General features: G+C 68.6%; 51 protein-coding genes and 1 pseudogene (1 of these 52 cut by a window edge). 28 read left to right on the top strand and 24 right to left on the bottom strand.

Going from position 1 to position 55,807, the window contains the following annotated elements; all coding sequences use genetic code 11:
* The 3 genes in view from VK92_RS11415 to VK92_RS11405 are tightly spaced (at most 15 nt apart) and all read left to right on the top strand, a layout consistent with a single transcriptional unit that may run on beyond the window.
* On the top strand, positions 1-63 hold the end of the coding sequence (locus VK92_RS11415; RefSeq protein WP_048024983.1) for an efflux RND transporter periplasmic adaptor subunit. Its footprint begins 1,215 nt before the window's first position; 63 of the gene's 1,278 nt are visible here — the last part of the coding sequence; its start codon lies beyond the left edge, outside the window; its stop codon occupies positions 61-63.
* Between the two features lie 15 nt (positions 64-78).
* Positions 79-3,279 carry an efflux RND transporter permease BpeB gene (bpeB, locus tag VK92_RS11410; protein WP_039368427.1) on the top strand — a complete coding sequence of 1,067 codons (3,201 nt, stop codon included), beginning with the start codon at positions 79-81 and terminating at the stop codon, positions 3,277-3,279.
* Positions 3,279-4,802: an efflux transporter outer membrane subunit gene (locus VK92_RS11405; protein ID WP_048024974.1), complete on the top strand. Its 1,524-nt coding sequence runs from the start codon at positions 3,279-3,281 to the stop codon at positions 4,800-4,802. Before bpeB ends, VK92_RS11405 begins: the two co-directional genes overlap by 1 nt.
* A 370-nt stretch (positions 4,803-5,172) precedes the next feature.
* Here VK92_RS11405 and VK92_RS11400 read toward each other — a convergent pair whose 3' ends face one another.
* Positions 5,173-6,549 (bottom strand): nucleobase:cation symporter-2 family protein, encoded by a 1,377-nt coding sequence (locus VK92_RS11400; RefSeq protein ID WP_021159518.1) that lies wholly within the window; start codon positions 6,547-6,549, stop codon positions 5,173-5,175.
* A gap of 438 nt (positions 6,550-6,987) precedes the next feature.
* Between VK92_RS11400 and VK92_RS11395 the strand changes: the two genes are divergently transcribed.
* The 3 genes from VK92_RS11395 to fghA all read left to right on the top strand — a co-directional run bounded on the left by VK92_RS11395 (position 6,988) and on the right by fghA (position 10,701).
* Positions 6,988-8,454, top strand: coding sequence for a xylulokinase (locus VK92_RS11395; RefSeq protein ID WP_048024972.1), 1,467 nt, complete (start codon positions 6,988-6,990; stop codon positions 8,452-8,454).
* A gap of 275 nt (positions 8,455-8,729) precedes the next feature.
* Positions 8,730-9,836, top strand: a complete 1,107-nt coding sequence (locus VK92_RS11390; RefSeq protein WP_011353045.1) for an S-(hydroxymethyl)glutathione dehydrogenase/class III alcohol dehydrogenase — start codon at positions 8,730-8,732, stop codon at positions 9,834-9,836.
* Positions 9,837-9,852: 16 nt separating this feature from the next.
* Positions 9,853-10,701 (top strand): S-formylglutathione hydrolase, encoded by an 849-nt coding sequence (gene fghA, locus VK92_RS11385; protein ID WP_048024970.1) that lies wholly within the window; start codon positions 9,853-9,855, stop codon positions 10,699-10,701.
* A 187-nt stretch (positions 10,702-10,888) separates the two neighbouring features.
* Here the strand turns inward: fghA and VK92_RS11380 are convergent, their stop codons facing one another.
* Genes VK92_RS11380 through VK92_RS11365 form a run of 4 tightly spaced genes read right to left on the bottom strand, consistent with a single transcriptional unit; the run spans position 10,889 to position 14,000 of the window.
* Positions 10,889-11,671, bottom strand: a complete 783-nt coding sequence (locus VK92_RS11380) for a metal ABC transporter permease (protein WP_048024968.1) — start codon at positions 11,669-11,671, stop codon at positions 10,889-10,891.
* On the bottom strand, positions 11,664-12,554 hold the full coding sequence (locus VK92_RS11375; RefSeq protein WP_021159524.1) for an ABC transporter ATP-binding protein: 891 nt from the start codon (positions 12,552-12,554) through the stop codon (positions 11,664-11,666). The genes VK92_RS11380 and VK92_RS11375 overlap by 8 nt, the downstream gene beginning before the upstream one ends.
* Before the next feature lie 14 nt (positions 12,555-12,568).
* Positions 12,569-13,492 carry a metal ABC transporter solute-binding protein, Zn/Mn family gene (locus VK92_RS11370; RefSeq protein WP_048024967.1) on the bottom strand — a complete coding sequence of 308 codons (924 nt, stop codon included), beginning with the start codon at positions 13,490-13,492 and terminating at the stop codon, positions 12,569-12,571.
* Between the two features lie 46 nt (positions 13,493-13,538).
* Complete coding sequence (locus tag VK92_RS11365; RefSeq protein WP_011546084.1) at positions 13,539-14,000, bottom strand: Fur family transcriptional regulator; 462 nt, start codon at positions 13,998-14,000, stop codon at positions 13,539-13,541.
* A gap of 328 nt (positions 14,001-14,328) precedes the next feature.
* Here VK92_RS11365 and VK92_RS11360 point away from each other — a divergent pair, with 328 nt between their 5' ends.
* The 8 genes from VK92_RS11360 (at position 14,329) to VK92_RS11325 (ending at position 22,655) form a co-directional block, all read left to right on the top strand.
* Positions 14,329-15,105, top strand: coding sequence for an L-iditol 2-dehydrogenase (locus VK92_RS11360; protein WP_048024966.1), 777 nt, complete (start codon positions 14,329-14,331; stop codon positions 15,103-15,105).
* A gap of 96 nt (positions 15,106-15,201) precedes the next feature.
* Entirely contained in the window at positions 15,202-16,158 is a 957-nt protein-coding gene (locus VK92_RS11355) for a sugar kinase (protein WP_048024964.1), read from the top strand.
* Complete coding sequence (locus VK92_RS11350; RefSeq protein ID WP_048024962.1) at positions 16,146-17,507, top strand: D-tagatose-bisphosphate aldolase, class II, non-catalytic subunit; 1,362 nt, start codon at positions 16,146-16,148, stop codon at positions 17,505-17,507. Before VK92_RS11355 ends, VK92_RS11350 begins: the two co-directional genes overlap by 13 nt.
* 47 nt (positions 17,508-17,554) lie before the next feature.
* Positions 17,555-18,880: an ABC transporter substrate-binding protein gene (locus tag VK92_RS11345; protein WP_021159529.1), complete on the top strand. Its 1,326-nt coding sequence runs from the start codon at positions 17,555-17,557 to the stop codon at positions 18,878-18,880.
* Between the two features lie 114 nt (positions 18,881-18,994).
* A complete protein-coding gene (locus tag VK92_RS11340; RefSeq protein WP_048024960.1) occupies positions 18,995-19,948 on the top strand; it encodes a carbohydrate ABC transporter permease in 954 nt (317 codons plus the stop codon).
* Positions 19,945-20,796, top strand: a complete 852-nt coding sequence (locus VK92_RS11335) for a carbohydrate ABC transporter permease (RefSeq protein ID WP_027789251.1) — start codon at positions 19,945-19,947, stop codon at positions 20,794-20,796. The genes VK92_RS11340 and VK92_RS11335 overlap by 4 nt, the downstream gene beginning before the upstream one ends.
* A complete protein-coding gene (locus VK92_RS11330) occupies positions 20,793-21,476 on the top strand; it encodes an HAD family hydrolase (RefSeq protein ID WP_048024959.1) in 684 nt (227 codons plus the stop codon). Before VK92_RS11335 ends, VK92_RS11330 begins: the two co-directional genes overlap by 4 nt.
* Before the next feature lie 69 nt (positions 21,477-21,545).
* Positions 21,546-22,655 carry an ABC transporter ATP-binding protein gene (locus VK92_RS11325; RefSeq protein WP_021159533.1) on the top strand — a complete coding sequence of 370 codons (1,110 nt, stop codon included), beginning with the start codon at positions 21,546-21,548 and terminating at the stop codon, positions 22,653-22,655.
* Between the two features lie 13 nt (positions 22,656-22,668).
* On the opposite strand, the gene VK92_RS11320 is transcribed toward VK92_RS11325, so the two are convergent.
* Positions 22,669-23,553, bottom strand: coding sequence for a LysR family transcriptional regulator (locus VK92_RS11320; RefSeq protein WP_048024957.1), 885 nt, complete (start codon positions 23,551-23,553; stop codon positions 22,669-22,671).
* A gap of 114 nt (positions 23,554-23,667) precedes the next feature.
* Here VK92_RS11320 and VK92_RS11315 point away from each other — a divergent pair, with 114 nt between their 5' ends.
* The 3 genes from VK92_RS11315 to VK92_RS11305 are packed head-to-tail and all read left to right on the top strand — an operon-like array spanning position 23,668 to position 26,291.
* Positions 23,668-24,864: a serine hydrolase domain-containing protein gene (locus VK92_RS11315; RefSeq protein WP_048024955.1), complete on the top strand. Its 1,197-nt coding sequence runs from the start codon at positions 23,668-23,670 to the stop codon at positions 24,862-24,864.
* On the top strand, positions 24,861-26,072 hold the full coding sequence (locus VK92_RS11310; protein ID WP_048024953.1) for an MFS transporter: 1,212 nt from the start codon (positions 24,861-24,863) through the stop codon (positions 26,070-26,072). Before VK92_RS11315 ends, VK92_RS11310 begins: the two co-directional genes overlap by 4 nt.
* Positions 26,073-26,081: 9 nt before the next feature.
* Positions 26,082-26,291, top strand: coding sequence for a helix-turn-helix domain-containing protein (locus VK92_RS11305; protein WP_053076297.1), 210 nt, complete (start codon positions 26,082-26,084; stop codon positions 26,289-26,291).
* 75 nt (positions 26,292-26,366) lie between these two features.
* Here VK92_RS11305 and VK92_RS11300 read toward each other — a convergent pair whose 3' ends face one another.
* The 3 genes from VK92_RS11300 to dalD form a co-directional block, all read right to left on the bottom strand.
* Positions 26,367-27,371 (bottom strand): sugar-binding transcriptional regulator, encoded by a 1,005-nt coding sequence (locus VK92_RS11300; RefSeq protein ID WP_197092548.1) that lies wholly within the window; start codon positions 27,369-27,371, stop codon positions 26,367-26,369.
* A 65-nt stretch (positions 27,372-27,436) separates the two neighbouring features.
* Entirely contained in the window at positions 27,437-28,918 is a 1,482-nt protein-coding gene (gene xylB, locus VK92_RS11295; protein WP_048024950.1) for a xylulokinase, read from the bottom strand.
* Between the two features lie 83 nt (positions 28,919-29,001).
* On the bottom strand, positions 29,002-30,441 hold the full coding sequence (gene dalD / locus VK92_RS11290) for a D-arabinitol 4-dehydrogenase (protein WP_048024949.1): 1,440 nt from the start codon (positions 30,439-30,441) through the stop codon (positions 29,002-29,004).
* 238 nt (positions 30,442-30,679) lie between these two features.
* Between dalD and VK92_RS43480 the strand changes: the two are divergent.
* A pseudogene (locus tag VK92_RS43480) lies at positions 30,680-30,958 on the top strand (hypothetical protein); the annotation flags it as partial.
* Between the two features lie 92 nt (positions 30,959-31,050).
* Here the strand turns inward: VK92_RS43480 and kynA are convergent.
* The 3 genes from kynA to kynB form a co-directional block, all read right to left on the bottom strand.
* The gene (kynA, locus tag VK92_RS11280; protein ID WP_048024947.1) at positions 31,051-31,986 is read right to left on the bottom strand and encodes a tryptophan 2,3-dioxygenase; all 936 of its coding nucleotides are present in this window, start codon (positions 31,984-31,986) and stop codon (positions 31,051-31,053) included.
* An 89-nt stretch (positions 31,987-32,075) separates the two neighbouring features.
* Positions 32,076-33,329, bottom strand: coding sequence for a kynureninase (gene kynU, locus VK92_RS11275; protein WP_048024944.1), 1,254 nt, complete (start codon positions 33,327-33,329; stop codon positions 32,076-32,078).
* Between the two features lie 24 nt (positions 33,330-33,353).
* The gene (gene kynB, locus VK92_RS11270) at positions 33,354-33,995 is read right to left on the bottom strand and encodes an arylformamidase (RefSeq protein ID WP_048024942.1); all 642 of its coding nucleotides are present in this window, start codon (positions 33,993-33,995) and stop codon (positions 33,354-33,356) included.
* A gap of 130 nt (positions 33,996-34,125) precedes the next feature.
* On the opposite strand from kynB, the gene VK92_RS11265 reads away from it, so the two are divergent.
* A complete protein-coding gene (locus VK92_RS11265; RefSeq protein WP_006477992.1) occupies positions 34,126-34,626 on the top strand; it encodes an Lrp/AsnC family transcriptional regulator in 501 nt (166 codons plus the stop codon).
* On the opposite strand, the gene VK92_RS11260 is transcribed toward VK92_RS11265, so the two are convergent.
* The 3 genes from VK92_RS11260 to VK92_RS11250 form a co-directional block, all read right to left on the bottom strand.
* Positions 34,613-35,122 (bottom strand): flavin reductase family protein, encoded by a 510-nt coding sequence (locus VK92_RS11260; protein WP_048024941.1) that lies wholly within the window; start codon positions 35,120-35,122, stop codon positions 34,613-34,615. The genes VK92_RS11265 and VK92_RS11260 overlap by 14 nt on opposite strands.
* Positions 35,123-35,427: 305 nt before the next feature.
* Positions 35,428-36,093, bottom strand: coding sequence for a hypothetical protein (locus VK92_RS11255; RefSeq protein ID WP_048024940.1), 666 nt, complete (start codon positions 36,091-36,093; stop codon positions 35,428-35,430).
* Positions 36,090-37,496: a selenium-binding protein SBP56-related protein gene (locus tag VK92_RS11250; protein ID WP_048024939.1), complete on the bottom strand. Its 1,407-nt coding sequence runs from the start codon at positions 37,494-37,496 to the stop codon at positions 36,090-36,092. The genes VK92_RS11255 and VK92_RS11250 overlap by 4 nt, the downstream gene beginning before the upstream one ends.
* Before the next feature lie 583 nt (positions 37,497-38,079).
* Between VK92_RS11250 and msrA the strand changes: the two genes are divergently transcribed.
* Complete coding sequence (msrA, locus tag VK92_RS11240) at positions 38,080-38,640, top strand: peptide-methionine (S)-S-oxide reductase MsrA (protein ID WP_041492935.1); 561 nt, start codon at positions 38,080-38,082, stop codon at positions 38,638-38,640.
* 34 nt (positions 38,641-38,674) lie between these two features.
* Here the strand turns inward: msrA and VK92_RS11235 are convergent, their stop codons facing one another.
* The 3 genes from VK92_RS11235 to pdxH all read right to left on the bottom strand — a co-directional run bounded on the left by VK92_RS11235 (position 38,675) and on the right by pdxH (position 41,983).
* Positions 38,675-39,973, bottom strand: coding sequence for a DUF72 domain-containing protein (locus tag VK92_RS11235; RefSeq protein WP_048024933.1), 1,299 nt, complete (start codon positions 39,971-39,973; stop codon positions 38,675-38,677).
* Positions 39,974-39,996: 23 nt separating this feature from the next.
* Positions 39,997-41,217 (bottom strand): SAM-dependent methyltransferase, encoded by a 1,221-nt coding sequence (locus VK92_RS11230; RefSeq protein WP_021162549.1) that lies wholly within the window; start codon positions 41,215-41,217, stop codon positions 39,997-39,999.
* A 121-nt stretch (positions 41,218-41,338) separates the two neighbouring features.
* Complete coding sequence (gene pdxH / locus VK92_RS11225) at positions 41,339-41,983, bottom strand: pyridoxamine 5'-phosphate oxidase (protein ID WP_027789268.1); 645 nt, start codon at positions 41,981-41,983, stop codon at positions 41,339-41,341.
* A 128-nt stretch (positions 41,984-42,111) separates the two neighbouring features.
* On the opposite strand from pdxH, the gene VK92_RS11220 reads away from it, so the two are divergent.
* A complete protein-coding gene (locus VK92_RS11220; protein WP_048024931.1) occupies positions 42,112-42,969 on the top strand; it encodes a tRNA threonylcarbamoyladenosine dehydratase in 858 nt (285 codons plus the stop codon).
* 112 nt (positions 42,970-43,081) lie between these two features.
* Here the strand turns inward: VK92_RS11220 and trxA are convergent, their stop codons facing one another.
* Positions 43,082-43,930, bottom strand: coding sequence for a thioredoxin (gene trxA, locus VK92_RS11215; protein WP_048024929.1), 849 nt, complete (start codon positions 43,928-43,930; stop codon positions 43,082-43,084).
* 52 nt (positions 43,931-43,982) lie between these two features.
* The gene (locus VK92_RS11210; protein WP_021162553.1) at positions 43,983-44,864 is read right to left on the bottom strand and encodes a pirin family protein; all 882 of its coding nucleotides are present in this window, start codon (positions 44,862-44,864) and stop codon (positions 43,983-43,985) included.
* Positions 44,865-45,128: 264 nt separating this feature from the next.
* Between VK92_RS11210 and VK92_RS11205 the strand changes: the two genes are divergently transcribed.
* A complete protein-coding gene (locus tag VK92_RS11205; RefSeq protein ID WP_196491049.1) occupies positions 45,129-46,007 on the top strand; it encodes an EamA family transporter in 879 nt (292 codons plus the stop codon).
* Positions 46,008-46,079: 72 nt separating this feature from the next.
* On the opposite strand, the gene VK92_RS11200 is transcribed toward VK92_RS11205, so the two are convergent.
* Together VK92_RS11200 and tsaE are read right to left on the bottom strand one after the other, a co-directional pair.
* Positions 46,080-47,606 (bottom strand): N-acetylmuramoyl-L-alanine amidase, encoded by a 1,527-nt coding sequence (locus VK92_RS11200; RefSeq protein ID WP_048024927.1) that lies wholly within the window; start codon positions 47,604-47,606, stop codon positions 46,080-46,082.
* Positions 47,588-48,142 (bottom strand): tRNA (adenosine(37)-N6)-threonylcarbamoyltransferase complex ATPase subunit type 1 TsaE, encoded by a 555-nt coding sequence (tsaE, locus tag VK92_RS11195; RefSeq protein WP_048024926.1) that lies wholly within the window; start codon positions 48,140-48,142, stop codon positions 47,588-47,590. Before tsaE ends, VK92_RS11200 begins: the two co-directional genes overlap by 19 nt.
* 17 nt (positions 48,143-48,159) lie before the next feature.
* On the opposite strand from tsaE, the gene queG reads away from it, so the two are divergent.
* The 3 genes from queG (at position 48,160) to xerD (ending at position 50,865) form a co-directional block, all read left to right on the top strand.
* On the top strand, positions 48,160-49,383 hold the full coding sequence (queG, locus tag VK92_RS11190) for a tRNA epoxyqueuosine(34) reductase QueG (RefSeq protein WP_048024924.1): 1,224 nt from the start codon (positions 48,160-48,162) through the stop codon (positions 49,381-49,383).
* Positions 49,384-49,447: 64 nt separating this feature from the next.
* Complete coding sequence (locus VK92_RS11185; RefSeq protein ID WP_021162558.1) at positions 49,448-49,915, top strand: methylated-DNA--[protein]-cysteine S-methyltransferase; 468 nt, start codon at positions 49,448-49,450, stop codon at positions 49,913-49,915.
* A complete protein-coding gene (xerD, locus tag VK92_RS11180; protein ID WP_021162559.1) occupies positions 49,915-50,865 on the top strand; it encodes a site-specific tyrosine recombinase XerD in 951 nt (316 codons plus the stop codon). Before VK92_RS11185 ends, xerD begins: the two co-directional genes overlap by 1 nt.
* Before the next feature lie 48 nt (positions 50,866-50,913).
* Here xerD and VK92_RS11175 read toward each other — a convergent pair whose 3' ends face one another.
* Positions 50,914-52,476, bottom strand: a complete 1,563-nt coding sequence (locus VK92_RS11175) for a class I adenylate-forming enzyme family protein (protein ID WP_048024922.1) — start codon at positions 52,474-52,476, stop codon at positions 50,914-50,916.
* A 261-nt stretch (positions 52,477-52,737) separates the two neighbouring features.
* On the opposite strand from VK92_RS11175, the gene ybaK reads away from it, so the two are divergent.
* Both ybaK and plsY read left to right on the top strand, forming a co-directional pair.
* Positions 52,738-53,229, top strand: a complete 492-nt coding sequence (gene ybaK, locus VK92_RS11170) for a Cys-tRNA(Pro) deacylase (RefSeq protein ID WP_042977134.1) — start codon at positions 52,738-52,740, stop codon at positions 53,227-53,229.
* Between the two features lie 114 nt (positions 53,230-53,343).
* The gene (gene plsY, locus VK92_RS11165; protein ID WP_048024920.1) at positions 53,344-53,982 is read left to right on the top strand and encodes a glycerol-3-phosphate 1-O-acyltransferase PlsY; all 639 of its coding nucleotides are present in this window, start codon (positions 53,344-53,346) and stop codon (positions 53,980-53,982) included.
* A gap of 79 nt (positions 53,983-54,061) precedes the next feature.
* On the opposite strand, the gene VK92_RS11160 is transcribed toward plsY, so the two are convergent.
* Positions 54,062-54,547 carry a YajQ family cyclic di-GMP-binding protein gene (locus VK92_RS11160; RefSeq protein ID WP_021162564.1) on the bottom strand — a complete coding sequence of 162 codons (486 nt, stop codon included), beginning with the start codon at positions 54,545-54,547 and terminating at the stop codon, positions 54,062-54,064.
* 137 nt (positions 54,548-54,684) lie between these two features.
* Here VK92_RS11160 and murB point away from each other — a divergent pair, with 137 nt between their 5' ends.
* Positions 54,685-55,734 (top strand): UDP-N-acetylmuramate dehydrogenase, encoded by a 1,050-nt coding sequence (gene murB, locus VK92_RS11155; protein WP_042977136.1) that lies wholly within the window; start codon positions 54,685-54,687, stop codon positions 55,732-55,734.
* The last annotated feature ends 73 nt before the right edge of the window (positions 55,735-55,807 follow it).

Raw genomic sequence — 55,807 nt, 5'->3', positions numbered from 1 at the left:
TCCGGTGCTGCCGCATCGGGCGCCGCGCCGGCGAGTGCTGCCGCTGCTTCGAGCGCGCAATAACAGGGAGCCTGTTTCATGGCAAAGTTTTTTATCGATCGCCCGATCTTCGCGTGGGTGATCGCCATCATCCTGATGCTGGCCGGGGTTGCGGCGATCTTCACGCTGCCGATCTCGCAGTATCCGACGATCGCGCCGCCCTCGATCCAGATCACCGCGAACTACCCGGGCGCTTCCGCGAAGACGGTGGAAGACACGGTGACGCAGGTGATCGAGCAGCAGATGAGCGGTCTCGACAACTTCCTGTACATGTCGTCGACCAGTGACGACTCGGGCAACGCGACGATCACGCTGACCTTCGCGCCGGGTACCAACGCCGACATCGCACAGGTCCAGGTGCAGAACAAGCTGTCGCTCGCGACGCCGATTCTGCCGCAGGTCGTGCAGCAGCTCGGCCTCTCGGTGACGAAGTCGAGCAGCAGCTTCCTGCTGGTGCTCGCCTTCAACTCCGAAGACGGCAGCATGAACAAGTACGACCTCGCGAACTTCGTGGCGTCGCACGTGAAGGACCCGATCAGCCGGTTGAACGGCGTCGGTACCGTCACGCTGTTCGGCTCGCAGTACGCGATGCGGGTCTGGCTCGATGCGACCCGCCTGACGAACTACGGCCTCACGCCGGTCGACGTGTCGACCGCGATCTCCGCGCAGAACGTGCAGATCGCAGGCGGCCAGATCGGCGGCACGCCGTCCACGCCGGGCACGATGCTGCAGGCGACGATCACCGAATCGACGCTGCTGCAGACGCCCGAGCAGTTCGGCAACATCCTGCTGAAGGTCAATCAGGACGGCTCGCAGGTTCGCCTGAAGGATGTCGCGAAGCTCGAACTCGGCGGCGAAAACTACAACTTCGACACGAAGTACAACGGTCAGCCGACCGCGGCACTCGGTATCCAGCTCGCGACCAACGCGAACGCGCTGGCGACCGCGAAGGCCGTGCGCGCGAAGATCGACGAGCTGGCACCATTCTTCCCGCACGGCCTCGTCGTGAAGTACCCGTACGACACGACGCCGTTCGTGAAGCTGTCGATCGAGGAAGTGGTCAAGACGCTGCTCGAAGGTATCGTGCTCGTGTTCCTCGTGATGTATCTGTTCCTGCAGAACCTGCGGGCAACGATCATCCCGACGATCGCGGTGCCGGTCGTGCTGCTCGGCACGTTCGCGATCATGTCGATGGTGGGCTTCTCGATCAACACGCTGTCGATGTTCGGCCTCGTGCTCGCGATCGGCCTGCTGGTCGACGATGCGATCGTGGTGGTGGAGAACGTCGAGCGCGTGATGGCCGAAGAGGGCCTGTCACCGAAGGAGGCGACCCGCAAGGCGATGGGCCAGATCACCGGTGCACTTGTCGGCGTGGCGCTGGTGCTGTCGGCGGTGTTCGTGCCGGTGGCGTTCTCGGGCGGCTCGGTCGGCGCGATCTATCGTCAGTTCTCGCTGACGATCGTGTCGGCGATGGTGCTGTCGGTGCTGGTCGCGTTGATTCTGACGCCGGCCCTGTGCGCGACGATCCTCAAGCCGATCCCGCAAGGGCATCACGAAGAGAAGAAGGGCTTCTTCGGCTGGTTCAACCGCACGTTCAACAACAGCCGCGACAAGTACCACGTCGGCGTGCACCACGTGATCAAGCGCTCGGGCCGCTGGCTCATCATCTACCTGGTGGTGATCGTCGCGGTCGGCCTGCTGTTCGTGCGCCTGCCGAAGTCGTTCCTGCCCGATGAAGACCAGGGCCTGATGTTCGTGATCGTGCAGACGCCGTCGGGCTCGACGCAGGAAACGACCGCGAAGACGCTCGCGAACATTTCCGACTACCTGCTGAAGGACGAGAAGGAAATCGTCGAATCGGCGTTCACGGTCAACGGCTTCAGCTTCGCCGGCCGCGGCCAGAACTCCGGCCTCGTGTTCGTTCGCCTGAAGGACTACTCGCAGCGTCAGCATGCGAACCAGAAGGTGCAGGCGCTGATCGGCCGGATGTTCGGGCGCTACGCGGGCTACAAGGACGCGATCGTGATCCCGTTCAACCCGCCGTCGATACCTGAACTCGGCACCGCTGCCGGCTTCGACTTCGAGCTGACGGACAACGCGGGTCTCGGCCACGATGCGCTGATGGCCGCGCGCAACCAGCTGCTCGGGATGGCCTCGAAGGATCCGACGCTGCAGGGTGTGCGTCCGAACGGCCTGAACGATACGCCGCAGTACAAGGTCGACATCGATCGCGAGAAGGCGAACGCGCTCGGCGTGACGGCGGATGCGATCGACCAGACGTTCTCGATCGCGTGGGCGTCGAAGTACGTGAACAACTTCCTGGATACCGACGGCCGGATCAAGAAGGTCTACGTGCAGGCGGACGCACCGTTCCGGATGACGCCGGAAGACCTGAACATCTGGTACGTGCGCAACGGGTCGGGCGGGATGGTGCCGTTCAGTTCGTTCGCGACCGGTCACTGGACGTACGGTTCGCCGAAGCTCGAGCGCTACAACGGTGTGTCGGCGATGGAAATCCAGGGCCAGGCCGCACCGGGCAAGTCGACCGGTCAGGCGATGGCGGCGATGGAACAGATCGCGAAGAAGCTGCCGGTCGGTATCGGCTATTCGTGGACGGGCCTGTCGTTCCAGGAAATCCAGTCCGGTTCGCAGGCGCCGATCCTGTACGCGATCTCGATTCTCGTCGTGTTCCTGTGTCTCGCGGCGCTGTATGAAAGCTGGTCGATCCCGTTCTCGGTGATCATGGTGGTCCCGCTCGGCGTGATCGGTGCACTGCTCGCGGCAACGATGCGCGGCCTCGAGAACGACGTGTTCTTCCAGGTCGGCCTGCTGACCACCGTGGGCTTGTCCGCGAAGAACGCGATTCTGATCGTGGAGTTCGCGCGCGAACTGCAGATGACGGAGAAGATGGGGCCGATCGAGGCTGCGCTGGAAGCGGCGCGCCTGCGGCTGCGTCCGATCCTGATGACGTCGCTCGCGTTCATTCTCGGCGTGATGCCGCTCGCGATCAGCAACGGCGCGGGTTCGGCCAGCCAGCACGCGATCGGTACGGGCGTGATCGGCGGGATGATCACGGCGACGTTCCTCGCGATCTTCATGATCCCGATGTTCTTCGTGAAGATCCGCGCGATCTTCAGCGGCGAGAAGGAAGACGTCGACGAGGCGCTGCGCCTGGCTCAGGAGCACTCGCACCACGAAGAGAAGCCGGGCAACGGCGACGAAGGCAACAAGGGACAGTGATGATGCAAAAACACGCTTTGACTGCAATCGCGGTCGCGCTCTTTGCTACGGGCTGCACGATGGCGCCGCATTACAAGCGGCCCGACGCGCCCGTCGCACAGGCGTACCCGGCCGGCGGCGTCTACGCGACGCAGCCGGGTGCGGCCGGCGCGCGCAGCGCGAACGGCCAGGCGGCGACCGCCATCGGCTGGCGCGAGTTCTTCGTCGATCCGCGCCTGCAGCGGCTGATCGAGATCGCGCTGAAAAACAACCGCGACCTGCGCGTGTCGGTGCTGAACATCGAGGCGGCGCGTGCGCAGTACCAGATCACGCGCGCGGGCCTGTTCCCGACGCTCGACGGCACGGGCACGGGCAGTGTCCAGCGCGTGCCGCAAGGTCTGTCGCAGACGGGCGCGCCGTATATCTCGCGTGCCTACAACGTCGGTTTGTCCGCGTCGTGGGAGCTCGACCTGTTCGGCCGCGTGCAGAGCTTGAAGGACCAGGCGCTCGCGCAGTACCTGTCGACGTCGTATGCACGGCAGGCGCAGGAAATCTCGCTTGTGTCTTCGGTGGCTGACCAGTACCTGACGCTGCTGTCGACCGACGACCTGCTGAAGGTCACGGAGGACACGCTGAAGTCCGCTCAGGCGCAGTACGACCTGACCAAGCTGAGGTTCGACAACGGCACGGGCTCCGAGCTCGAGCTGCGTCAGGCGCAGACGGTGGTCGAGCAGGCGCTGTCGAACCAGCAGCAGCAGGCGCGTGCGCGTGCGCAGGCACTGAACATGCTGGTGCAACTGATCGGCGAGCCGCTGCCGGACGATCTGCCGGCAGGCATGCCGCTCGACGCGCAGAACCTGCTGACGGACGTGCCGGCCGGGTTGCCGTCGGACCTGCTGACGCGTCGTCCGGACGTGATGCAGGCCGAGCAGACGCTGCTGGCCGCGAATGCGAACATCGGTGCGGCACGCGCGGCGTTCTTCCCGCGCATCTCGCTGACGGGCGCGTTCGGCACCGGCAGCCCGACGCTGGGCGGCCTGTTCAAGGCCGGCACGGCGGCGTGGTCGTTCGCGCCGCAGATCACGATGCCGATCTTCGAGGGCGGGCAGAACATCGCGAACCTGAACCTCGCGAACGTGCAGAAGCGCATCGAGATCGCGAACTACGAGAAGGCGATCCAGTCGGCATTCCGCGAAGTGGCGGATGGTCTGGCCGCACGCGGCACGTACGACCAGCAGATCGCGGCGCTCGAGCGCAACGAGCACGCGCAGCAGCGACGTTTCGACCTGTCGGACCTGCGTTACAAGAACGGCGTCGACAGCTACCTGTCGGTGCTGACCGCGCAGACGGATCTGTACTCGGCACAGCAGACGCTGATCAACGCACGACTGGCGCGCTGGACGAATCTGGTCGACCTGTACCGTGCACTGGGCGGCGGGTGGATCCAGCGGGCCGGCGAGACGCCGCGCGCGCCGGATGCGCCGGTCGACTACGACAAGGCGGCCGCTCCGGCGCCTGCGTCGTCGGCGTCGACGAACGGGTAAGTGAAAGGCGGGGCAGGAGCGGGCAACCGCTTCTGCCTGCCGAACCGGCGAGATGCAAAAACGAAAACGCCACGGATGAAAATCCGTGGCGTTTTCTTTTGTGCGGCCGAATCGTGCGAGACCACGACGGTCGACGTGACGATGACTGCATCGGATGCCGCTGATGCCGATCACGGCAGATACGCGTCCAGGCGCGATCAACCGATCAACCAGGCAGCCTGTACCGCACCGCACCGCACCGCACCGCATCGCAGGCGGCCCCCCGAGCGCGCGAGGCACCCCGCGTAGCCCGGCCCCGCCAAGCAAAAACGCCACGGCATGCCGTGGCGTTTTCCGTTACCGCTTCGCGCCGTCGTCCGGCGCGTCGCGATCAGTGATGCACGTCGGCCGGGCGGCCGTCGAAGTCGTGTCCGGCGCGGCGGATCTCGCAGCGCGCATCCTTCTCGCCTTTCACGCCGTTGAACACGATGTTCAGGATCACGGCCGATGCCGACGCCAGCAGGATGCCGCTGTGCAGGATCGGGGCGAGCGCGGGCGGCAGCTTCGAGAAGAAGTGCGGCGACACGACCGGCACGAGGCCCATACCGACGCTCACGGCGACGATGAACAGGTTGTGCGAGTTGTTCACGAAGTCGACCTTCGACAGCACCTTGATGCCGTTCGCGGCCACCATCCCGAACATCACGATGCCCGCACCGCCGAGCACGAACGGCGGCACCGATGCGACCACCTGCGCCATCTTCGGGAACAGGCCGAGCAGCACGAGAATCACGCCGCCCGTCGCACACACGAACCGGCTCTTCACGCCCGTCACGCCGATCAGGCCGACGTTCTGCGAGAACGACGTATGCGGGAACGAGTTGAAGATGCCGCCGATCAGCGTGCCGAGGCCGTCGACGCGCAGGCCGCGCACGAGGCGCTCCTGGTTGACCGGACGATCGACCATGTCGCCGACCGCGAGGAACATGCCGGTCGATTCGATGAACGTGACGAACATCACCGTGACCATCGTCACGATCGACAGCGGGTCGAAGTGCGGCATGCCGAAGTGGAACGGCATCACGATGCCGACCCACGGTGCGTGCGCGACGCCGTCGGTATTCACGCGGCCGATCGCGAACGCGATCGCGAAGCCGGCGACGATGCCGAGCAGCACCGAGATGTTCGCGATGAAGCCGCGGCCGAACTTGTTGATCAGCAGGATCAGCGTCAGCACAAGCAGCGACAGGCCGAGATAGACGGGGCTGCCGTACTCGGGGTTGCCGACGCCGCCGGCTGCCCAGTTGATGCCGACTTCCATCAGCGACAGCCCGATCACCGCGATCACGGTGCCGACCACCACGGGCGGGAAGAACCGCAACAGCTTGCCGATCATCGGCGCGAGCACGATGCCGATGATGCCGGCCGCGATCGTCGAGCCGAAGATGTCGAGAATGCCGAGGCCGGGGTTCGTGCCGATCGCGATCATCGGGCCGACTGCCGCGAACGTGCAGCCCATGATGACGGGCAGGCGGATCCCGAAGATCCACAGGCCCAGCGTCTGGATCAGCGTGGCGATGCCGCACGAAAACAGATCTGCGCTGATCAGGAACGCGATCTGGTCTTTCGGCAGCTTGAGTGCGGCGCCAACGATAAGCGGCACGGCAACGGCGCCGGCGTACATGACGAGGACGTGTTGCAGGCCAAGCGTTACCAGCTTGCCGGTCGGCAGCACCTCATCGCACGGATGGACCGTGTTCGATTGCATCTGTCTCACTCCATGATCTTGTTTTCGGGGTGATACGAAGTTATGCGGAATGAATCCACGCAACAAGAGCGCTGGGTACTATTCCGCTCTTTGCTGGTTCGATATGCCATTTCGGCATGAAACAGGGTGTCGATCATCGGGAAACTGCCGCAGGAGTGAGGGTTCCCGGTTTTATAGCCCTTCAAAATAGCGCTGGCCCCCATGTCAAATATCGGCCGCTTTATGGTGTGTATCGGGCAGGGCGCATAGCGGCAAAAAGTGCCTGGGGAAAATCGTGCCGGGTTAACCCGCGAGCGGCCGCTTTCGCTGCCAACGTGCAGCCGGGTGAAACCCGGCAGGCCATGGCGATTTCGGCTGCCGCGGCGGCGGCAAAAGACGGGGCGCGCATCGCGATCCCGTTATCATCGACATCCGTTCATTCGAATTCGCCCTCACGTCATGCGCCTGCTCGGAATCGACCTCGGCACCGGCTCCGTCAAACTCGTCACGCTCGATGCCGACGGCGTCGAGCGTGCGGTTGCGAGCGAACCCTATGCGCTGTCGTCGCCGCAGCCCGGCTGGGCCGAGATCGCGCCCGACACGTGGTGGCAGGCGCTGGTGCGCGCGGCCGCGCGGCTGCCGGCCGGCGAGCGTGCGCAGGTGGCGGCGATCGGGTTCTCGGGGCAGATGCACGGCGTCGTGCTGATCGACGCGGCCGGGCAGCCGGTGCGGCCCGCGCTGCTGTGGCCCGACACGCGGGCGGTGCGCGAAGCGGATGAGGCCGGCTGGCCCGTCACGGGATCGCCCGTCGCCGGATTGCCCGTCGCCCCGAATCCCGTCGCGCCGGGGATGGCCGGCCCGCTGTTGCGCTGGCTGGCCGCTCACGAACCCGATGCACTGCGCGCCGCGCGCTGGGCCGTGCAGCCGAAGGACTGGTTGCGCATCGCGCTGGGTGGCGACGTCGCGGCCGATCCGAGCGACGCGTGCGCGACCGCGCTCGCGACGCCCGACGGCGCATGGGATCTCGCATTGATCGACGCACTCGGCCTGCCGGCCGACCGGTTCGCATCGGTGCAGCCGTCGACCGCGCGCTGCGGCACGCTCGGCGCACCGGCGGCGACGGCACTCGGGCTGCCCGCCGGCGTGCCGCTGGCGACGGGCGCGGCCGACACCGCATGCGCGGCCCTCGGCAGCGGGCTCGCCGCCGCCGGCGATGCGCTGCTGACGACGGGCAGCGGCGGCCAGATCGTCGTGCTCGCGGATGTGCTGCCGCCCGCGCGACGCGGGCTGCATCGCTATCGCGCGGCGGCCGGCGGCGGTTATTACACGATGGCCGCGATGCAGAACGTCGGGCTCGCGCTCGAAGCCGTACGCGGCTGGCTCGGCTACGCGCAGTGGGCCGATGCGTACGACGATGCGTTCGCGCAGGCTGCGTCGGAACGCCTGTGCTTCCTGCCTTACCTGACGGGCGAACGTTCGCCGTGGATGAACCCCGACGCGCGCGGCGGCTGGCTCGGCCTCGGGCTCGGCGACACGCGCGGCGCGATGATGCGCGCCGCGTTCGAAGGCGTCGCGTTCGCGTTGCGCGCCGGGCTCGATGCGATCCGCGACACCGACCGCGGCGACCCGGTGGCGACGCTGCGTCTCGCGGGCGGCGGCTCGGTCGATCCGCGCTGGCGCCAGCTGCTTGCCGACTCGCTGGGCGCGTCGCTTCACGCGATCGACTGCCCGAACGCCGCGACGCGCGGCGCCGCGCTGCTGGCGGGTGTCGCGATCGGGCACTGGCGGGAAGACGCGCTGCACGCGCTGGCGCCGGCCGCGTCGCCGGTTGCCGAGCCGCGTGACGATCGCTCGCTGGCCGCGCGCCATGCGCGCTTCATCGACCTGTATGCCCGGACGGATGCATGGTTCACGACGGGCGCTTAAAATCGGGCACTTGTTCTTTTGCGTCAGCGATGACGCATCGTGGCAAGCCGGCGGCCGTTTCCCGCACGCGATGCGCGGCGGAACCGGCCATCATGGCGAGCACGAGATTCTTTCGCCGTGCCGCGCGCGACGCCGCGCGGCACGGTTTCGACAGCTTTGCATGGAACCCGGTGCGAAGCATTGGGCCGGCGTCGGTGCTGGCGCACTCACGCCGGTCGACATGAGCGCCGACGCGCGAACCCGGGCCGACCTCACACACAGACAGGAGTCACACGATGAAGACGAAAGCCGCGATTGCATGGAAGGCGGGCGCACCGCTGACGATCGAGGAAGTCGATCTCGAAGGGCCGCGCGCAGGCGAAGTGCTGATCGAGGTGAAGGCGACGGGCATCTGCCACACCGACTACTACACGCTGTCGGGCGCCGATCCGGAAGGGATCTTCCCGGCGATCCTCGGCCATGAAGGCGCGGGCGTCGTGGTCGACGTCGGCCCCGGCGTCGGCACCTTGCGCAAGGGCGATCACGTGATTCCGCTCTACACGCCCGAATGCCGCGAGTGCAAGTTCTGCCTGTCGCGCAAGACCAACCTGTGCCAGAAGATCCGCGCGACGCAGGGCAAGGGCCTGATGCCCGACGCGACGTCGCGCTTCTCGCTCGACGGCAAGCCGCTGTTCCATTACATGGGGACGTCGACGTTCTCGAACTACATCGTCGTGCCGGAAATCGCGGTCGCGAAGGTGCGCGAGGACGCGCCGTTCGACAAGATCTGCTACATCGGCTGCGGCGTGACGACGGGCGTCGGCGCGGTCGTGTACTCGGCGAAGGTCGAGGCCGGCGCGAACGTCGTCGTGTTCGGCCTCGGCGGGATCGGCCTGAACGTGATCCAGGGCGCGAAGATGGTCGGCGCGGACAAGATCATCGGCGTCGACATCAACCCGAAGCGCGTCGAGCTCGCGAAGAAGTTCGGGATGACGCACTTCATCAACCCGAACGAAGTCGAGAACGTGGTCGACCACATCGTGCAGCTGACCGACGGCGGCGCGGATTACTCGTTCGAATGCGTGGGCAACGTGAAGCTGATGCGCCAGGCGCTCGAGTGCACGCACAAGGGCTGGGGCCAGTCGTTCATCATCGGCGTGGCGGCAGCGGGCGAGGAAATCAGCACGCGTCCGTTCCAGCTGGTGACGGGCCGCGAGTGGAAGGGCTCGGCGTTCGGCGGCGCGCGCGGCCGCACCGACGTGCCGAAGATCGTCGACTGGTACATGGAAGGCAAGATCAACATCGACGACCTGATCACGCATACGCTGCCGCTCGAGCGGATCAACGAAGGCTTCGACCTGATGAAGGCCGGCGAGTCGATCCGCTCGGTCGTGCTGTACTGACCGGGAGCGCACCGCGATGCTCGAACTCGTTTCCTCGCATGCGTGCCACGGCGGCGAGCAGCGTTTCTACCGTCACGATTCGGCGGCCATCGGCCTGCCGATGAAGTTCTCGGTGTATCTGCCGCCGCAGGCCGCGCACGGCCGCGTGCCGGCGCTGTTCTATCTCGCGGGGCTCACGTGCACCGACGAGACGTTCGCGATCAAGGGCGGCGCGCAGCAATACGCGGCGCAGCACGGCATCGCGCTCGTGATGCCGGACACGAGCCCGCGCGGCGCGGGCGTGCCGGGCGAGACCGATGCGTGGGATTTCGGCGTCGGTGCGGGCTTCTATGTCGACGCGACCGAAGCGCCGTGGTCCGCGCATTACCGGATGGAGTCGTACGTGACGGGCGAGCTGCGCGAACTCGTCACGGCCGAATTGCCGATCGACGGCGCGCGGCTCGGGATTTTCGGGCACTCGATGGGCGGGCACGGCGCGCTGACGCTTGCGCTGCGTCATCCGGGCCTGTACCGGTCGGTGTCGGCGTTCGCGCCGATCGCCGCGCCCGCGCGCTGCCCGTGGGGCGAGAAGGCGTTCTCGGGCTACCTCGGCGACGATCGCGACGCCTGGAAGGCACACGACGCGAGCGAACTCGTCGCGCGCGCCGATGCGCCGAAGTTCGCGGACGGCATCCTCGTCGATCAGGGCCTCGCGGATCAGTTCCTCGCGAACCAGCTCAACCCCGACGTGTTCGAGGCCGCGTGCGCGAAGGCCGGCCAGCCGCTGACGCTGCGCCGCCATCCGGGCTACGACCACGGGTACTACTTCATCTCGACGTTCATCGCCGATCACATCGCGCATCACGCGCGCGTGCTCGCGCGATGAGCGGGAAGGGGAGCACATAACGCACACGGCGCGCCGCGCGATCGCGGGCGCATAAAAAACGCCGGCGTTGCCCTCGGGCACGCCGGCGTTTTTTATTTTCGTCGGGCGGCGATCCGTCGGGCGGCGATCCGTCGGGCGGCGATCCGCCGGGCGGCGATCCGCCAGGCGTCGTCCCGCCTCGCGTCGATCAGTGGCGCCGCAACAGGCTTGCGCCGTACACGAGCGCCGACAGCGCGGTGATCCAGAAACTCGTCGGCCAGTCGGTGTGATACGCGAGCACGATGCCGAGCCATGCCTCGAACAACGAGAACAGTGCGGCGAGCAGCACGCCGGTCGACAGCCGCGTCGTCACGTTCTGCGCGGCGGCAGCCGGCCCGACCAGCAGCGTGAACACCAGCAGCACGCCGACGATCTGCGTGGCTGCGGCCACGGCGAGCGCGCACACCGCGAGGAACAGCATCGACACCGTGCGCAGCGACACGCCCTTGGCTTCGGCCAGTTCGGGCTGCAGCGACGCGAACAGCAGCGGCCGCGCGATCAGCGCGAGCGCGAGCAGGCTCACGGCGCCGATGCCGGCGAGCACCGCGAGCGTGTCGTGGCTCACCGCGAGCACGTTGCCGAACAGCAGCGCGGTGACCTGCGTCGCGAACGACGTGTAGAAATGCAGGAACAGCAGGCCGAAACCCAGCGCACCCGACAGGATCACGCCGATCGCGACGTCGCGGCCCGCGAGCTTTTCGCCGAGCGCGCCCATCCCGATCCCGGCCGCGAGCGTGAAACCGACCATCCCCCAGATCGGCGAGATGCCGAGCAGCACCGCGCCCGTCGCGCCGGTGAAGCCGACGTGCGACAGCGCATGGCCGGCGAAGGTCTGCCCGCGCAGCACCAGGAAGTAGCCGACGATGCCCGCGAGCACCGCGACGATCCCCGACGCCGCGAAGGCGTTGATCATGAAGTCGTATTCAAACATCGTGCGAGTGCCCGGGATGAGCGTGTCCGTGGTGGTGATGACCGTGGCCGCCGCCACCGCCGTGCGAGTGGCCGTCGTCGTCCTCGTGTTCGTGGTCGTGCTTCTCGATCTCGACGTCGCCCGACATCACGAAGATCTTGCCGTTCACGCGCATCACGTCGATTGGCGATCCGTAGAGCCGCGACAGCACGGGCTTCGTGATCACCTCGTCGACGGTGCCGAGCGCCGCGACGCCGTTGCCGAGATACAGCACACGGTCGAGCGCGTTCAGCAACGGATTCAGTTCGTGCGCGGAGAACAGCACGGTGATGCCGAGCTCGCGCTGCACGTTGCGCACGAGCTCGACGACGCCGCGCTGGTGGTTCGGGTCGAGGCTGATCAGCGGCTCGTCGAGCAGCAGCAGCTTCGGGCTGCCGAGCAGGCATTGTGCGAGCAGCAGGCGCTGCCGCTCGCCGCCGGACAGTTCCGACAGCGGCCGGCGGGCAAGCGCCGGGCCGCCGACGAGATCGAGCACGCGGTCGACGTCGCGGCGCGTCGCCGCGTTCGTGTGTGGCAGCCCCCAGCGGTGGCCGTCGGCGGCCATCGCGACGAAGTCGTAGCCGCGCATCCGGCGGTTCGCGAGGCCGCTGCGAATCTGCGGCATGTAGCCGATCGACGGGTTGCCGCGTACGACCGGCACGCCGCCGACGGACAGCGTGCCGGCCGACACGGGCACGAGGCCGAGCACCGCGCGCATCAGCGTCGTCTTGCCCGCGCCGTTCGGCCCGAGTACGCCGACGAATTCGCCGGGTTCGATCGCGAAGCTGACGTCGCGCAGGATCGTGCGTCCGCCCAGTTCGAGCGTGACGCGATCGACGGCGAGTGCGTGGGGAGTGGCGGTCATGGCGTTACGGTCGTTTATTTCTTGCCGGCGGCGAGCGCGGCCGAGAGCGCGTCGAGCTGGCCGGCCATCCATTGCTGGAAAGTCTTGCCGGCCGGCTGCGTCTCGGTGACGCTGACGGTCGGCACGCCGCCGTCGCGTGCGATCTTCAGCATGCGCTTGGTCATCGGTTCTTCCGCTTGGCTGTTGTAGATCAGCGCGCGTACCTGCTTCTTGCGCAGGTCGTTCTCGAACGCGGCGACGTCCTGCGCGCTGGCTTCGGTGTCGTTCATCGTCGCGAGCTGGAAGCGCTGGTTGCGCATGTCGAGGCCGATCGCGTCGGACAGGTAGCCGAACACCGGCTCGGTGGCCGTCACCGGCACGCCCTTGTACTGCGCGCGCAGCGCGGCGACCTTGTCGTCGACGGGCTTCAGCGACGCGACGAACTTCTGCAGGTTCGCGTCGTATTCGGCCTTGTGCGCCGGATCGGCGCGGCCGAGTTCGGCCGCGATCGCGCGTGCGGCGGCCGGCATCGTCGCCGGGTCGTACCACAGGTGCGGGTTGTCGCCGGCCTTCTTGCCGACCAGGTCGGCGACGACGATCGTCGCGCGCTTCGCCTGCTTCGACGCGCCGAGCAGCTTGCTCATCCACGGATCGTAGTTGGCGCCGTTGTAGATCACGACCTGCGCGTGCTGGAGCGCGCGGGCCGTCTTCGGGCTCGCTTCGAACAGGTGCGGATCCTGGTCGGGATTGCTGAGGATGCTCGTCACCGCGACATGGCTGCCGCCGATCTGCGACGCAACGTCGCCGTAGAAGTTCTCGGCGGCGACGACGTTGACGGTCGCGGCCTGCGCGAACGCGGGCGCCGCGAGCGACAGCGCGGCGGCCGTGGAGACGGCGGCGGCGAGCCAGCGGACAGGCGTCAGGGCGCGCCGCGGCGCGCGCTTCAGGGCAATGGGCATGGAACTCCTCGTTGGAAGGGGCGGCGCATGTGCCGCCCGATACGCGTCAGCGTTGCGCGGGCTTGCGCTTGCAGTGTCCGCACAGGCCGCTCAGCTCGACGACCTGATGGTGGACTTCGAAACCGTGCGCGGGCTCGCTCGCGGACAACTGCTTCGCGAGGTCGCCGCCGGGAATCTCGACGGTGTCGCCGCACGAATCGCAGATCAGGAACTGGCCTTCGTGCGGGACGCCGATCTCGCAGCACGCGAAGAACGCGTTCTTCGATTCGATCCGGTGGATGAAGCCGTGCTCGACGAGGAAATCCAGCGCGCGGTAGACGGTCGTGGGCGGCACGCGGCCGCGCTGCGGCTCGAGCTCGGCGAGCAGGTCGTACGCGCCGATCGGGCGCTGCGCGGCGAGCACGCGTTCGTAGACCTGGCGGCGCAGCGGCGTCCACGCGAGCCCGTGCTCGGCGGCGAATGCGTCGGCCCGGGACAGCCGGGCGTCAATGGACGATGAGGTAGCCATGGCGTGAAGCTGGGCGTGAAACAAAGTATGGCGATGATATAACGTATCGCCGCGCCGTGCAGCGCGAATTCCCCTTTTCGTTCTCGCTCCGTCCCCTTCATTGCCGATCCGACCGCGCCGCACCGCGCGCGCCGCGCCTTGCCGGGCGCGCGTGGCGGGCCGCCGCGGTGCGCCGTCGTGCCGCAGCGCATCATAGAAAGCCGTCGTGTTGCCTTGACAGCGCGAATCGCGTATCCGATCATTCGATCAACAATAGAGCAATTGATCGGTTGGCGAGCGTTAGTTCATATCGCGGCCGTCGTAAAGCAGAACGAACCGGAGACAGCCAGTGAGACTGGAAGACAAGGTTGCGATCCTGACGGGCGCCGCAAGCGGCATCGGCGAGGCGGTCGCGCAACGCTATCTGGACGAGGGCGCGCGCTGCGTACTCGTCGACCTGAAGCCTGCCAGCGGCTCGCTCGCGCGGCTCATCGAGGCGAATCCCGGCCGCGCGGCGGCCGTCACCGCGGACGTCACGCGCCGCGACGACATCGAGCGCATCGTCGCCACGGCGGTCGAGCGCTTCGGCGGCATCGACATCCTGTTCAACAACGCGGCGCTGTTCGACATGCGCCCGATCCTCGACGAATCGTGGGACGTGTTCGACCGGCTGTTCGCGGTCAACGTGAAAGGGCTGTTCTTCCTGATGCAGGCGGTCGCGCAGCGGATGGTCGAGCAGGGGCGAGGCGGCAAGATCGTCAACATGTCGTCGCAGGCCGGACGCCGCGGCGAGGCGCTCGTTTCGCACTACTGCGCGACCAAGGCCGCGGTGATCAGCTACACGCAGTCGGCCGCGCTCGCGCTCGCGCCGCACCGGATCAACGTGAACGGTATCGCGCCCGGCGTCGTCGACACGCCGATGTGGGAGCAGGTCGATGCACTGTTCGCGCGCTACGAGAACCGGCCGCTCGGCGAGAAGAAGCGGCTCGTGGGCGAAGCCGTGCCGCTCGGCCGCATGGGCGTGCCGGGCGACCTGACGGGCGCCGCGCTGTTCCTCGCGTCGTCCGACGCCGATTACGTCACCGCCCAGACGCTGAACGTCGACGGCGGCAACTGGATGAGCTGACTTGACGCCGCTCGCACGCGTCACCTGCCGGCCGGCCTGCGACAGGGCGGCCGCGCCGCTCACCGCGGCCGCCGTCGAACGAGGAGGGCACGCCTGATGGCAGAGATCGTCGTCGCCGGCGAACTGCTGGCCGAATTCGTCGCCGCCGAGCGCGGCCAGGGTTTCGATTCGCCGGGCCTGTTCGCCGGGCCGTTCCCGAGCGGCGCACCGGGGATCTTCGCCGACCAGGCCGCACGGCTCGGCGCGCGCGTCGCGTATGCGGGCTGCGTCGGCCGCGACGCGTTCGGCGATGCGATCGTCGCGCGGCTCGAGCGCGACGGTGTCGACGTCGCGCGCATCCGCCGCGTCGCGCGTCCGACCGGCACCGCGTTCGTCGCGTATCGCGACGACGGCTCGCGCAGCTTCGTCTACAGTCTGTCCACCAGTGCGGCCGCGTGCGTCGAGGCGTCCGATGTCGATACCGCGATGTTCGACGGCTGCCGCTATTTCCACGTGATGGGCTCGTCGCTGACGAGCGAATCGGCGATCGCGGCCGTGCAGCGCGGCGTGATCGAGGCCGCACGCGCCGGCGCGAAGGTGTCGTTCGATCCGAACGTGCGCCCCGAGATGCTGAGCTTTCGCCCGATGCGCGCGGCGCTCGAGACGATGCTCGCCGCGTGCCACCTGTTCATGCCGAGCGAGGCCGATCTGCCGTTCTTCTGCGGGCCGCAGCCGGCGGAGCGTGCGATCGCGGGCCTGCTCGCGACCCATGCGCTGCTCGAGCGTGTCGTGCTGAAACGCGGCGCGCAAGGCAGCGTTGCATTTGACCGCGCCAACCGCGTCGAAGCACCGGCCTTTCAGGTCGACGAAATCGATCCGACCGGCGCCGGCGACTGCTTCGGCGGCACGCTCGTGGCGAGCTTCGTCGCGGGCGTGCCGATCGATGCCGCATTGCGCCGCGCGAACGCGGCCGGCGCGATCGCGGTCACGCGGCGCGGCCCGATGGAAGGCAACAGCAGCGTGGCCGAGATCGACCGCTTCCTGACCGAACGAGGTATCGCATGTCCGGCCTGACGACCTTCGCCGAACGCCCGCGCACCGCCCATGCGGACGCAGTGCTGCGGATGATCTTCGATGCGAACCGCGCCGACGCGCAGCGCGGCATCTATTCGATCTGCAGTGCGCACCGGCTCGTGCTGGAGGCCGCGTGCGAAGCGGCGCGCGCGGATGGCTCGCCGCTCCTGATCGAGGCGACCTGCAACCAGGTGAACCATCTCGGCGGCTACACGGGCATGACGCCCGCCGATTTCCGCCGCGACGTCGACGCGATCGCCCGGCGTTGCGGGCTGGCGCCGTCGGCGCTCGTGCTCGGCGGCGACCATCTTGGGCCGAACCCATGGCGGCACCGCCGCGCGGCCGATGCGATGCGCGAGGCGGGCGCGATGGTCGCCGCCTATGTGGAAGCCGGCTTCGAAAAGATCCATCTCGATGCGAGCATGGCGTGCGCGGACGATCCGGTGCGGCTCGACGATCGCACGATCGCCGCGCGCGCGGCCGAACTGTGCCGCGTGGCGGAAGACGCGGCGGCGCGCACCGGCATCGCGCCCGTCTACGTGATCGGCACCGAGGTGCCGACGCCGGGTGGTGAAGTCAGCGGCAACAACGGCCACGGCGGCGATGCGGCGATCGCGCAGATTGCGGTCACGCGCAGCGACAGCATCGCGGCGACGCTCGATGCGCACCGCGCCGCGTTCGCGGCGGCCGGGCTCGACGACGCGTGGGCACGCGTCGTCGCGATCGTCGCGCAGCCGGGCGTCGATTTCGACGATCGCCACGTGCTCGACTACGACAGCGCGAAGGCCGCGGCGCTCGGCGCGAGTATCCTGCAGACACCGCGCCTCGTGTTCGAGGCCCATTCGACCGATTACCAGACCGAGGGTGCCCTCGCCGCGCTCGTGCGGGACCACTTCGCGGTGCTGAAGGTCGGCCCCGCACTGACGTTCGCGCTGCGCGAGGCGTTGTTCGCGCTGACCTTCATCGAGGACGCGCTGACCGGCGACGCCGGGCAGCGCTCGCGGTTGCGCGACGTGGTCGACGCCGCGATGCGCGCGCAGCCCGAGCACTGGGCGCCGTACTACCGCGGCGACGAAACCGAGCAGCGGCTCGCGCGCCAGTTCAGCTACAGCGACCGGATTCGCTACTACTGGCTGCAGCCGGCCGTCGCGGCCGCGGTCGAGCAACTGTTCGACAACCTCGCGCGGCAGCCGGTGCCGGAGACGCTCGTCGCGCAGTGGCTGCCGGATGTCTACGCGGCGTGCCGCACGGGCGGGCTCGCGAAGGAGCCACGCGCGTGGGTGCGCCACCGGATACGCGACGTGATCGCGCACTATGCGCGCGCGTGCGGAATGCAGCGGCCGGCGTGACGGGCCGCGAAGGAAACGCAGACCCTAACAAACACAGGAGACATGCCATGCAACGAAAGATGCTCGACGCCGCCGCACGCTGCTTCGCCGGAGCCGCGCTCGCGACGGCGGCCTGCGCCGCGTCCGCCGGCACGCTGACGATCGCGACGCTGAACAATCCCGACATGATCGAGCTGAAGAAGCTGTCGCCGGCGTTCGAGAAGGCGAACCCGGACATCAAGCTGAACTGGGTGATCCTCGAGGAAAACGTGCTGCGCCAGCGCGCGACGACCGACATCACGACCGGCAGCGGCCAGTTCGACGTGATGGCGATCGGCACCTACGAGACGCCGCAGTGGGGCAAGCGCGGCTGGCTCGCGCCGATCACGGGCCTGCCCGCCGACTACGACCTGAACGACATCGTGAAGACCGCGCGCGACAGCCTGTCGTACAACGGCCAGCTGTACGCGTTGCCGTTCTACGTCGAGAGCTCGATGACGTTCTACCGCAAGGACCTGTTCGCGGCGAAGGGGCTGAAGATGCCCGACCAGCCGACCTACGACCAGATCGCCGAGTTCGCGGACAAGCTCACCGACAAGGCGAAGGGGACCTACGGGATCTGCCTGCGCGGCAAGGCCGGGTGGGGCGAGAACATGGCGTACGTGTCGACGGTCGTGAACACGTTCGGCGGGCGCTGGTTCGACGAGAACTGGAATGCGCAGCTGACGTCGCCCGAATGGAAGAAGGCGATCACGTTCTACGTGAACCTGCTGAAGAAGGACGGCCCGCCGGGAGCGAGCTCGAACGGCTTCAACGAGAACCTGACGCTCACCGCATCGGGCAAGTGCGCGATGTGGATCGACGCGACGGTCGCGGCCGGGATGCTCTACAACAAGCAGCAGTCGCAGGTGGCCGACAGGATCGGCTTCGCGGCCGCGCCGGTCGCCGCCACGCCGAAGGGCTCGCACTGGCTGTGGGCGTGGGCGCTGGCCGTGCCGAAGACGTCGAAGCAGCAGGACGCCGCGCGCAAGTTCATCGCATGGGCGACGTCGAAGCAGTACATCGAGATGGTCGGCAAGGACGAAGGCTGGGCGTCGGTGCCGCCGGGCACGCGCACGTCGACGTATCAGCGCCCCGAGTACAAGGCCGCCGCGCCGTTCTCGGACTTCGTGCTGAAGGCGATCGAGACGGCCGACCCGAACGATCCGTCGCTGAAGAAGGTGCCGTACACGGGCGTGCAGTACGTCGGGATTCCTGAATTCCAGTCGTTCGGCACGGTGGTCGGCCAGTCGATCGCGGGCGCGGTCGCGGGCCAGATGACGGTCGACCAGGCGCTCGCCGCCGGTCAGGCCGCCGCGGACCGCGCGGTGCGGCAGGCCGGCTACAAGAAGTAACGCGCCGGCAGTCACGCGGCCCGCGGCGTGCGCCGTTGCGCATGCCGCGGGCCGGCGAAGCCGAAAGGCGGGCGGGCCGTTCGCGCCCGCGCATCAACCGGAGGAACGCCGATCATGCGTCATTTACGTCTTCCCCTGAGTCACGCTCACGCGCCGTCGGTCGGCGACGCGGCGTCGCCGCCCGGCGCGCCGCGCCGTGCGCGCGGCGGCGCGAGCTGGCTCGTCTCGCCTTCCGTCGCGGTGCTGCTGCTGTGGATGTCGATCCCGCTCGCGATGACGATCTGGTATTCGTTCTCGCGCTACAACCTGCTGAACCCGGACGTGAAAGGTTTCGCCGGGCTCGACAACTACCGCTTCCTCGCGACCGATCCGTCGTTCCTGCCCGCGATCTGGCACACGCTCGTGCTGATCGGCGCGGTGCTCGCGATCACGGTGGTCGGCGGCGTGCTGATGGCCGTGCTGTTCGACCGCAAGTTCTACGGGCAGGGCGTCGCGCGCCTGTTCGCGATCGCGCCGTTCTTCGTGATGCCGACGGTGTCCGCGCTGATCTGGAAGAACATGATCCTGCACCCGGTGTACGGGCTCGTCGCGAACGCGATGCGCGCGCTCGGGATGACGCCGATCGACTGGTTCGCCGACTACCCGCTCACCGCGGTGATCATCATCGTCGCGTGGCAGTGGCTGCCGTTCGCGTTCCTGATCCTGTTCACCGCGATCCAGTCGCTCGACCAGGAGCAGAAGGAAGCCGCGCGCATCGACGGCGCGGGCCCGATCGCGATGTTCTTCTACATCACGCTGCCGCACCTGAAGCGCGCGATCGCCGTGGTCGTGATGATGGAGACGATCTTCCTGCTGTCGATCTTCGCGGAGATCTACACGACGACCGGCGGCGGCCCCGGCGACGCGACGACCAACCTGTCGTACCTGATCTACGCGCTCGGCCTGCAGCAGTTCGACGTCGGCCTCGCGTCCGCGGGCGGGATCATCGCCGTCGTGGTCGCGAACGTCGTGTCGTTCTTCCTGGTGCGGATGCTCGCGCGCAACCTGAAGGGGGAGTACGAGAAATGAGCGACCTGACCTTCGAAGGCCGGCGCGTGCCGGCCGTGTTCGACCTCGTGCGGCGTGCGCTGCCCGGCACGCTCGCGTGGCTGATCGCGCTCCTGCTGTTCTTCCCGATCTTCTGGATGGCGATCACCGCGTTCAAGACCGAGCAGCAGGCGTATGCGTCGACGCTGTTCTTCATGCCGACGCTCGACAGCTTCCGCGAGGTATTCGCGCGCAGCAACTACTTTTCGTTCGCATGGAATTCGGTGCTGATCTCGGCCGGCGTCACGGTGATCTCGCTGCTGTTCGCGGTGCCGGCCGCGTACGCGATGGCGTTCTTCCCGAACCACCGCACGCAGAAAGTGCTGCTGTGGATGCTGTCGACGAAGATGATGCCGTCGGTCGGCGTGCTCGTGCCGATCTACCTGCTGTGGAAAAACGCGGGGCTGCTCGATACCGTGTCGGGCCTCGTGATCGTCTACACGCTGATCAACCTGCCGATCGCAGTGTGGATGACCTTCACGTACTTCAACGAGATCCCGAAGGACATCCTCGAAGCCGGGCGCATCGACGGCGCGTCGACGTGGCAGGAGATCGTCTACCTGCTGATGCCGATGGCGCTGCCGGGGCTCGCGTCCACCGCGCTGCTGCTCGTGATCCTGTCGTGGAACGAAGCGTTCTGGAGCATCAACCTGTCGAGCTCGAACGCCGCGCCGCTCACCGTGTTCATCGCTTCGTACTCGAGCCCCGAAGGGCTGTTCTGGGCGAAGCTGTCCGCCGCGTCGCTGCTGGCGGTCGCGCCGATCCTGATCGTCGGCTGGCTGTCGCAGAAGCAGCTCGTGCGCGGGCTCACGTTCGGAGCCGTCAAATGACCGCGAACGTCCTGATCTGCGATTGCGACGGTGTACTGATCGACAGCGAGGCCGTGGCGGCCGACGTGATCGTGCGCGAGCTCGACGCGCGCTGGCCGGGCGTCGATGCGCGGCCGGCCGTGATGCCGTTGCTCGGGCTGCGCATCGAGCGCGTGCTGGCCGGCGCGGGCGACGCCGTCGGGCGCACGCTGTCGGCCGGCGATGTCGACGCGATCCGCCGCGCGGTCGAGGCGGCGGCCGTCAACGCACCGATGGTCGACGGCATCGATGCGGCGCTGGACGCGATTCAGTTGACGACGGCCTGCGCGAGCAACAGCTACCGCGCGTACGTCGAGGCGGCACTGGCGCGCACGGGCCTCGCGCGCTTCTTCGGCGACCGGCTGTTCTGCGCGGATGCCGTCGCACGGCCGAAGCCCGCGCCGGACGTGTATCTCGCGGCCGCGCGTACGCTCGGCGTCGTGCCTGCCCAGTGCCTCGTGGTCGAGGACAGCGCGACCGGCATCACCGCGGCCGCCGCGGCCGGGATGACCGTGCTCGGCTTCGTCGGCGGCGGGCATGCGTCGGCCGCGCAGATCGACGCGCTGCGCGGGATCGGCGCGCGCCACGTATTCGACGACATGCACGAACTGCCCGGCTACGTCGCGCGCTGGCAGGCGACCGGCGCGGTGCTGCCGAACTAGCAACCACGAACGATTGCGCGCCGCGTTCGACGCGGCGCGTCTCGCATCACGAACGAACGGAGACAGATCATGGCAAGCGTGCTCCTGCGCAATATCGCGAAGCGCTACGACGAAACCGAAGTGCTGCGCAACGTGAACCTCGACATCGCCGACGGCGAATTCGTCGTGTTCGTCGGCCCGAGCGGCTGCGGAAAATCCACGCTGATGCGGATGATCGCGGGCCTCGAGGACATCTCGAGCGGCGACCTGCTGATCGACGGCGCGAAGGTCAACGACGTGCCGAGCGCGAAGCGCGGCATCGCGATGGTGTTCCAGTCGTATGCGCTGTACCCGCACATGACGCTGTACGACAACATGGCGTTCGGCCTGAAGCTCGCGGGCGCGAAGAAGCCCGAGATCGACCAGGCCGTGAAGAACGCCGCGAAGATCCTGCACATCGACCATCTGCTCGACCGCAAGCCGAAGCAGCTGTCGGGCGGCCAGCGGCAGCGTGTCGCGATCGGTCGCGCGATCACGCGCAAGCCGAAGGTGTTCCTGTTCGACGAACCGCTGTCGAACCTCGACGCGGCGCTGCGCGTGAAGATGCGGCTGGAGTTCGCGCGGCTGCACGACGAGCTGAAGACGACGATGATCTACGTGACGCACGACCAGGTCGAGGCGATGACGCTGGCGGACAAGATCGTCGTGCTGTCGGGCGGCGCGGTGCAGCAGGTCGGCACGCCGAACGAGCTTTACCACGCGCCGGCGAACCAGTTCGTCGCGGGCTTCATCGGGTCGCCGAAGATGAACTTCCTGACGGGCACCGTCGATTCGGTCGATGCCGGCGGCGTGCTCGTGCGCTTCGACAGCGGCGAGACGCAGCGCGTCGCGGTCGAGGCGGCGGGGCTGCAGCGCGGCGCGGCGGTGACGGTCGGCGTGCGGCCCGAGCACCTGAAGGTCGAAGCGGCGGCCACCGGCGTGGCCGTGCGGACGATGGCCGTGGAATCGCTCGGCGACGCCGCGTACCTGTATGCGGAGTCGGCCGTCGCGCCGGACGGGCTGATCGCGCGGATTCCGCCGCTCGACACGTACCGCACCGGCGAGGCGCTCCACGTGCACGCGCAGGCCGAGCACTGCCACCTGTTCGACGAACACGGCCAGGCGTTCCGCCGGCTGAGCGTGCACGCGAAGGCCGCATGACGGCCGGCCGCGGTCACAGCGGCAGGTGCGCGGCCATGTAATCGACGAACGCACGCAGCTTGGGCGTCGGGTGGCGGCCCGACGGCCACAGCACGTAGACCGGCGTGCAGCTCGCGACGTGTTCGTCGAGCACCGCGCGCAGCGTGCCGTCCGCGAGCGCCTCGCGCACGAAGAAGACGGGCAGGCACGCGATGCCGAGCCCGCGCAGCGCGAAGCACAGGCGCGCTTCCGCACTGTTGCTGACCATCGCGACTGGCACTTCGGGCGGCGTGCCCGCGCGCGGCACGCGCAGCGGCCAGGTCTCGAGCTTGCCGCTCGTCGGGAAACGGTAGTGCAGGCAGCGGTGCTGCGCGAGATCGGCCGGCGTGCGCGGCGTGCCGTGCCGGTCGAGATAACCGGGGGACGCGACGAGGTGCTGGCGGAAGTGGCCGAGCAGCCGCGACGACAGCCGGGAATCCGAGGGCTGGCCGGTGCGCAGCACCGCGTCGAACCCTTCGTCGACGACGTCGACGAGCCGGTCGCTGAAATCGATGTCGAGCTCGATCTCCGGATACGCGGCCATGAAATCGGCGAGCACCGGCAGCAGCAGCGTGCCGATCGTCGGCAGGCTCACGCGCAAGCGCCCGCGTGGCGCTTCGGCACTGTGCGTCAGTTCCTGCTCGGCCGCGTCGAGCTCGGCGATCACGCGCCGGCACCGTTCGAGAAAGCGCGTGCCTTCGGCGGTCAACGTGATGCTGCGCGTGCTGCGGTGAAAGAGCCGCACCTTCAGCCGCGCCTCGAGCCGCGCGATGCGTTTGCCGATCGCCGAAGCCGATAGCCCGAGCGCACGTCCGGCCGCGACGAAACTGCGCGTTTCCGCGACCTGAACGAACACGACGAAGCCGCCGAGGTTTTCCATGCGAGTTCCCGATTGCGGACGCCAGCGTCCGGATTGTCCGGAACTCTACCCCGGTTTTTCTTCTTGCGTCGGCTCCCTACGATGAGCGCTCGTTCATTGTCGAGAGGTCAAGTCATGTCATCCCTGCCTGTCACCGCCTTGCGCGTGGAACCGGACGCCGCGCTGCGCCACCGGCTCGACGACGCGCTGGATCGCGCGCTTGCCGACGCGCGCATGGTCGGCGCGGTCGTGCTGGTCGCGCAGCACGGCGAGCTGCGTTATGCGCGTGCCGTCGGTCTCGCCGATCGGGAAGCCGGCACGCCGATGCGGGACGATGCGCTGTTCCGCCTGTCGTCGGTCACGAAGCCGGTCGTGGCGGCCGCCGCGATGCGGCTGGTCGCGGCGGGGCGCATCGCGCTCGACGAACCGGTCGCCCGCGCGTTGCCCGGATTCCGCCCGACGCTGACCGACGGCACGCCTGCCGTCATCACGTTGCGTCATCTGCTGTCGCATACGGCCGGCCTCGGCTACCGTTTCCTCGAAGCGGACGGCGACGGCCCGTATGCGCGCGCCGGCGTGTCCGACGGAATGGACCGCTCGCGTCTCTCGCTCGCCGAGAACCTGCGGCGCATCGCCAGCGTGCCGCTGCAGTTTGCGCCAGGTACGTCGTGGGGCTATTCGCTGTCGATGGATGTGGTCGGCGCACTGATCGAGGCAGTCGACGGGCGGCCGCTCGCCGACGCGGTCGCCGCGCTCGTCACGACACCGCTCGGGATGACCGACACCGCGTTCGTCGCGCACGACGCCGCACGCGTCGCGACGCCATACGTGAGCACGCCGGACGCCCCGCGCCGGATGGCGGACGTCGATCTCGTGCCGGTGTTCGACGGCACGATCGGCATCCGCTTCGAGCCGGCGCGCGTGTTCGATGCCGATGCGTGGCCGTCGGGCGGCGCGGGGATGGTCGGCACCGCGCGCGATTGCGTGACGCTGCTCGACGCGCTGCGCACGGGCCGCGACGGCTGGCTCGAACCCGCATGGGTCGACGAGATGGCGCGCGTCCAGCCGGGTGCGCGCGAACTGCGGGATGCGCCGGGTTTCGGCTTCGGGCTCGGGTTCTCGGTGCTGCGCGATCCGGTGGCCGCGCGGTCGCCGGAGTCGGTCGGCACCTGGCGCGGGGGCGGCGCGTACGGGCACACGTGGTTCGTCGACCGCGCGGCGGGGCTGACGGCCGTCGCGCTGACCAACACGCTGTACGAGGGCCTCGACGGGCGGATCGTGACCGCGGTGCGCGATGCGGTCTACGGCGTCGATACCGGGAGCGCGGCATGAGCGACTGCACGACGATCGATGACGAGCCGGCCGTTCAGCCGGTGCAGGCCCGCGCGCGCCTGCCGGTTGCGAACCTGCTGGCGCTCGCGACGGCCGCGTTCATCACGATTCTCACCGAGGCGTTGCCGGCCGGCCTGCTGCCGCTGATGAGCGCAGACCTGCGCGTGCCCGAGGCGCTGATCGGCCAGCTCGTGACCGTATATGCGCTCGGTTCGATCGTCGCGGCGATTCCGCTCGTCGCCGCGACGCGCGCGATGCGCCGGCGCACGCTGCTGCTCGCGGCGCTGGCCGGCTTCGTCGTGTCGAATGCACTGACGGCCGTGTCGCCGTACTACGCGCTGACGCTCGCCGCGCGCTTCGTCGCGGGGATGGCGGCCGGGCTGCTGTGGGCGCTGCTCGCCGGCTACGCGAGCCGGATGGTCGATGCCCCGTTGCGCGGCCGGGCGATCGCGGTCGCGATGCTCGGCGCGCCGGTCGCGATGTCGATCGGCATTCCGGCCGGCACCGCACTCGGCGCGGCGCTCGGGTGGCGCGTCGCGTTCACGGGTATCACGCTCGCGGCGCTCGTGCTGATCGGCTGGATCCGTTGGCGTCTGCCCGATTATCCGGGGCAGCAGGCCGGCGCGCGCGAGCCGGTGCTCGGCGTGATGACGCTGCCCGGCGTGCGGCCGGTGCTGATCGTGATGTTCGCGTACGTGCTGGCGCACAACATGCTGTATACGTACGTCGCGCCGTTTCTCGCGGGCGTGCGGATGGGCGCGCAGGTCGATGCGGTGCTGCTCGTGTTCGGTATCGCGTCGCTGGTCGGCATCGCGCTGACGGGCGCGTGGATCGGTGCCGCGCAGCGGCGGCTGACGCTCGCCAGCATCGCGTTGTTCGCCATCGCGGCGGCGATGCTCGGCGCCGGTTCCGGCATGGCGATCGTCTATGCGGGCGTCGCGCTGTGGGGGCTCGCGTTCGGCGGTGCGCCGACGCTGTTCCAGACGGCCACCGCGAACGCCGCGGGAGAGGCGGCGGACGTCGCGCAGTCGATGCTCGTGACGGTGTGGAACCTCGCGATCGCGGGTGGCGGTATCGCGGGCGGGATGCTGCTCGGCGCAACCGGGGCGGGCGCGATTCCGTGGGTGCTCGTCGCGCTGCTGGCGGCCGCGTGGGTCGGCGCATGGCGTGCTCGCCGGCATGCGTTTCCGGCGCCGCGCGCCGCGTGAGTTGGCAGTGTGCAGGTACGGGCGCGATCGCTGACGGCGCGCGAGAAGGAGGGGCTGAAATGGACTGCGGCAGGCAAGACGTATGCCGATATCGGACTGATTCCGTCCATCCATGACAGGACTGCGAAGTTTTACCCGATGAACGTGATGCGCAAGCTTCGTGCGGCCAACCAGGCGGTGGTCATCATGAAGGTCACGATGCCCGGGTGTCTGCAGTGATGCGCGGTTTGTCCGGACGCGTCGGCGATCCGGTGTGCGGCGACCGCATGCGGTGACGGGAAGCCGGCACGCCGGCTACGCGTCCAGCGCCGCCCTCGCGCACGTCTCGTCGGTGACGAGCCCCGACATCCAGCCGCCGCGCAATGCGGCGATCACCGCATCGCGTTTCTTCGGGCCGCCCGCGAATGCGATCGTCGGGCGCTTCGGCGGCGTGGCGAGCGACACGCTCGTCACGCGCGTGCCGGTCGACACATCGATCAGCTTGCCTTGCGCGTCGATCGGCACGCCGAGCAGTTCGGCCACCGCGCCGCGCGCGGTCATCTCGTCGCGCTCCTGTTCGGTGATGAAGCCGTCTTCGTAGAGCGGGCAGTGCGGGCCGATGTTGCCGATCCCGACGAACGCGACGTCGGCCTGGCCCGACAGCGCCTCGACGATCCGGTACAGCCGGTGATTGCACCACTGCGCGCGCTCTGCGGCGCTGTCGGCGAACAGCGGCGCGGGCAGCAGGAAGTGCTTGCTGCCGGTTTTCTCGGAGATGTACTGCGCGACGTCGTAGCGGTTCGACGAACCGTCGGCCGCGATCGCGCCGACCATCGACACGAGGCGATGCTGCGGGCGGTCGATCTGCGCGATCTGGGCGACCGCGGCCTTCAGCGTCCGGCCGCTGCTGACCGCGATCACCATCGGCCGCGTTTCGTTCAGGTAGCGCTCCATCACCTGCGCGCCGGCGACGGCCAGCTTGCGGTCGATCGCGTCGGGCGCATCGGCATCGACGGGCACGACTTCGCACATCGCGAGGCCGTAGCGCTTCGACAGCTGCGCGCCGAGATCGAGACAGTCGGCGAGCTGGTGGTCGACGCGCACGCGGATCAGGTTCTTCTCGACCGCGAACGCGACGAGGCGCTGCGCGACCGGGCGCGACACCTGCAGCTTTTCCGCGATCTCGTTCTGCGTGTCGCCCGCGACGTAGTAGAGCCACGCGGCACGCGTGGCGAGATCGAGTTTTTCTGAGGACTTGGACACGATAGCGATTCGGTTCGGAGCTGGGGGGCCGCCCGCGGGCCGGCCGGCGGACCGCATGACGGCATCCACTGTACCGCATGTCGCGCATGCGGCCGACGGCCGGCACGCGCGACGGGCGGCGCTTACGCGAGCCGTGCGCGCGACGGTTCGTACAGCGGCCGCACGTGGCGGTACAGCGAGCGAAACGCATCGAGGCGTTCGCGCAGCAGCGCATGGCGGGCGGCATCCGGCGTGTATTCGGCCCGCACCGGCGGCTTGGCCAGCACCGCATGCGGATCGCCGCCGACGGCCAGCCAGCCGAGCCGCGCCGCGCCGAGCGCCGCACCCGTTTCGCCGCCGCCGTGCTGGCGCGTGCGCACGTTCAGCGCATCGGCGATCAGTTGTGCCCAGTACGCGCTGCGCGCGCCGCCGCCGATCAGCGACAGCTGGGCGGTTTCGACGCCGGCCGCATGCAGCGCGTCGAGACCGTCGGCGAGGCCGAGCGTCACGCCTTCGAGCACCGCGTAGCCGAGATGCGCGCGTTCGGTCGCATGCGTCATCCCGAAGAACACGCCTTGTGCGTACGGGTCGTTGTGCGGCGTGCGCTCGCCGGACAGGTAGGGCAGGAACAGCGGGGCCGTCGCGCGCGCGTCGGCGTCGAGCGCCTCGACTTCGGCGAGCAGGGCGGGCTCGTCGGTGCCGGTCAGCTTGCAGACCCAGCGCAGGCAGCTCGCGGCCGACAGCACGACGCTCATCAATTGCCAGCGATCGGGAATCGCATGGCAGAACGCATGCACGGCCGATGCGGGGTTCGGCATGAAGCGATCGCCGACCACGCTCAGCACGCCGGACGTGCCGAGCGACACGAAGCCGTCGCCTGCATGGATCGCACCGATGCCGAGCGCGCTCGTTGCGTTGTCGCCGCCGCCGCCGGCTACCACGACCGCCTCCGACAGCCCGAGTTCGCGCGCGATGTCCGCGCGCAGCGTGCCGGACGGCGCGTTGCCTTCGACGATGCGCGGCATCTGGTCACGCGTCATTCCGCATGCGGCGAGCAGCGCGTCGGACCAGTCGCGGCGTGCGACGTCGAGCCACAGCGTGCCGGCTGCGTCCGACGGATCGGACACCTTTGCACCGGTGAGCCGGAACCGCAGGTAGTCCTTCGGCATCAGCACGCAGGCGGTGGCCGCGAACACATCGGGTTCGTGCTTCGCGACCCACAGCAGCTTCGGCGCGGTGAAGCCCGGCATCGCGAGATTGCCGGCGAGGGCGTGGAGATCGGGCGCGCGTTCGGTGAGCAGCGCGCACTCGTCGGCGCTGCGCATGTCGTTCCACAGGATCGCGGGGCGCAGCACGCGGTCGTCGCGGCCGAGCAGCACGGCGCCGTGCATCTGGCCGGACAGGCCGATGCCGCGCACGGCAGCGAATGCTTGCGGATGCCGTGCGCGCAGCGCGGCGAGCGCGGCGAGCGTGCCTTGCCACCAGTCGTCCGGATGCTGTTCGGCCCAGCGCGGATGCGGCCGCGACACGGTGAACGGCGAGCCGGCGGTGCCGACGACCGTGCCGTCCGGGGCGAGCAGCAGCACCTTCACTTCCGAAGTGCCGAGGTCGATGCCGAGATACATGAGCGATCCGTTCCGTCAGTGGGGACTCGCTACTTTAGCCGCGCGGCCGTGCACGTGCCAAGGCAGGTTCGCCCCGATGCGCGTCAGCGCGCCGCGAGCCATGCATCGACCCGCGCGAGCCCGGCGCGCAACGCCTCGAACAGCGCCGGGTTGCCGGCGAGCGAACCCCACAGCGCGCGGCTTGCGCACAGCGCGGCGACCTGGTCGTCGGCCCCCGGATGGCCGGACCCCGGACGGCCGGACCCCGGATGGCCGGCCCCGACGATCGCACGCGCGGCGCTTTCGTCCATCACGCCGTCCTGGTACGCATACGGCAAGGTGCCGCGCGCCCAGCGTTCGAGAAAGCGCAGGAACAGCGCGGGCAGCACGGCGGTGGCGACCGGTGCCGCGCCGCGTGCGAACGATTCGACGAGCGTCGGCGCGATGAAGCCGGGGATCTTCGAGAAGCCGTCGGCCGCGACGCGCTGGTTCGTGTCGAGTACGTACGGGTTGCCGAAGCGTTCGAGCACGACGTCGCGGTAGCGCGCGAGATCGAGCGGGCTCGGCGTCAGGCACGGGATCACGTCCTGCGTCACGTAGTCGTGCGCGAAGCGCCGGATCGCCGCGTCGTGCGTGCCTTCGTGGATATACGTGTGGCCCGCGAGCGTGCCGGCCCACGCGATGCAGCTGTGCGTCGCGTTGAGGATGCGGATCTTCGCTTCCTCGTACGGGTGGACGTCGTCGACGAGTTCGGCGCCGGCCAGCTCCCAGCGCGGCCGGCCGGCCGCGAAGCGATCCTCGATCACCCACTGGATGAACGATTCGCCCATCACCGGGCATGCGTCGTCGATGCCGGTGGCGGCCAGCACGCGCTCGCGCACGTCGGCGGTCGGGCGCGGCGTGATGCGGTCGACCATCGCGCTCGGCGTCGCGACGTTCGCATCGAACCACGCGAGCAGGTCGGCCTGCCCGCGCCGTTCGAGGAATTCGCGCATCCCCGCGCGAAAGCGCGCACCGTTGTTGCGCAGGTTGTCGCAGCTCTGCAGCGTGAGCGGGCCCGCGCCGCGCTTCACGCGTTCGGCGAGCAGCGCCGCGAGCGCGCCGTACAGCGTCGTGCGCGCACCCTGCAGGTCGGCCGCGAGATCGGCATTCGCGACGTCGAGCCGGTTGTGTTCGTCGAGGTAGTAGCCGCCTTCGGTGACGGTGAACGACACGATCCGGCAGGCCGGATCGGCGCCGGCGTCGATCAGCGCGGCGAGATCGATCGACCAGGGCAGCACGCGCGTGATCGCGCGGATCGTCTCGTACGCGCGCTCGCCTTGCGGCGTGACGGTCTCGAGCGTGTATTCGCCGTGCTGCGCGGCGAGCGCGTCCATCGTCGCGCGCATGTCGTCGCGGATGTTGCCGACGGTCAGCGACCAGCGCTCGTCGGGCGGCACGGCCGCGTTCACGCGATGCAGATACCACGCCTGGTGCGCGCGGTGAAACGAGCCCGCGCCGATGTGCAGCAGCACGGGCATGCGGGCGGAGGGCGATGCGCTCATCCGGTGTCTCCTGTTCGTGCCAGATTTTCCTGCCGAGTACGAATACGATCATTTGCTCTATGTGTGAGCGAATGATCGTATTCGGGCGAGCGAAAGTCAAGGCGGGGAAACGGCATTTCGATGGTGCGCTGCGGCGGCAGGCGGAATGAGCGAGCGGAAAGGGCGGACGGACGGGCCGCCGGCCGGGAAGCGCCGTCAGCGTTCCTCGCGCGTCAACGCGACGAGTTTCTCGAGCCGCTTGCCGGCCGGCTGCGGCAGGAATGCCGTGGCGGCGCCGGAACGCGGTGAGCATGCGCACGGCGACGACTTCGCGCACGGGCAGCGTGTCGATCGTGCCGGCGCGCTGCTGCTCGCCGCGCTCGCGATCGTGCTCGACGGTTTCGACGGCCAGTTGATCGGTTTCGCGATTCCGGTGCTGATCCGCGAATGGGGGATCACGCGCGGCGCATTCGCGCCGGCGGTGGCTGCCGGACTGATCGGGATGGGCATCGTCTGCGTCGCGCTGTTGGCCGTGCGGCGGCATATCCCCCGACTGTCACGTGCGGCAGCGCAGCCGCGCGAAGGGGGGAACTGGCCCGCACGTCGTCGTGACGGCGGGCGAGTGGGGCGTTACAGCGTGGTGCGCACGTGCCAGAGCTCGGGGAACAGCACGACGTCGAGCATCTTGCGCAGGTACGGCGCACCGCTGGTGCCGCCCGTGCCCTGCTTGAAGCCGATGATGCGTTCGACGGTCGTCACGTGACGGAAGCGCCACTGGCGGAATGCATCCTCGAGATCGACGAGTTCTTCGGCCATCTCGTAGAGTTCCCAGTGCTGCTGCGGGTGGCGGTACACCTCGAGCCACGCGGCTTCGACCGTTTCGTCGTGCTGCGTCGGCTGCGTCCAGTCGCGCTCGAGCCGCGCTTGCGCGATCGGGAAACCGCGCCGCGCGAGCAGGCGGACGACCTCGTCGTAGAACGACGGCGCCTCGAGCGTCGTGCGCACCTGTTCGAGGATGTCGGGCCGGTGCGCATGCGGCTGCAGCATCTGCACGTTCTTGTTGCCGAGCAGGAATTCGAGCTGGCGGTACTGATACGACTGGAAGCCCGACGACTGCCCGAGATGCGGCCGCATCGCCGAATACTCGGACGGCGTCATCGTCGACAGCACGTTCCACGCCTGCACCAGTTGCTCGAGGATCCGCGACACGCGCGCAAGCATCTTGAACGCGGGCGGCAGCGCGTCGGTGCGCACCGCGTCGAGCGCGCCGCGCAGCTCGAACAGCGCGAGCTTCATCCACAGCTCGCTCGTCTGATGCTGGATGATGAACAGCATCTCGTTGTGATCGGGCGACAGCGGATGTTGCGCGTCGAGGATCGAATTCAGCGACAGGTAGTCGCCGTAGCTCATCGACTTCGAGAAATCGAGCTGTGCGTTGTGCCAGCCGGCTTCGCCCGAGGCATCGCCCGGCACGTGAGGCGCTTCGTGCGCCGCTTGTGCCGGATGTGCGGCGCGTGCGCCCGAGAACGGGCAGCCCGCCGGCGCGTCGCCGCCGGGTGGCTGCATATGACCAGAATTCACGACTATCTCCAGATTTGAATGACGGGGCGCGGCGCGCAATCCGCGTGACCGCGTTGCGCGCCGGGCAAGGCCGCTCAGGTCACCGCGCCGCGTTCGGCGAACTCGGGCGCCTTCCAGGCGTCGGTGGCGAGGATGTCGCGCAGCGTCTCGACGGCATCCCACACGTCGACGAAGCGCACATAGAGCGGCGTGAAGCCGAAGCGCAGCACGTACGGCTCGCGGTAGTCGCCGATCACGCCGCGCGCGATCAGCGCCTGCATCACTTCGTAGCCGTGCGGGTGCTCGAAGCTCGCCTGCGAGCCGCGCTGGTGATGCGCGCGCGGCGTGACGAGCTTCAGCGACAGGCCCGCGCAGCGTGCTTCGACGAGCGCGATGAAGGCATCGGTCAGCGCGAGCGATTTGCGGCGGATCGCCTGCATGTCGGTTTGCAGGAACACGTCGAGCCCGCATTCGACCATCGACATCGACACGATCGGCTGCGTGCCGCACAGGAAGCGCGCGATGCCCGGATCGGGCGCGAAGCCCGGCTGCATCGCGAACGGTGCGCGGTGGCCCCACCAGCCGGACAGCGGCTGCGAGAAGTGTGCGTGATGACGCTGCGGCACCCACACGAATGCGGGCGAACCCGGGCCGCCGTTCAGGTACTTGTACGTGCAGCCGACCGCGCCGTCGGCGCGCGCGCCGTTCAGGTCGACCGGCACCGCGCCGGCCGAGTGCGCGAGGTCCCACAGCATCAGCGCGCCCGCGTCGTGCACGAGCTGCGTGACGGCCGGCATGTCGTGCATGTAGCCGGTGCGGTAATTCACGTGCGTGATCATCGCGACGGCCGTGTCCGCGCCGAGCGCGGCCGGCAGGTCGGCCGGATCGTCGATCAGGCGCAGTTCATAGTTGCCGCCGAGCTGCTCGATCAGCCCCTGCGCGATATACAGGTCGGTCGGGAAGTTCGAGCGCTCCGACACGATCACGCGGCGCTCGGGCGCGCGCTCGGCCTGGTGGCGCAGCATCGCCGACAGCAGCTTGAACAGGTTGATCGAGATGGTGTCGGTGACGACCGTTTCGGCCGGTGCGCCGCCGATCAGCGTCGCGAGCTTGTCGCCGAGACGGCGCGGCAACGCGAACCAGCCGGCCGTGTTCCAGCTGCGGATCAGGCCTTCGCCCCATTCGGTGCCGATCACCTGCTGCGCGCGGGCGGCCGATGCGCGCGGCTGCGCGCCGAGCGAGTTGCCATCGAGATAGATTACGCCGTCGGGCAGCGAGAACTGGTCGCGCAGCGGGGCGAGCGGATCGTCGCGGTCGAGCGCGAGCGCGTCTTCACGGGTCTTGATCATGATGTGGGTCGTCAGTCGGGATAATCAGGAGGCACGCGCGGGCAGCGCGCGCAGCACCGCGCGCACGGGGCTCGCGTCGAGCGTCGCGAATTTCAGCGGCAGTGCAATCAGTTCGTAGTCGCCGGGCGGCACGTCGTCGAGCACGATGCCTTCGAGGATCGCCATCCGGTGCGCGCGCACGCGGCGATGCGCATCCATCGTCTTCGATTCCTGCGGGTCGAGCGACGGCGTATCGATGCCGATCAGCTTCACGCCGTGCGCGGCGAGCAGGTCGACGGTCCCGGGCGCGACCGCGCAGAAGTCGCTGTCCCACCGTTCGACGCTGGCGCGTGCATACGTGCGTAGCAGTACGCGCGGCGGCACGCCGTCGAGCGCGGCCGCGACATCGGCCGGCTGCACGACCGGCGATGCGCCGATGCAATGGATCACGCGGCACGGGCCGAGATAGGTGTCGAGCGGCACGGCGCCGATCGGCGCGCCGTCGGCGTCGTAATGCAGCGGCGCGTCGCAGTGCGCGCCCGTGTGCGGCGACAGCGTCAGGCGTGCGACGTTGACCGGCGAGCCGGCCTCCATCCGCCACACGCGTTCGACGGAAACCGGCGTATCGCCCGGCCACACGGGGGTGGCGGGGCTGACAGGCGGCGAGATGTCCCAGAGGGTGTCCATGGCATGACGATTCGGTGAGTCGATGCTTCGAATGATAGGTGGACGCTCGCAGAAAGTGCTTGCGAAATAAACATGGACAAACCGCCGGATTGGCAGATAATTCGACTCAGAGGGAAAACGGGGACCAAAAATGCACGCGATCACGCTCGATGCCACCGACTGCCGGATTCTGGCGGTACTGCAGGAAGAGGGCAGAATCAGCAATCTCGACCTGGCGGAACGCATTTCGCTTTCGCCATCCGCCTGCCTGCGCCGCATGCGCCTGCTCGAGGAGCAGGGCGTGATCGAGCACTATCGCGCGTGCCTGAGCCGCGAGAAGCTCGGCTTCGAGCTCGAGGCGTTCGTGCAGGTATCGATGCGCAACGAAGAAAATCAATGGCACGAGCGCTTCGCGGAAGCGCTGCGCGAATGGCCGGAGGTGGTCGGCGCATTCGTCGTGACGGGCGAGAGCCACTATCTGCTGCGCGTGCTCGCACACAACCTGAAGCACTACTCGGATTTCGTGCTGAACCGGCTCTACAAGGCGCCGGGCGTCATGGACATCCGTTCGAACATCGTGCTGCAGACGCTGAAGGACGAAGCCGGCGCGCCGGTCGGGCTGGCGCGCACGGGAGCGATCAAAGCGGTGTAAGGCCGTGGAAGCCGCCGCCGTGGAACACGAGCGGCGGCGTCGTGTCCGATGCGGCGCGCACGCCGCAGCGTTCGACCTCGCCGACGAAGATCACGTGGTCGCCTTCGTCATAGCGGCTGCGGTTGTGGCATTCGAACCATGCGAGCGCGCCGTCGAGCACGGGCATCCCGGAGTTGCCGGCCGCATGCGCGATTCCTTCGAAGCGGTCGCCCTTGTAGGTCGAGAAGCGCTTGCACAGGTCGAGCTGCGAGGCCGCCAGCACGTTCACCACATAGTGGCTGTTGCCGCGGAACACGGGCGTCGACGCCGATTTGTGCGCGAGGCTCCACAGCACGAGCGGCGGATCGAGCGATACCGAGTTGAACGAGCTGGCGGTGATGCCGATCAGCTGCCCGGACGGCGCGCGCGTCGTGATCACCGTCACGCCCGTTGCGAACTGGCCGAGCGCTTGCCGGAAAGCGGCCGAGTCGAAATCCGGGGGATTGGCATGGCTCATCGGGCAGCCATCCGGAACGAGACGGGCGGGCGCGGCGCGACGCGAGCGGGGCGGGCACGGCGGACGAAAGGCGACAAGGCGGTCGATGGGGAAGGGGTGCGCATGGCCCGATTTTAGCGGAATCGGGGCCGCCGGGCCCGGCCAGACGGCGCATCGAGGGGGCAGGGTGGCGTAGCGAACACTGCGGCGCGCGGCAGGACGGGCAATCGCGCGCGGCCGGCAACACCGTTCTGTCGCGTTTTTAGAGCGGTGCCGCCGCGCGGTCCCGCGCAGTGGCATGTCCCGACCGCCGATCCCCGCGCCATCTATCGCGCCGCCGCCAGTCCGAGCGACAGCGCGCCCGTCACGATCAGGCTCGACGCCCACACCGCATCGAGATTGAACCAGCTCCGCGACACGAACTTCAGCCCGAGATAGCGGTACACGAGCCACGCGAGCCCGCCGCCGGCGCCGATCATCGCGATGGCATGCACGGCCGCGACGACGAGCGCCATGCCCAGATGCGCATCGACGAGCGTGGCCGCCGCCCGGTGGCCGGCGTCCCGGTCGAGCCCGCAGAGCCCGAGGTAGATCGGTACCAGCATCAGCCCCGCGCCATGCGCGATCGCGACCGCGAACGACCACAGGCCGAGCCGCGCGGGCGGGATCCGCGCGAGCGCACGCGGATGCCGGCGCCGGATCAGCAGCACGGCGCCGAAGCCGATCACGAGCGCGCTAGCGCCGATCCGGATCGCCGATTGCCAGGCAAGCAGCGCGGCGAGCAGCCCGAACGGCAGCATCACCGCGAAGACCGCAAGTGCATGGCCGAGCGCGAGATAACCGAGCGCCGCGACGAGCGCGCCGCCGCGGCGGGTCATCAGCGCGTTCGACACCGCGAGCGGCCAGCCCATCGCGGGGTTGAGCCCGTGATATACCCCGCTCGCGAGCACGGCCGCCCACAGCGCGAACTGGGCGTGAAGGCCGGTGTTCAACGCTTGACCGACGGGTAGCAGAACGAGTCGGTCGAGCAGTCGCCGCCTTCGAGCCGGATCTGGTGCGCGCGATAACCTTCGGGGAACTCGACCCAGTAATCGTCGGCGAGCGTCAGCCCGCCTTCCGGCCCCGCATGCGCGAGCACCTGCGCGGCCGGCACGCCATCCGGATAAAACTGGTCGTCCCACGTCGAATAGAGGGAGTTGGTCCAGTACACGCGCCGGCCGTCGCGGCTGATCTCGACCATCTGCGGGCCGCCTGCGAACGCGCGGCCGTTCGAGTGCGGCGCACGGCGCGCGATGCCGCCGATGCGGACCGACCCCGCGAGCACCGGGTTGTGCGGGTCCGATACGTCGTACTGGCGCATCTCGCCGGTGCCCCAGCACGACACGTAGAGGAAGCGGTCGTCGAGCGACAGGTCGATGTCGGTCACGAGCGGCGGCACCGCGCCGAACGATTTCAGCAGCGGCGGCAGTTCGTCGGCCGCGGCCGGTTCGGCCGGAATGGTCGCGGTCTTCTTCACATGGAACTTGCCGCCTTCGCGCCACCAGGTCCAGATCGAGCCTTCGAGATTCGTCGTGTCGACCACGACGCCGACGAACCCGTATTCGCGCACCGGGTCGTGCGCGGGCCGCACTTCGAGCGCCATCTGGTGCTGCGCGCCGAGATCGATCGTCTGCACGTTGCGCCGCGCGCGCAGGTCCCAGAAATGCAGCCGGTGCCCGTATTTGTTCGCGAGCAGGTCCTCGGGCACGATGCCGTTCTCGAATTGCGGCGGCAGCGCCCATTCGCTCGACACCATGTAGTCGCGCGGCAGGTTCCACCAGAAGTCGTAATGCTTGTCCTGCGGGCCGCGGTCGATCTCCCAGCGGCCGAGCACGTCGAAGGTCTCGCAATCCATGATGAAGATGCCGGGCGCGCCGTCGGTGCCGTCCTTGCCCGCGCCGCCGAGCGTGCTCACATAGATGCCCTCGGGGCCGCAGTGAACGGTGTGCGGCCGCGAATAGCCGGTTTTCGAGAAGATCTCGTCGGGCTCGATGATCTTGTGGATGCGCGCCTGCGTCGGATGCGGCTTCGTGTCGATCACGTAGATGCGCGACGAGCGCAGGCCGGGGATGATCAGGAAGCGGCGTTCGAGGAACGCATGGCCTGTCAGCGGCGACAGCGACGACGAACAGGCATTCCAGCCGAAGTGGTGAAACTCGTCGCCGGTGTTCGGCATCGTCACCGTATGCACGATTTTTCCGTAGGTCGGCGAGCCGGGCTTCACGTCGATCACGGCGAGCGCGTCGGGTCTGGAAAAATCGGGGCTCAGCAACAACGTATAGGCAAACTCTTCCGCCGGCGCCTGCATCGCAAGCTCGGGCGAAGCGTGAAACGTCGGGTCAGGTCGCATGCTCATGGTGATGCCCTCTCGATGGGTTCGGATCGTTGACGCACGGCCGTTCGTTGCGGGCGTGCGGGTCGGGGTTGCCGCGCGGCGCGCGTGGCGCCGGCAGGCGCGATCGGCAGGCGGGTGCACGCGTCGGCGACACGTGCGGCGCGCCGTGCATCAGATCGTGAAAGCGGAGAAAGGCGGTGTTCCGGATCGCCGCACGCGGGGCGAGACGGACGCACGGCAAGGAGGTGGCACGGTCGAAGCGGTAGCCCGCGATGCGGCGACGGCCGGGCGAGTGATGCGGACGATGTCTGTTAAGGCATGCATATCGATGTTCCGGCAGATGATGTTTGCATCAGGGTCGGGCACGCATCGGGCGCTTTGCGCGAGGCAGCGGGTTTGCCGCCGCGCTCGCGCGTGCCTAAGTGTAGACGAGAACGCGGGCGGTCGGTCGTGCGCGGTACCTGTGCAACCTGTCAGGTTCGCGCGCGAGTGAGATACTTGCCGCAGTGCCGTTGCGACCCGCCCCCGGGCGGGCAGCGGCGAGACGGAACGGTGGCGCCGGCGCATGCGTGCCGGCTGCCGACATCAACGAAGGACTGATTTCATGGTGAACGAGATGCTTGAAACCGCGACATTGGGAGGCGGGTGTTTCTGGTGCACGGAGGCGGTGTTTCTCGACGTCGACGGCGTGACGGCCGTCCAGTCGGGCTACGCGGGCGGCCATACGCGCAATCCCGGCTATCGCGACATCTGCGAAGGCGACACGGGCCACGCGGAAGTCGTCAACGTGACGTTCGATCCGGCGCGCATCGGCTATCGCGAGATCCTCGAGATCTTCTTCGCGACGCACGATCCGACCCAGTTGAACCGGCAGGGCAACGACGTCGGCACGCAGTACCGATCGGTCGTGTTCACGCATTCGGACGCGCAACGCGACACGGCGCTCGACGTGATCCGCGAGCTGGAGCGCGAGCAAGTGTTCGGGCAGCCGATCGTCACGCAGGTCGTGCCGCTCGACGGCAACTACTGGCCGGCCGAGGATTATCACCAGAACTATTACGCGCGTAACCCGGGGCAGGGCTACTGCTCGGTCGTGATCGGGCCGAAGCTCGCGAAATTCCGGCAGAAGTTCTCGCACCGGCTGAAGTCGCTGCGCGGCGCGTAAGCGCCGGAACGGCGGGAGCCGGCGCAAACGGGCGTCAGGCCGCCTCGTTGCGCCACTGCGCGCACGCGGCGGCGATCTCGCGCGCGAGCGCGATGCACGACAACGGCGCGGAGCCTTCCGCCTTGTTGTTGATCGTGATGATCACCGGCTGCCCGGCCAGCGCATAGCGCGCGGCCAGTTCGGCGAGCGCCGAGCGCGTGGCCGGATCCTCGTCGACGAGCTTGTCGAACGGCTCGTATTTCGCTTTCGCCTGTTCGTACCTGAAGCCGCTGTGCAGGCTCCAGCGCACGATCAGCGGGCCCGGCGCGTCGCCGTCGAGCAGGGCGAGCGCGGCCGCCTGGCGCAGCGCGTCGGGCATCCGCGCGTGCAGGCCGACGCAGTAGCGCACACCGAGCGCGGCGAGCGCGCGGATGAAACGCGGCGTGAGCAGGCTCGCGTCGCGAATCTCGATCGCATAGCGGGTGCCGTCGGCGTCCGGCGGCAGCGGCGGCAGCGGCGGCAGCGCCGCGAAGAATGCGGCGAGCCGGTCGATCAGCGCGGCCGGCTGCGCGAGCAGCTGGTCGGGCAGCGGCGAGAACTGGAACACGAGCACGCCGGCTTTCCGGCCGAGCCCTTCGAGGCACGGCTGCACGAACTCGCGGGTGGCGAGCTGCGCGTCGAGGAAGGTCGGGTTCGGCCCCGACGGCTCGCCGCGCCGGCCGCGGATGACCGCGTCGGTCACGGAGGCCGGCGCCTTCACGACGAAGCGGAAATCGTCGGGCACCTGCTGCGCGTAGCGCAGGTAATCGGCGACCGACAGCGGGCCGTAGAACGACCGGTCGAGGCTCACGCTCTTCAACAGCGGATGCGCGCCGTACGCTTCGAGCCCTTCGCGCGACAGCTTGGTCTGCGCGAAATCGCCGTCGTAGACGATGCCGTCCCAGCCGGGGAAGTACCACGACGACGTGCCGAGCCGAACGTTCGGCGGCAGGCCGGCCGCTGCGTCGGCCACCTCGGGTGCGATCGGCGCGGGCAGCACGCCACGTCGGCGCCGGCCTTTCTTCGGTGGCGCGGGCAGCGGGGACGGTTCGTCCCACAGCAGGCCGGAAGCGGCCGGCGGTGTTTCGTCGGAAGAACGGGAGCGGGCGCGCGGTGCCGGCTGCGCTTCGTCACGCGCGTCCGGCTTCACGTGTTCGTCGGTGCGGGCAGGCGGGCCGTCGTCCTCGGGCGACGCGCGCGCAGCGTCGGCCGGCACGCCGAACAGGTCGAATTGCCCGTCGGCGTGCGGCGCGTGCGCGTCGTCGTGCTGCTGTCGTTCCGGCGGCCCCTTGCGCCGCGTCCTGCCGTCACCCATGCATGCCCAGCGTGAAGCGCCGCCTAGCGCGGCAGCGCGTGTTCGTACATATAGCGCCGCGACCACGGCAGCGTTTTCGCGCTGCGTCCGGCCTTGCGGCACACGATCTGGAAGATCGACACGTCGTCGTGCTCGAACGCATACGCGCAGCCGGCGAGATACACGCGCCAGATGCGGAATTTTTCGTCGTCGACGAGTTGTCGCGCCGCTTCTGCCTTCGCCTCGAAGTTTTCCGTCCAGATGTCGAGCGTGCGCGCATAGTGCCGTCGCAGGCTTTCGACGTCAATCGCTTCCAGGCCGCCGCGCTGCGCGGCTTCCAGCGCGAGGCTGATGTGCGGAAGCTCGCCGTCCGGGAACACGTAGCGGTCGATGAACTCGCCGCCGCCGAGCGCCGTCTCGCCGCTTTCCGCGTCGGTCGACGTGATCCCGTGGTTCATCGCGATGCCGTCGTCGACGAGCAGGTCATGAATCCGCGTGAAATAGAGCGGCAGGTTCTTGCGCCCGACGTGCTCGAACATCCCGACACTCGTGATGCGGTCGAACTGGCCGTCGATCTCGCGGTAGTCCTGCAGCCGGATCTCGATCCTGTCCTCCAGCCCGGCCGCCTTCACGCGCGCGGTCGCGAGGTCGAACTGGTTCTGCGACAGCGTGACGCCGAGGCACTGCGCGCCGAACTTCTGCGCGGCGCGCAGCACGAGCGCACCCCAGCCGCAGCCGATGTCGAGCAGGCGCTGGCCGGGCTCGAGCCGGATCTTCGTCAGGATGTGGTCGATCTTCTTGATCTGCGCGGTGGCGAGATCCTCGTCGCCGTTCTCGAAGTAGGCGCACGAGTACACCATGTTCTCGTCGAGCCACAGCTTGTAGAACTCGTTCGAGACGTCGTAGTGATACTGGATCGCCTTCTTGTCGGTGCTCTTCGAGTGATTGAAGTAGCGCTTCACGCGCGCGAGCTTGCTCGCGCTTGTCACCGTGCTGCGCGCGAGCGAGTAGCCGATGTTGATGATGTCCGACAGCTTGCCTTCGATGTCGATCTTGCCCTTCACGTAGGCCTCGCCGAGATTGTCGAGGCTCGGTTCGAGCAAGAGCGGGAGCGCCGACGCGCTGTTCACCTTCAGCGTGACCTGCGGCGCGCTGAAGGTGCCGAAATCGAGTTGATCGCCGTTCCACAGCACGAGGCGTGCCGGTATGTTCGCTTTCGCCCGTACGTCGTCCGCCCACTGTGCCAGCTTCTTTTCCCAGAACATTTGGATTCTCCGTTTGTTCGTTGAATCGAATACAGCCAAGTATCTTGACCGGCGCCCGCCGCTTGCGCGGCGGGCGCCCGGATGCAACACGAGACACGACCGGCGTGCGCCGGCGCCGCGCTTACGGCGACAGGCGCGAGATCGACCAGCCCGACGAAGCGTTGGCGTCGCGCGTATAGAGCAGACGGTCGTGCAGCCGCGACGGGCGGCCCTGCCAGAACTCGATCGAGTCGGGCACGAGGCGGTAGCCGCCCCAGTGGGGCGGGCGCGGCGGGTTGTCGCCGTAGCGTTCGCTGACGGCCTTTTCCTGCGCTTCGAGCGTCGCGCGGCTGTCGATCACTGCGCTTTGCTCGGACGCCCATGCGCCGATGCGCGAGCCGAGCGGACGCGACGCGAAATAGCGGTCGCTTTCCTCGGCGCTGGTTTTCTCGATCCGGCCTTCGATGCGCACCTGGCGCTCGAGCTCGATCCAGTAGAACAGCAGCGCTGCCTGCGGATGCGCGGCGAGGTCGTGCCCCTTGCGGCTTTCGTAATTGGTGAAGAAGACGAACCCGCGTTCGTCGACGCCCTTGATGAGCACGATGCGTGCCGACGGCCGGCCGTCGGCGCCGACGGTCGCGAGCGTCATCGTGTTCGGCTCGGGCAGCTTGGCGGCAAGCGCCTCCTTGAACCAGCGGTCGAACTGGGCGAAGGGGTCGTGGGCGACATCGGCTTCGTCGAGCGAAGCACGCGAATAATTGATGCGGAGATCGGCGAGAGTCGTCATGTTATGCAAACGCTTCAATCTGGAACCATTGTAGCCAACGCGCAAGAAACGTGCGTGCACAGTGGCGCGGTCGAGCGGGGAGTTCAGGCAAAATAGAGGGCTGCACGACTTACGATTTCCTTGCTGCCATGTCCGTCGCCGACACCGCCCCGCCCAGTTCTTCTGATCTTACCCCGACCCCGGAAATCCAGCTTGACGTGGATCGCGCGCGGCGTTTCGGCGGCGTCGCGCGGTTGTACGGCGCGCCGGCCGCCGCCGCGTTCGAGCGCGCGCACGTCGCGGTGATCGGGATCGGCGGCGTCGGGTCGTGGGTGGCCGAGGCGCTCGCACGCAACGCGGTCGGCACGCTCACGCTGATCGATCTCGACAACGTCGCGGAAAGCAATACGAACCGGCAGATCCACGCGCTCGACGGCAATTACGGCAAGCCGAAGGTGGACGCGATGGCCGAGCGGATCGCGCTGATCGATCCCGCGTGCCGCGTGAACCGGATCGAGGATTTCGTCGAGCCCGACAACTTCGACGCGCTGCTCGGCGGCGGTTTCGACTACGTGATCGACGCGATCGACAGCGTGCGCACGAAGGTTGCGCTGATCGCATGGTGCGTCGCGAAGCGTCAGCCGCTCGTCGTGGTCGGCGGCGCGGGCGGCCAACTCGACCCGACGCGCATCCGGATCGACGATCTCGCGCTGACGATCCAGGATCCGCTGCTGTCGAAGGTGCGCGCGCAGTTGCGCAAGCAGCACGGCTTTCCGCGCGGGCCGAAGGCGCGTTTCAAGGTCAGCGCCGTGTATTCGGACGAGCCGCTGATCTATCCGGAAGCGGCCGCCTGCGATCTCGAGGACGGCGCGGAGCCGTCCGCGGCCGCGCACGTCGCGGGGCTCAACTGTGCGGGATTCGGTTCGAGCGTGTGCGTGACCGCGAGCTTCGGCTTCGCGGCCGCCGCGCATGCGCTGCGCGCGATCGCGGCGCAGGCCGCCGGCTGAGCGCGCGACACGCGGGCGCTCAGCCGGCGCGATGCCGCAGCGCGTGATGCGCGCCGCCGCATGCGATGCGGGGCTGTTACGCAGCCGGCCTTTGCGGCCCGGCCGGTCGTCCTCAGTTGAGCGCCATGCTCAGCTTGCGCCGCCACCCGGCGACGAGGTCCGGGCGGTCGCCGGCCAGCTCGAATACCGAGATCATCGTGCGGCGGCCGAGATCGTCGCCGTACGCGCGGTCGCGCGTGACGATTTCCAGCAACTGCTCCAGCGCCCCTTCATACGCACGCCGCGCGATCAGGCTCTGCGCGAGATCGAAGCGCGCGTCGAGATCGGCCGGGTTGGCCGCGATGCGTGCTTCGAGTGCGTCGGTCGGCGGCAGGTCGGCCGTGGCTTCGAGGGCGTCGAAACGAGTCTTGATCGCCTGGTAGCGCGGGTCGCCGCCTTGCACGGTCTGCGGCGACAGGCGTTCCGTCTCGGCGCGCGCGGCGTCGACCTGGTTGCTCGCGAGCAGCAGTTCGATCAGGTCGAGGCGTGCGTCGTCGAAGCCGGGATTCAGCGCGAGCGCCGCCTCGAGGTGCGTGAGCGCGTCGTCGTGGCGCTCTTCGGCCATCGCGTATTGCGCGGCGCGCCGTTCGGCTTCCTCGGGGGCCGGCAGCAGCCGGTCGAGAAAGGCGCGCAGCTGGCCTTCGGGCAGCACGCCGACGAACTGGTCGACCGGGCGCCCGTCGGCGAACGCGATCACGTGCGGGATGCTGCGGGTCTGGAAGTGCGCGGCGAGTTCCTGGTTCTCGTCGACGTTGACCTTCACGAGCTTCCAGCGGCCTTCGTAGTCGCCTTCGAGTTTTTCCAGCAGCGGGCCGAGCGTCTTGCACGGGCCGCACCACGGCGCCCAGAAGTCGACCAGCACGGGGACGTCCAGCGACGCCTCGATGACGTCTTTCTCGAATGTGGCAAGCGTGGTGTCCATGTCGTTCTCTTTCGTTCGAATGTCGTCAGGATGGGGGCGGAGCGCCCCTTTTTCAACGCGGCTTCGACTCGGGCAGCGGAATCCACTCGGTTTCGCCCGGCACCTTGCCCATTTCCTGGCGCGTCCATGCTTCTTTCGCGCGTTCGATCGCTTCGCGGCTGCTGGCGACGAAGTTCCATTCGATGAAGCGTTCGCCGTCGATCTTGTCGCCGCCGAGCAGCATCGCGCGCGCGCCGCTGCCGCTCGTCAGCGTGACTGCGGCACCGGGCGCGAGCACGGCCATCTGCTCGGCGGGCACCGGCGTGCCGTCGATCGCGAGCTCGCCGTCGACCACGTAGACCGCGCGCTCCTCGTGCGACGCGTCGAGTTCGAGGCGGCCGCCGGCCGCGAATTCGGCTGCGACATACAGCGTGCGCGAGAACGTCGTGACCGGCGAGCGCAGCCCGAACGCATCGCCGGCGATCACCGTCAGCGACACGCCGTCCTCGTTGCGCTTCGGCAGCGTGTCGGCCGGATGGTGCTCGAACGACGGCTCGGTCGTCTCGTGCGCGCGCGGCAGTGCGACCCAGGTCTGGATCCCGTGCACGGTGTGGCCGTTTTCGCGCTGTGCGTCGGGCGTGCGTTCGGAGTGGACGATCCCGCGGCCGGCCGTCATCCAGTTCACGTCGCCCGGCACGATCTCCTGCAGCGATCCGAGGCTGTCGCGGTGCAGGATCGCGCCGTCGAACAGGTAGGTGACGGTGGCGAGACCGATGTGCGGGTGCGGGCGCACGTCGAGCCCCGTGCCGGGCGGCAGCGTGGCGGGCCCCATGTGATCGAAGAAGATGAACGGGCCGACGAGGCGGGCGGCGAGTGCGGGCAGCGTGCGGCGCACCTGCAGGTTGCCGATGTCGCGCACGTGCGGCTTCAGCAGGGCTTTGATCGGGGCGGTCATGGCGGATCCTGTGGGGCGGCGGGGGAGATGCCGGTCATTGTACTGGCCGTCCGCCGCCGATTCCATTCGCGCCCGCGCGGGTATCGGGCCGGGCGCCGAAACCCGGTAGACTGACCGGCTTCCCGGGAAAACGCCGGGCCGCCCCGGTATTTTTTGCCCCGCAGGCAGTCCCTTTTGGGGATCGCCTCCTCGGGCGCCTGGCGCGAAGCGACAGGGCTCGAGAGCACCTTGCACAACGATTCGACAATCGAGGAGACGCCGATGATGGCCCCGAAGGACTTGCTGCTTGCGCTGGTCGTGATCCTCGCGTGGGGCGTGAACTTCGTCGTGATCAAGGTCGGCCTGCACGGCATGCCGCCGATGCTGCTCGGCGCGCTGCGCTTCACGCTCGCGGCCGTGCCCGCCGTGTTCTTCGTGCGCCGGCCGCAGATTCCGTGGCGCCTGCTGGTGCTGTACGGCGCGACGATCCAGCTCGGCCAGTTCGTGTTCCTGTTCACCGGCATGTACGTCGGCATGCCGGCCGGCCTCGCGTCGCTCGTGCTGCAGTCGCAGGCGTTCTTCACGCTCGTGTTCGCGATGCTGTTCCTCGGCGAGCGGCTGCGCATGCAGAACCTGCTCGGGCTCGCGATCGCCGCGGGCGGGCTCGTCGTGATCGCGGCGCAGGGCGGCCGCGCAATGACGCTCGCGGGCTTCCTGCTGACGATCTGTTCGGCCGCGATGTGGGCGTTCGGCAACATCGTCACGAAGAAGGTCGGGAAAGCGAACCTCGTGTCGCTCGTCGTGTGGGCGAGCCTCGTGCCGCCCGTGCCGTTCTTCCTGCTGTCGCTGTGGTTCGAAGGGCCGCAGCGGATCGCGACCGCGCTCGCCGGGCTGAACGGGGCGTCGATCTTCGCGGTCGTCTATCTCGCGTTCGTCGCGACGCTGCTCGGCTACGGGCTCTGGAGCCGCCTGCTGTCGCGCTATCCGGCCGCGCAGGTCGCGCAGTTCTCGCTGCTGGTGCCGATCGTCGGCCTGGCTTCGTCGGCGCTGCTGCTCGACGAGCATCTGACGCGCGCGCAGCTGATCGGCACGGCGCTCGTGATGGGCGGCCTCGCGGTGAACGTGTTCGGCGGGAAAGTGATGCGCCGCTTCGCGGCATCGTGACGCGCCGGCACGCACTGCGTGCCGGCGGCGGGGCGGGGTGGCCGAGTATGGCTGGACACGGCCGTCGGGCCGTCAGGCCATCCGGCTCTTCGCGAGCGGCGGATTCGCGGCGAAATAACGCTTGATGCCGCGGAAGATCGCGTCGGCCATCTGGTCGCGATAGCTGTCGTCGTTCAGCCGGCTCTCCTCTTCCGGGTTGCTGATGAACGCGGTCTCGACGAGGATCGACGGAATGTCGGGGGCCTTCAGCACCGCGAACCCGGCCTGTTCGACCGAGCCCTTGTGCAGCTTGTTGATGCCGCCGACTTCCTTCAGCACGTAGTTGCCGTAGCGCAGCGAGTCGCGGATCTGCGCGGTCGTCGACATGTCGAACAGCGCGCGGTTCACGGCCGCATCCGCCGTCTTGATGTTGATGCCGCCGATCAGGTCGGACGAATTTTCCTTGTTCGCCATCCAGCGCGCCGCGGCGCTCGTCGCGCCGTGATCGGACAATGCGAACACCGACGAGCCGCGCGCGGACGGCGTCGTGAACGCGTCCGCATGGATCGACACGAAGAGATCCGCGCCCACGCGGCGCGCCTTCTGCACGCGCACGTTCAGCGGCACGAAGAAGTCGGCGTCGCGCGTCATCATCGCGCGCATGTTCGGCGCGGCGTCGATCTTCGCGCGCAGCTTCTTCGCGATGTCGAGCGCGATGTGCTTCTCGTACGTGCCGCCGCCGCCGATCGCGCCCGGATCCTCGCCGCCGTGGCCCGGATCGATCGCCACCGTCAGCAGGCGCACGGTGCCGCCCTTGCCGGATTTCGGTGCGGTGAACTTGTAGGTGTCGCCGTCGTCGTCGCTGTCGTCGCGGCGCGCGATGACCGGCGGCGGCTTGACGGCCGGCTTCGCGGGCGTCGAAGGCGTGCCGGCGGCGGGCGGCGTGTGCGGCGTGGCCGGCGTGTTCTGCGCGAAGCGCTGGAAGAACGCATCGCTGTTGTCGCCCGCGGCGGGCGGCGGGGTGCCCGGGCCGGCCAGCGTGGACGGCGGCTGCATCTGCTGCGCGCGCGCGGAGTCGTTGAGCGCCTGTTCCTTGCGTTCCGTCTGCGCGATCAGGTCGGACAGCGGATCGGGCGCGACGGCCGGATACAGGTCGAACACGAGCCGGTACTTGTACGCACCGACCGGCGGCAGCGTGAACACCTGCGGCTTCACCGAACCTTTCAGGTCGAACACCATCCGCACGACGTGCGGCTGATACTGGCCGACGCGCACCGACTGGATCTGCGGATCGTTCGGCGCGATCTTCGACACGAGATCGCGCAGCGCCTGGTCGAGATCGAGGCCGCTCAGGTCGACGACGAGGCGGTCGGGACCCTGCAGCAGCTGTTGGGTATTCTGCAGCGGCTGGTCGGATTCGATCGTGACGCGCGTGTAATCGCGTGCGGGCCACACGCGCACGCCGAGCACCGACGACGCGTGCGCGAGCCGCGGCGCGACGAGACCGAGCACCAGCGTCGACGCGCCCGCGCGCAGGATCTGGCGACGCCGCCAGTTGTGCGTCGCGGTGGCCGCCGATTCGATCGAGCGGAACGGTTTGATCAACATCTTTCGAGACATGCCTTTCCTGAAGCGCTGTACGCCCGGACGGTGAGGACGCGGCCGTCGCCATCCACGTCGAGCGAGAAAACCAGATCGGGTACGCCGAGCAGCGTGCCCGCCTGTTGTGGCCATTCGACGAGGCAGATCGCGCTGGAATTGAAATATTCGCGAAAGCCTGCGTCGGACCATTCGGCCGGATCGTTGAAACGATACAGATCGAAGTGATAGACCTCGAGTTCCCCATCCTCGCGTTCGAGTGCGTACGGCTCGACGAGCGTGTAGGTCGGGCTGCGCACGCGCCCCGTGTGGCCGAGGCCGCGCAGGATGGCGCGCACGAGGGACGTCTTGCCCGCGCCGAGGTCGCCGACCAGCTGGATCTGCAGCCCGTCGAACGCATGCGCGCGGGCGAGTTCGGTGCGCGCCGCGTCGAGCGCGTGCGCGAAGCGGGTGCCGAAGGCCTCGGTCGCCGCTTCGTCGGCGAGCGCGATCACGCGCTCCGCGAGCAGGGCGGGCAGCATGGCGTCGTGAGGCGGTTGGCTGGGCGTGGCTGGCATTCTCGTAAAATAGTGCGATGAACCGATTACCGGAACTCGCCGCATCCGACAGGCCTTCGACTCGTGCCGAAGGCGCGGCACCGTGCGCGCTCGACGATGCGGCGTTGACTGCGCTCGCCGCGCGCATCAGGGCGTGGGGGCGCGAATTGGGTTTCGGGGCGATCGGCATCAGCGATACCGATCTCTCGGATGCCGAAGCAGGCCTCGCCGCCTGGCTGGAAGCCGGATACCACGGCGAAATGGATTATATGGCGAAACATGGGATGAAACGCGCGCGCCCGGCCGAACTTGTGGCCGGTACGCGACGCGTGATCTCCGCGCGGCTCGCCTATCTGCCGGCTCAAACACTCGTTGACGATGCGCCCGGCGCACTCGTGCCGCACGACTGGCGCGCGCGCGAACGGGCCCGGCTCGACGATCCGCAGGCGGCCGTCGTATCGATCTATGCGCGCGGCCGCGACTATCACAAGGTGCTGCGCAACCGGCTGCAGACGCTCGCCGAGCGCATCGAGCGTGAGATCGGCGCGTTCGGCTACCGCGTGTTCACCGATTCGGCACCCGTGCTCGAGGTCGAGCTTGCGCAGAAGGCCGGCGTCGGCTGGCGCGGCAAGCACACGCTGCTGCTGCAGCGCGATGCGGGTTCGCTGTTCTTCCTCGGCGAGATCTACGTCGACGTTCCGCTGCCGACCGACGCGCACACGTCGCCCGACACCGCACCCGAGACGCCCGGTGCCCACTGCGGCAGTTGCACGCGCTGCATCGACGCATGCCCGACCGGCGCGATCGTCGAGCCGTACCGCGTCGACGCGCGCCGCTGCATCTCGTACCTGACGATCGAACTGAAAGGCAGCATCCCCGAGCCGCTGCGGCCGATGATCGGCAATCGCGTGTACGGCTGCGACGATTGCCAGCTCGTATGCCCATGGAACAAGTTCGCGCAGGCCGCGCCCGTCGCCGATTTCGACGTGCGGCACGGCCTCGACCGCGCGTCGCTCGTCGAGCTGTTCGCGTGGGATGCGGACACGTTCGATACGCGGATGCAGGGCAGTGCGATCCGGCGCATCGGCTACGAAAGCTGGCTGCGCAATCTCGCGGTCGGCCTCGGCAACGCGCTGCGCGCGGGTGAGGACCGGCTCGCGCCGCAGGCGCGCGAGGCGATCGTCGACGCGTTGCGCGCGCGGGCCGACGATCCGTCGCCGGTCGTGCGCGAGCATGTCGAATGGGCACTGCGTGCCGCGTGAAGGCGGCGTAAAGTGTCGTCGGCGCGCGGTGCTGCCGCGCGCATCCATCGGTCAGGAGAGGGCCATGTTCAATGCAGTCATCGACGCACCGTTCGGCAAGGTCGGCATCCGCACGGATGCCGCGGTGGTGCGCGAGATCGTCTATCTGCCCGAATCGGTGAAGCCGGTCGATCCGGATACGCCGCTCGCGAAGCGCGCGGTCAAGCAGATCGAACGTTACTTCGCGCGCGCGTCGGCGCGCTTCGACCTGCCGCTCGCCGAGGTCGGCAGCGCGTTCCAGCACCGCGTGTGGGACGTGATCAGCGATATCCCGCCCGGCACGGTGCTGACCTACGGCCAGGTCGCGAAGCGGATCGGCAGCGCGCCGCGCGCGGTCGGCCAGGCGTGCGGCGCGAACTACTTCCCGCTCGTGATCCCGTGCCATCGCGTCGTCGCGGCGGGCGGCCTCGGCGGTTTCGCGAACCACGACGACAACGGGTATTACCAGAAAGTGAAGCGCTGGCTGCTGGCGCACGAGGGCGTGCCGTACTGATGAGTGAATCGCTGATTTCCCCCGAAGCCGACGGCGATGCCGCCGCGGCATCCCCCGCGCTGCTCGCGAGCCGCGCATCGATCGACGTGTTTTGCGATGCGCTGTGGCTCGAGCACGGGCTCGCACGCAACACGCTCGATGCTTACCGGCGCGATCTGGTGCTGTTTTCCCAATGGCTGGCCGCGACCCACGACACGTCGCTCGATTCGGTCGACGAAGCGATGGTGACGGGCTACATCGCCGCGCGCAGCGACGGCAAGGCGACGTCGTCGAACCGGCGGTTGTCCGTGTTCCGGCGCTATTACGGCTGGGCCGTGCGCGAGCATCGCGCGAGCGCCGACCCGACGCTGCGGATCTCGTCCGCGAAACAGGCGGCCCGGTTCCCGTCGACGTTGTCGGAGGCGCAGGTCGAGGCGCTGCTCGGCGCGCCCGATATCGGCACGCCGCTCGGCCTGCGCGATCGCACGATGCTCGAGCTGATGTATGCGAGCGGATTGCGCGTGAGCGAACTCGTGACGCTGAAGACTGTCGAGGTCGGGCTCAACGAGGGCGTCGTGCGGGTGATGGGCAAGGGCTCGAAGGAGCGGCTCGTGCCGTTCGGCGAAGTCGCGCACGGGTGGATCGAGCGCTATCTGCGCGATGCGCGGCCGGCGCTGCTCGGCGCGCGCGCGGCCGACGCGCTGTTCGTGACCGCACGCGGCGACGGGATGACGCGCCAGCAGTTCTGGAACATCATCAAGCGTCACGCGCTGCACGCGGACGTGCGCGCCCACCTGTCGCCGCACACGCTGCGGCACGCGTTCGCGACGCACCTGCTGAACCACGGCGCCGACCTGCGCGTCGTGCAACTGCTGCTCGGTCACAGCGACATCTCGACCACGCAGATCTATACCCACGTCGCGCGCGAGCGGTTGAAGACGCTGCACGCGCAACACCATCCGCGCGGTTAGCGCACGTTTCGCTGCGCAGGCTCCGGTGCGCGCACCGGCCTGCCTGCGTCAGACCAGCTCGCGCAGCTTGTGCTTCAGCACCTTGCCCGTCGATGCGGCCGGCAGCGCGTCGAGGACGCGGATATGCGCGGGGCGCTTGTAAGGCGCGAGCCGCTCCGCACACCATGCGTGCAGCGCCGCTTCGTCGGCGGTCGCGCCGGGCACCCGTTCGACGAACGCGAGCACTTCCTCGTTGCCTTCGATCGCACGGCCGATGACGGCCGCCTGTACGACGTCAGGGTGCGCGTTCAGCACCTGCTCGACTTCGACCGGATAGACGTTGAAGCCCGAACGGATGATCAGTTCCTTGCTGCGACCCGCGATCGTCACAGCGCCGTCCGCTTCCTGCCGTGCGAGATCGCCGGTGCTCAGCCAGCCGTCCGGCGACACGGCCGCGCGGGTGGCGTCCGCGTTGCGGTAGTAGCCGAGCATCACGTTCGGCCCGCGTACGCGAATCTCGCCGACTTCACCGGGCGCCACGTCGGTGCCGTCCGGTGCGACGATCCGCATCTCCACACCGGGAATCGGCACGCCGACCGAGCTGTCGGTGCGCGGCGCGTCGAGCGGTGTCTGCGTGATCGTCGGGCTGCTTTCGGTCATTCCGTAGCCGTTGTGCAGCGGCACGCCGTACAGGCGTTCGACGCGTGCCTTCAGGTTCGTGTCGAGCGGCGAGCCGCCCGAATAGGCGAAGCGCAGGCGCGGTGCGTGCCATGCGTGGCCGTGCGTGTGCAAGTGTTCGAGCAGCTTCGCGTGCATCGCGGGCACGCCCTGGAAGATCGTGACGCCTTCGTCGGCGAGCGCGACGCGCACGGCTTCCGGCGAGAAGCGCGGCGCAAGCCGCAGCGTCGCGCCCGCGTACAGGCTGCCGAGGCAGACCGACGCGAGCCCGTACACGTGCGACACGGGCAGCACCGTGTAGACTACGTCGTCGGGCGACACGCGGCGCAGCGCGCTCGACGTCGCCGCGATGAACAGCAGGTTGCGATGCGACAGCATCACGCCTTTCGGCGTGCCGGTCGTGCCGGTCGTGTAGATCAGTGCCGCGCATTGCGCGGCGCCGTCGGCGGCAACCGGCTCGCCCGGCGCGCTGGCGTCGACGCGATACGACCATGCGCCGATGTCGACCGGCAGTGCGCCGGCAGGTGTCGCGCCGTGCCGCGCGGCATGCGTGCGCGCGTCGGGCGATACGTCGGTGGTGAACGCGATCAGCTTCGGGCGCGCGTGCGCGGCGATCGCGTCGAGTTCGCCGGCCGACAATCGCGCGTTCGACACGAGCGCCCACGCGTCGAGGCGGGCGACCGCGAACAGCAGCACGATTTGCGCGACGCAGTTTTCGGCGACGATCATCACGCGGTCGCCGCCTTGCACGCCGAGGCCGGCGAGCAGCGCGGCCGCCGCATCGACGGCTTGCGACAGGTCGCCGTACGACAGCCGGCGTGCGTCCTCGATCAGCGCCGGATGCCCGGGTGCCTGCGCGGCCCGGCGTGCGGGCACGTCGGCGATGCGGCGGGGCAGCGCGGCGAGCAGTGCATCGACGTCGAGCGGCTCGGAAGAACGGAGGGGCGAGGACATGGCGTCTCCAGAAAAGGGGCGGGCGGCGGCCGACGAGGTTGGCGAACGATCGTGCCACGACGGCGCGTGCGCCACAATCGGCCATTCGGGCAATAGCGCTTCGCGATGTCCGCAATGATGATGGACGGAATCGCTGCGGCGACGCAGCAGGCCGCCCGGCGGAAAACGGGCCGTGAGTATACCGCCGGCGCGGGTGCGAGGGCTCAAGGGCTCAAGGGCGCGATTGCGCGCCAGCCGGTCGTTCACCATTAAAATGCCGCCATGAGCAAATCCAGACACGTGTCCGAAACCCCTGCCACCCAGCTGTTGCGCCGCCACGGCGTGGCGTTCGGCGAGCATCCGTACGACTACGTCGAGCACGGCGGCACCGGCGAATCGGCGCGCCAGCTCGGCGTCGACGAGCACAGCGTCGTGAAGACGCTCGTGATGGAAGACGAGCATGCGAAGCCGCTGATCGTGCTGATGCACGGCGACCGCACGGTATCGACGAAGAACCTCGCACGGCAGATCGGCGCGAAGCGCGTCGAACCGTGCAAGCCCGAGGTCGCGAACCGCCATTCGGGCTATCTCGTCGGCGGCACGTCGCCGTTCGGCACGCGCAAGACGATGCCCGTCTACGTCGAGGAGACGATCCTCGAACTGCCGACGATCTACCTGAACGGCGGCCGCCGCGGCTACCTCGTCAGTCTCGCGCCGGCCGTGCTCACGTCGCTGCTCGGCGCGCAGCCCGTACAGTGCGCCAGTGTCGACTGAGGGTTTCACCTTCGTGGCACGCCGCGCCCGTTCGGTAGAATGGGCGCCGTTTCGGCTTGCGGGCTTGCCGCGCAGCCGTCCCTTTACCGATACGTTGAAAGAAGAGTCCACCGCATGCAGATCCTGCTCGCCGCCCTCGTTGCCTACCTGATCGGTTCGGTGTCGTTCGCCGTCGTCGTCAGCGGCGCGATGGGCCTGGCCGACCCGCGTTCGTACGGGTCGAAGAATCCCGGCGCGACCAACGTGCTGCGCAGCGGCAACAAGAAGGCCGCAATCCTGACGCTCGTCGGCGATGCGTTCAAGGGCTGGATTGCCGTCTGGCTCGCCCGCCACTTCGGCCTGCCCGACGTCGCGGTCGCATGGGTCGCGATCGCCGTGTTCCTCGGTCACCTGTATCCGGTGTTCTTCCGCTTCCAGGGCGGCAAGGGCGTCGCGACCGCGGCTGGCGTGCTGCTCGCCGTGCACCCGGTGCTCGGGCTCGCGACCGCGCTCACCTGGCTGATCGTCGCGTTCTTCTTCCGCTATTCGTCGCTCGCGGCGCTGGTGGCGGCCGTGTTCGCGCCGGTGTTCGACGTGTTCCTGTTCGGCACGGGCCACAACCCGGTCGCATGGGCCGTGCTTGCGATGAGCGTGCTGCTCGTGTGGCGTCACCGCGCCAACATTTCGAAGTTGCTGGCGGGGCAGGAGAGCCGGATCGGTGACAAGAAGAAGGCGGCCGCGGACGGCGGCGCGCAGGACGGCGGCAAGGCCTGAGAAAGCGCGGCGCTTGCCGCACGCCGGGCGCGCCGCGTGTGCGGGGCCCGGCAGGATGACGTGACGGATCGTCGGGCGATCAGTCGCGGAAGTTGTTGAAGTCGAGCGGCGTGTCGGTCACGTCCTTGCGCAGCATCGCGATCGTGCTCTGCAGGTCGTCGCGCTTCGTGCCCGACACGCGCACCGCGTCGCCCTGGATGCTCGCCTGCACCTTGATCTTGCTGTCCTTCACGAGCCGCACGATCTTCTTCGCGAGATCGCCGGTCACGCCCTTCTTCACGGTGACGATCTGCTTGACCTTGTCGCCGCCGATCTTCTCGACCTTGCCGTAGTCGAGGAAGCGCACGTCGACGTTGCGCTTGGCCAGCTTGCCGATCAGCACGTCCTTGACCTGGCCGAGCTTGAAATCGTCATCGGCGAACAGCGTCAGCTCGCGCTCCTTCTGCTCGACGCGTGCGTCGGAGCCCTTGAAGTCGAAGCGCGTCGAAATTTCTTTGTTCGACTGCTCGATGGCGTTCTTCACTTCGATCATGTTCGCTTCGGAAACGACGTCGAACGATGGCATGGCATTCCTCCCTTGAGATGCGGATGCCCGGCTCGCGCGCGGGCACTCGCTATAATTGCGGACTGTTTGCCATTTTACCGATGCCCCTCCGTTTGCCCAAGGCCGGCCATGCGCCGCCCGGGCGGACGTGACCGCGAATGCCGATGCCTCCTGACGATTCCGCCCTGTCGCTGCTTCCCGACCATCCGCTCGCCGCGCACAACACGTTCGGCATTGCCGCGACCGCGCGCCTTGCCGCGCGCGTCACGCATGCGTCGCAATTCGAGGCGCTCCATCGCGACCCGCGCGTCGCGAACCTGCCGCGGCTCGTGCTCGGCGGCGGCAGCAACGTCGTGTTCACGCGCGATTTCGACGGTATCGTGCTGCTCGACGAAATCAAGGGCCGCCGCGTCGTGCGCGAGGACGACGATGCGTGGTACGTCGAGGCCGGCGGCGGCGAGAACTGGCACGCATTCGTCGCATGGACGCTCGAGCACGGGATGCCCGGCCTCGAGAACCTCGCGCTGATTCCGGGTACGGTCGGTGCCGCGCCGATCCAGAACATCGGCGCATACGGTCTCGAGATGAAGGTGTATTTCGACTCGCTGGTCGCGGTCGAGCTGGCGACCGGGCGCAGCGAGCGCTTCGACGCCGCGCGCTGCGCGTTCGGCTATCGCGACAGTTTCTTCAAGCGGGAAGGGGCTGGCCGGTTCGCGATCGTGTCGGTGACGTTCCGGCTGCCGAAGCAATGGGCGCCGCGGCTCGGCTACGCGGACGTCACGCGCGAACTCGACGCCCGTGGCATCGCACCCGATGCGGCCGCGCCGCGTGACGTGTTCGACGCCGTCGTCGCGATCCGCCGCGCGAAGCTGCCCGATCCGCTCGTCCTCGGCAACGCGGGCAGTTTCTTCAAGAATCCGGTGATCGATGCGGCGCAATTCGATGCGCTGCGCGCCCGCACGCCCGAGATCGTGTCGTATCCGCAGCCGGATGGCCAGGTCAAGCTCGCGGCCGGCTGGCTGATCGACCGCTGCGGCTGGAAGGGGCGCGTGCTGGGCGCGGCGGCCGTGCACGACCGCCAGGCGCTCGTGCTCGTCAATCGCGGCGGCGCGACGGGCGCCGACGTGCTCGCGCTGGCGCGGGCGATCCAGGCCGACGTGCGCGCGCATTTCGGCGTCGAGCTCGAGCCCGAACCCGTCTGCCTGTAAGCGGGGTTTCGCACCGCTTTTCGCGGGCCCCAACAAAAAGCGCAGCCCGCTGAACTGACCCCGCAAAGTTGGA

The organism is Burkholderia sp. LK4, from assembly GCF_001043615.1.
Classification (GTDB): Bacteria; Pseudomonadota; Gammaproteobacteria; order Burkholderiales; family Burkholderiaceae; genus Burkholderia; species Burkholderia cepacia.
Note: the sequence above shows the minus strand (reverse complement) of the source record. Positions and strands in the feature narration are given on the sequence as shown.

What these genes read in the sequence shown, in the direction of transcription:
- bpeB (WP_039368427.1), top strand. Translation starts at nt 79, where the DNA reads ATGGCAAAGTTTTTTATCGATCGCCCGATCTTCGCGTGGGTGATCGCC.
- VK92_RS11405 (WP_048024974.1), top strand. Translation starts at nt 3,279, where the DNA reads ATGATGCAAAAACACGCTTTGACTGCAATCGCGGTCGCGCTCTTTGCT.
- VK92_RS11400 (WP_021159518.1), bottom strand. Translation starts at nt 6,549, where the DNA reads ATGCAATCGAACACGGTCCATCCGTGCGATGAGGTGCTGCCGACCGGC.
- VK92_RS11395 (WP_048024972.1), top strand. Translation starts at nt 6,988, where the DNA reads ATGCGCCTGCTCGGAATCGACCTCGGCACCGGCTCCGTCAAACTCGTC.
- VK92_RS11390 (WP_011353045.1), top strand. Translation starts at nt 8,730, where the DNA reads ATGAAGACGAAAGCCGCGATTGCATGGAAGGCGGGCGCACCGCTGACG.
- fghA (WP_048024970.1), top strand. Translation starts at nt 9,853, where the DNA reads ATGCTCGAACTCGTTTCCTCGCATGCGTGCCACGGCGGCGAGCAGCGT.
- VK92_RS11380 (WP_048024968.1), bottom strand. Translation starts at nt 11,671, where the DNA reads ATGTTTGAATACGACTTCATGATCAACGCCTTCGCGGCGTCGGGGATC.
- VK92_RS11375 (WP_021159524.1), bottom strand. Translation starts at nt 12,554, where the DNA reads ATGACCGCCACTCCCCACGCACTCGCCGTCGATCGCGTCACGCTCGAA.
- VK92_RS11370 (WP_048024967.1), bottom strand. Translation starts at nt 13,492, where the DNA reads ATGCCCATTGCCCTGAAGCGCGCGCCGCGGCGCGCCCTGACGCCTGTC.
- VK92_RS11365 (WP_011546084.1), bottom strand. Translation starts at nt 14,000, where the DNA reads ATGGCTACCTCATCGTCCATTGACGCCCGGCTGTCCCGGGCCGACGCA.
- VK92_RS11355 (WP_048024964.1), top strand. Translation starts at nt 15,202, where the DNA reads ATGGCAGAGATCGTCGTCGCCGGCGAACTGCTGGCCGAATTCGTCGCC.
- VK92_RS11350 (WP_048024962.1), top strand. Translation starts at nt 16,146, where the DNA reads ATGTCCGGCCTGACGACCTTCGCCGAACGCCCGCGCACCGCCCATGCG.
- VK92_RS11345 (WP_021159529.1), top strand. Translation starts at nt 17,555, where the DNA reads ATGCAACGAAAGATGCTCGACGCCGCCGCACGCTGCTTCGCCGGAGCC.
- VK92_RS11340 (WP_048024960.1), top strand. Translation starts at nt 18,995, where the DNA reads ATGCGTCATTTACGTCTTCCCCTGAGTCACGCTCACGCGCCGTCGGTC.
- VK92_RS11335 (WP_027789251.1), top strand. Translation starts at nt 19,945, where the DNA reads ATGAGCGACCTGACCTTCGAAGGCCGGCGCGTGCCGGCCGTGTTCGAC.
- VK92_RS11330 (WP_048024959.1), top strand. Translation starts at nt 20,793, where the DNA reads ATGACCGCGAACGTCCTGATCTGCGATTGCGACGGTGTACTGATCGAC.
- VK92_RS11325 (WP_021159533.1), top strand. Translation starts at nt 21,546, where the DNA reads ATGGCAAGCGTGCTCCTGCGCAATATCGCGAAGCGCTACGACGAAACC.
- VK92_RS11320 (WP_048024957.1), bottom strand. Translation starts at nt 23,553, where the DNA reads ATGGAAAACCTCGGCGGCTTCGTCGTGTTCGTTCAGGTCGCGGAAACG.
- VK92_RS11315 (WP_048024955.1), top strand. Translation starts at nt 23,668, where the DNA reads ATGTCATCCCTGCCTGTCACCGCCTTGCGCGTGGAACCGGACGCCGCG.
- VK92_RS11310 (WP_048024953.1), top strand. Translation starts at nt 24,861, where the DNA reads ATGAGCGACTGCACGACGATCGATGACGAGCCGGCCGTTCAGCCGGTG.
- VK92_RS11300 (WP_197092548.1), bottom strand. Translation starts at nt 27,371, where the DNA reads ATGCGGTCCGCCGGCCGGCCCGCGGGCGGCCCCCCAGCTCCGAACCGA.
- xylB (WP_048024950.1), bottom strand. Translation starts at nt 28,918, where the DNA reads ATGTATCTCGGCATCGACCTCGGCACTTCGGAAGTGAAGGTGCTGCTG.
- dalD (WP_048024949.1), bottom strand. Translation starts at nt 30,441, where the DNA reads ATGAGCGCATCGCCCTCCGCCCGCATGCCCGTGCTGCTGCACATCGGC.
- kynA (WP_048024947.1), bottom strand. Translation starts at nt 31,986, where the DNA reads ATGCAGCCACCCGGCGGCGACGCGCCGGCGGGCTGCCCGTTCTCGGGC.
- kynU (WP_048024944.1), bottom strand. Translation starts at nt 33,329, where the DNA reads ATGATCAAGACCCGTGAAGACGCGCTCGCGCTCGACCGCGACGATCCG.
- kynB (WP_048024942.1), bottom strand. Translation starts at nt 33,995, where the DNA reads ATGGACACCCTCTGGGACATCTCGCCGCCTGTCAGCCCCGCCACCCCC.
- VK92_RS11265 (WP_006477992.1), top strand. Translation starts at nt 34,126, where the DNA reads ATGCACGCGATCACGCTCGATGCCACCGACTGCCGGATTCTGGCGGTA.
- VK92_RS11260 (WP_048024941.1), bottom strand. Translation starts at nt 35,122, where the DNA reads ATGAGCCATGCCAATCCCCCGGATTTCGACTCGGCCGCTTTCCGGCAA.
- VK92_RS11250 (WP_048024939.1), bottom strand. Translation starts at nt 37,496, where the DNA reads ATGAGCATGCGACCTGACCCGACGTTTCACGCTTCGCCCGAGCTTGCG.
- msrA (WP_041492935.1), top strand. Translation starts at nt 38,080, where the DNA reads ATGGTGAACGAGATGCTTGAAACCGCGACATTGGGAGGCGGGTGTTTC.
- VK92_RS11235 (WP_048024933.1), bottom strand. Translation starts at nt 39,973, where the DNA reads ATGGGTGACGGCAGGACGCGGCGCAAGGGGCCGCCGGAACGACAGCAG.
- VK92_RS11230 (WP_021162549.1), bottom strand. Translation starts at nt 41,217, where the DNA reads ATGTTCTGGGAAAAGAAGCTGGCACAGTGGGCGGACGACGTACGGGCG.
- pdxH (WP_027789268.1), bottom strand. Translation starts at nt 41,983, where the DNA reads ATGACGACTCTCGCCGATCTCCGCATCAATTATTCGCGTGCTTCGCTC.
- VK92_RS11220 (WP_048024931.1), top strand. Translation starts at nt 42,112, where the DNA reads ATGTCCGTCGCCGACACCGCCCCGCCCAGTTCTTCTGATCTTACCCCG.
- trxA (WP_048024929.1), bottom strand. Translation starts at nt 43,930, where the DNA reads ATGGACACCACGCTTGCCACATTCGAGAAAGACGTCATCGAGGCGTCG.
- VK92_RS11210 (WP_021162553.1), bottom strand. Translation starts at nt 44,864, where the DNA reads ATGACCGCCCCGATCAAAGCCCTGCTGAAGCCGCACGTGCGCGACATC.
- VK92_RS11205 (WP_196491049.1), top strand. Translation starts at nt 45,129, where the DNA reads ATGGCCCCGAAGGACTTGCTGCTTGCGCTGGTCGTGATCCTCGCGTGG.
- VK92_RS11200 (WP_048024927.1), bottom strand. Translation starts at nt 47,606, where the DNA reads ATGTCTCGAAAGATGTTGATCAAACCGTTCCGCTCGATCGAATCGGCG.
- tsaE (WP_048024926.1), bottom strand. Translation starts at nt 48,142, where the DNA reads ATGCCAGCCACGCCCAGCCAACCGCCTCACGACGCCATGCTGCCCGCC.
- queG (WP_048024924.1), top strand. Translation starts at nt 48,160, where the DNA reads ATGAACCGATTACCGGAACTCGCCGCATCCGACAGGCCTTCGACTCGT.
- VK92_RS11185 (WP_021162558.1), top strand. Translation starts at nt 49,448, where the DNA reads ATGTTCAATGCAGTCATCGACGCACCGTTCGGCAAGGTCGGCATCCGC.
- xerD (WP_021162559.1), top strand. Translation starts at nt 49,915, where the DNA reads ATGAGTGAATCGCTGATTTCCCCCGAAGCCGACGGCGATGCCGCCGCG.
- VK92_RS11175 (WP_048024922.1), bottom strand. Translation starts at nt 52,476, where the DNA reads ATGTCCTCGCCCCTCCGTTCTTCCGAGCCGCTCGACGTCGATGCACTG.
- ybaK (WP_042977134.1), top strand. Translation starts at nt 52,738, where the DNA reads ATGAGCAAATCCAGACACGTGTCCGAAACCCCTGCCACCCAGCTGTTG.
- plsY (WP_048024920.1), top strand. Translation starts at nt 53,344, where the DNA reads ATGCAGATCCTGCTCGCCGCCCTCGTTGCCTACCTGATCGGTTCGGTG.
- VK92_RS11160 (WP_021162564.1), bottom strand. Translation starts at nt 54,547, where the DNA reads ATGCCATCGTTCGACGTCGTTTCCGAAGCGAACATGATCGAAGTGAAG.
- murB (WP_042977136.1), top strand. Translation starts at nt 54,685, where the DNA reads ATGCCGATGCCTCCTGACGATTCCGCCCTGTCGCTGCTTCCCGACCAT.